Annotated in this window: 50 protein-coding genes and 1 rRNA gene; 19 read left to right on the top strand and 32 right to left on the bottom strand. The window is 59.3% G+C overall.

Annotation, left to right across the window (positions count from 1 at the left end; all coding sequences use genetic code 11):
• Positions 1 to 83: ribosomal RNA gene (gene rrf / locus ASG35_RS32625) — 5S ribosomal RNA — on the top strand; the annotation flags it as partial.
• 196 nt (positions 84 to 279) lie between these two features.
• Entirely contained in the window at positions 280 to 1,893 is a 1,614-nt protein-coding gene (locus tag ASG35_RS13320; RefSeq protein ID WP_056357695.1) for an NAD(P)/FAD-dependent oxidoreductase, read from the top strand.
• A 1-nt stretch (position 1,894) separates the two neighbouring features.
• Here ASG35_RS13320 and ASG35_RS13315 read toward each other — a convergent pair whose 3' ends face one another.
• Together ASG35_RS13315 and ASG35_RS13310 are read right to left on the bottom strand one after the other, a co-directional pair.
• Positions 1,895 to 3,010 carry a D-mannonate oxidoreductase gene (locus ASG35_RS13315; protein ID WP_056357691.1) on the bottom strand — a complete coding sequence of 372 codons (1,116 nt, stop codon included), beginning with the start codon at positions 3,008 to 3,010 and terminating at the stop codon, positions 1,895 to 1,897.
• Between the two features lie 8 nt (positions 3,011 to 3,018).
• Positions 3,019 to 4,041, bottom strand: a complete 1,023-nt coding sequence (locus ASG35_RS13310) for a zinc-binding alcohol dehydrogenase family protein (RefSeq protein ID WP_056357688.1) — start codon at positions 4,039 to 4,041, stop codon at positions 3,019 to 3,021.
• Between the two features lie 171 nt (positions 4,042 to 4,212).
• Between ASG35_RS13310 and ASG35_RS13305 the strand changes: the two genes are divergently transcribed.
• The gene (locus ASG35_RS13305) at positions 4,213 to 4,920 is read left to right on the top strand and encodes a FadR/GntR family transcriptional regulator (protein ID WP_156393142.1); all 708 of its coding nucleotides are present in this window, start codon (positions 4,213 to 4,215) and stop codon (positions 4,918 to 4,920) included.
• Between the two features lie 65 nt (positions 4,921 to 4,985).
• Here ASG35_RS13305 and ASG35_RS13300 read toward each other — a convergent pair whose 3' ends face one another.
• Positions 4,986 to 5,306, bottom strand: a complete 321-nt coding sequence (locus tag ASG35_RS13300) for a hypothetical protein (RefSeq protein WP_056357682.1) — start codon at positions 5,304 to 5,306, stop codon at positions 4,986 to 4,988.
• A 369-nt stretch (positions 5,307 to 5,675) separates the two neighbouring features.
• On the opposite strand from ASG35_RS13300, the gene ASG35_RS13295 reads away from it, so the two are divergent.
• Positions 5,676 to 6,581: a class I SAM-dependent methyltransferase gene (locus tag ASG35_RS13295; protein WP_082508369.1), complete on the top strand. Its 906-nt coding sequence runs from the start codon at positions 5,676 to 5,678 to the stop codon at positions 6,579 to 6,581.
• On the opposite strand, the gene ASG35_RS13290 is transcribed toward ASG35_RS13295, so the two are convergent.
• Both ASG35_RS13290 and ASG35_RS13285 read right to left on the bottom strand, forming a co-directional pair.
• The gene (locus ASG35_RS13290) at positions 6,571 to 7,125 is read right to left on the bottom strand and encodes a DUF1415 domain-containing protein (protein WP_056357679.1); all 555 of its coding nucleotides are present in this window, start codon (positions 7,123 to 7,125) and stop codon (positions 6,571 to 6,573) included. The genes ASG35_RS13295 and ASG35_RS13290 overlap by 11 nt on opposite strands.
• Positions 7,122 to 7,802 carry a TetR/AcrR family transcriptional regulator gene (locus ASG35_RS13285; RefSeq protein ID WP_056357676.1) on the bottom strand — a complete coding sequence of 227 codons (681 nt, stop codon included), beginning with the start codon at positions 7,800 to 7,802 and terminating at the stop codon, positions 7,122 to 7,124. The genes ASG35_RS13290 and ASG35_RS13285 overlap by 4 nt, the downstream gene beginning before the upstream one ends.
• A gap of 97 nt (positions 7,803 to 7,899) precedes the next feature.
• Here ASG35_RS13285 and ASG35_RS13280 point away from each other — a divergent pair, with 97 nt between their 5' ends.
• Both ASG35_RS13280 and ASG35_RS13275 read left to right on the top strand, forming a co-directional pair.
• Positions 7,900 to 9,183 (top strand): MFS transporter, encoded by a 1,284-nt coding sequence (locus tag ASG35_RS13280; protein WP_056357673.1) that lies wholly within the window; start codon positions 7,900 to 7,902, stop codon positions 9,181 to 9,183.
• 129 nt (positions 9,184 to 9,312) lie between these two features.
• A complete protein-coding gene (locus ASG35_RS13275; protein ID WP_056357670.1) occupies positions 9,313 to 9,909 on the top strand; it encodes a nitroreductase family protein in 597 nt (198 codons plus the stop codon).
• Positions 9,910 to 9,950: 41 nt separating this feature from the next.
• Here ASG35_RS13275 and ASG35_RS13270 read toward each other — a convergent pair whose 3' ends face one another.
• A complete protein-coding gene (locus tag ASG35_RS13270; protein ID WP_056357667.1) occupies positions 9,951 to 11,429 on the bottom strand; it encodes an MFS transporter in 1,479 nt (492 codons plus the stop codon).
• Between the two features lie 196 nt (positions 11,430 to 11,625).
• Here ASG35_RS13270 and ASG35_RS13265 point away from each other — a divergent pair, with 196 nt between their 5' ends.
• Positions 11,626 to 12,876 carry an Hsp70 family protein gene (locus ASG35_RS13265; RefSeq protein ID WP_056357666.1) on the top strand — a complete coding sequence of 417 codons (1,251 nt, stop codon included), beginning with the start codon at positions 11,626 to 11,628 and terminating at the stop codon, positions 12,874 to 12,876.
• Positions 12,877 to 13,010: 134 nt separating this feature from the next.
• Here ASG35_RS13265 and ASG35_RS13260 read toward each other — a convergent pair whose 3' ends face one another.
• Complete coding sequence (locus ASG35_RS13260; RefSeq protein ID WP_056357663.1) at positions 13,011 to 13,214, bottom strand: cold-shock protein; 204 nt, start codon at positions 13,212 to 13,214, stop codon at positions 13,011 to 13,013.
• 453 nt (positions 13,215 to 13,667) lie between these two features.
• Here ASG35_RS13260 and ASG35_RS13255 point away from each other — a divergent pair, with 453 nt between their 5' ends.
• Entirely contained in the window at positions 13,668 to 15,260 is a 1,593-nt protein-coding gene (locus tag ASG35_RS13255) for an APC family permease (RefSeq protein WP_056357660.1), read from the top strand.
• Between the two features lie 93 nt (positions 15,261 to 15,353).
• Here ASG35_RS13255 and ASG35_RS13250 read toward each other — a convergent pair whose 3' ends face one another.
• The 7 genes from ASG35_RS13250 to ASG35_RS13220 form a co-directional block, all read right to left on the bottom strand.
• The gene (locus ASG35_RS13250) at positions 15,354 to 16,139 is read right to left on the bottom strand and encodes a DODA-type extradiol aromatic ring-opening family dioxygenase (protein WP_056357657.1); all 786 of its coding nucleotides are present in this window, start codon (positions 16,137 to 16,139) and stop codon (positions 15,354 to 15,356) included.
• Positions 16,140 to 16,236: 97 nt separating this feature from the next.
• Positions 16,237 to 16,851, bottom strand: a complete 615-nt coding sequence (locus ASG35_RS13245; RefSeq protein ID WP_056357706.1) for a UbiX family flavin prenyltransferase — start codon at positions 16,849 to 16,851, stop codon at positions 16,237 to 16,239.
• A 13-nt stretch (positions 16,852 to 16,864) separates the two neighbouring features.
• Positions 16,865 to 17,176 carry a Grx4 family monothiol glutaredoxin gene (gene grxD / locus ASG35_RS13240; protein ID WP_056357654.1) on the bottom strand — a complete coding sequence of 104 codons (312 nt, stop codon included), beginning with the start codon at positions 17,174 to 17,176 and terminating at the stop codon, positions 16,865 to 16,867.
• Positions 17,177 to 17,298: 122 nt separating this feature from the next.
• The gene (gene prmC / locus ASG35_RS13235; RefSeq protein WP_056357650.1) at positions 17,299 to 18,126 is read right to left on the bottom strand and encodes a peptide chain release factor N(5)-glutamine methyltransferase; all 828 of its coding nucleotides are present in this window, start codon (positions 18,124 to 18,126) and stop codon (positions 17,299 to 17,301) included.
• A complete protein-coding gene (gene prfA, locus ASG35_RS13230; protein ID WP_056357647.1) occupies positions 18,123 to 19,205 on the bottom strand; it encodes a peptide chain release factor 1 in 1,083 nt (360 codons plus the stop codon). Before prfA ends, prmC begins: the two co-directional genes overlap by 4 nt.
• A gap of 96 nt (positions 19,206 to 19,301) precedes the next feature.
• The gene (gene hemA / locus ASG35_RS13225) at positions 19,302 to 20,606 is read right to left on the bottom strand and encodes a glutamyl-tRNA reductase (RefSeq protein ID WP_056357644.1); all 1,305 of its coding nucleotides are present in this window, start codon (positions 20,604 to 20,606) and stop codon (positions 19,302 to 19,304) included.
• Between the two features lie 53 nt (positions 20,607 to 20,659).
• A complete protein-coding gene (locus ASG35_RS13220) occupies positions 20,660 to 21,421 on the bottom strand; it encodes a response regulator transcription factor (protein WP_056357642.1) in 762 nt (253 codons plus the stop codon).
• A 205-nt stretch (positions 21,422 to 21,626) separates the two neighbouring features.
• On the opposite strand from ASG35_RS13220, the gene ASG35_RS13215 reads away from it, so the two are divergent.
• The 3 genes from ASG35_RS13215 (at position 21,627) to ASG35_RS13205 (ending at position 24,414) form a co-directional block, all read left to right on the top strand.
• Entirely contained in the window at positions 21,627 to 21,890 is a 264-nt protein-coding gene (locus ASG35_RS13215) for a hypothetical protein (protein ID WP_056357639.1), read from the top strand.
• A 62-nt stretch (positions 21,891 to 21,952) separates the two neighbouring features.
• Positions 21,953 to 23,773: an aminopeptidase P family protein gene (locus tag ASG35_RS13210; protein ID WP_056357635.1), complete on the top strand. Its 1,821-nt coding sequence runs from the start codon at positions 21,953 to 21,955 to the stop codon at positions 23,771 to 23,773.
• Between the two features lie 17 nt (positions 23,774 to 23,790).
• On the top strand, positions 23,791 to 24,414 hold the full coding sequence (locus ASG35_RS13205; protein ID WP_056357632.1) for an HAD family hydrolase: 624 nt from the start codon (positions 23,791 to 23,793) through the stop codon (positions 24,412 to 24,414).
• Here ASG35_RS13205 and ASG35_RS13200 read toward each other — a convergent pair whose 3' ends face one another.
• The 3 genes from ASG35_RS13200 to ASG35_RS30745 form a co-directional block, all read right to left on the bottom strand.
• Positions 24,415 to 25,533 (bottom strand): DUF748 domain-containing protein, encoded by a 1,119-nt coding sequence (locus ASG35_RS13200; RefSeq protein ID WP_056357629.1) that lies wholly within the window; start codon positions 25,531 to 25,533, stop codon positions 24,415 to 24,417.
• A gap of 76 nt (positions 25,534 to 25,609) precedes the next feature.
• Positions 25,610 to 27,277, bottom strand: a complete 1,668-nt coding sequence (ettA, locus tag ASG35_RS13195; protein ID WP_056357626.1) for an energy-dependent translational throttle protein EttA — start codon at positions 27,275 to 27,277, stop codon at positions 25,610 to 25,612.
• Between the two features lie 193 nt (positions 27,278 to 27,470).
• A complete protein-coding gene (locus tag ASG35_RS30745; RefSeq protein WP_082508368.1) occupies positions 27,471 to 27,764 on the bottom strand; it encodes a DUF3761 domain-containing protein in 294 nt (97 codons plus the stop codon).
• Positions 27,765 to 28,294: 530 nt separating this feature from the next.
• Between ASG35_RS30745 and ASG35_RS13190 the strand changes: the two genes are divergently transcribed.
• Positions 28,295 to 28,546: a type II toxin-antitoxin system death-on-curing family toxin gene (locus ASG35_RS13190; RefSeq protein WP_235527543.1), complete on the top strand. Its 252-nt coding sequence runs from the start codon at positions 28,295 to 28,297 to the stop codon at positions 28,544 to 28,546.
• A 108-nt stretch (positions 28,547 to 28,654) separates the two neighbouring features.
• On the opposite strand, the gene ychF is transcribed toward ASG35_RS13190, so the two are convergent.
• Positions 28,655 to 29,749: a redox-regulated ATPase YchF gene (ychF, locus tag ASG35_RS13185; protein WP_056357702.1), complete on the bottom strand. Its 1,095-nt coding sequence runs from the start codon at positions 29,747 to 29,749 to the stop codon at positions 28,655 to 28,657.
• A gap of 203 nt (positions 29,750 to 29,952) precedes the next feature.
• Between ychF and ASG35_RS13180 the strand changes: the two genes are divergently transcribed.
• The 4 genes from ASG35_RS13180 (at position 29,953) to ASG35_RS13165 (ending at position 34,546) form a co-directional block, all read left to right on the top strand.
• Positions 29,953 to 31,125 (top strand): UbiH/UbiF family hydroxylase, encoded by a 1,173-nt coding sequence (locus ASG35_RS13180; RefSeq protein WP_056357624.1) that lies wholly within the window; start codon positions 29,953 to 29,955, stop codon positions 31,123 to 31,125.
• A 36-nt stretch (positions 31,126 to 31,161) separates the two neighbouring features.
• A complete protein-coding gene (locus tag ASG35_RS13175) occupies positions 31,162 to 31,893 on the top strand; it encodes a DsbC family protein (protein ID WP_056357619.1) in 732 nt (243 codons plus the stop codon).
• 108 nt (positions 31,894 to 32,001) lie between these two features.
• Positions 32,002 to 33,801: a M61 family metallopeptidase gene (locus ASG35_RS13170; RefSeq protein ID WP_056357617.1), complete on the top strand. Its 1,800-nt coding sequence runs from the start codon at positions 32,002 to 32,004 to the stop codon at positions 33,799 to 33,801.
• 148 nt (positions 33,802 to 33,949) lie between these two features.
• Entirely contained in the window at positions 33,950 to 34,546 is a 597-nt protein-coding gene (locus tag ASG35_RS13165; RefSeq protein WP_056357614.1) for an FMN-dependent NADH-azoreductase, read from the top strand.
• Between the two features lie 73 nt (positions 34,547 to 34,619).
• On the opposite strand, the gene ASG35_RS13160 is transcribed toward ASG35_RS13165, so the two are convergent.
• The 8 genes from ASG35_RS13160 to rpe form a co-directional block, all read right to left on the bottom strand.
• A complete protein-coding gene (locus ASG35_RS13160; protein ID WP_056357611.1) occupies positions 34,620 to 35,396 on the bottom strand; it encodes a uracil-DNA glycosylase in 777 nt (258 codons plus the stop codon).
• Positions 35,393 to 36,049, bottom strand: a complete 657-nt coding sequence (locus tag ASG35_RS13155; RefSeq protein ID WP_056357609.1) for a CYTH domain-containing protein — start codon at positions 36,047 to 36,049, stop codon at positions 35,393 to 35,395. The genes ASG35_RS13160 and ASG35_RS13155 overlap by 4 nt, the downstream gene beginning before the upstream one ends.
• A 21-nt stretch (positions 36,050 to 36,070) precedes the next feature.
• Positions 36,071 to 36,856: an indole-3-glycerol phosphate synthase TrpC gene (gene trpC / locus ASG35_RS13150; RefSeq protein ID WP_056357606.1), complete on the bottom strand. Its 786-nt coding sequence runs from the start codon at positions 36,854 to 36,856 to the stop codon at positions 36,071 to 36,073.
• Positions 36,857 to 36,867: 11 nt separating this feature from the next.
• Positions 36,868 to 37,899, bottom strand: coding sequence for an anthranilate phosphoribosyltransferase (gene trpD / locus ASG35_RS13145; protein ID WP_056357604.1), 1,032 nt, complete (start codon positions 37,897 to 37,899; stop codon positions 36,868 to 36,870).
• A 14-nt stretch (positions 37,900 to 37,913) separates the two neighbouring features.
• Entirely contained in the window at positions 37,914 to 38,498 is a 585-nt protein-coding gene (locus ASG35_RS13140) for an aminodeoxychorismate/anthranilate synthase component II (RefSeq protein ID WP_056357602.1), read from the bottom strand.
• A 14-nt stretch (positions 38,499 to 38,512) separates the two neighbouring features.
• On the bottom strand, positions 38,513 to 40,009 hold the full coding sequence (gene trpE / locus ASG35_RS13135) for an anthranilate synthase component I (RefSeq protein ID WP_056357598.1): 1,497 nt from the start codon (positions 40,007 to 40,009) through the stop codon (positions 38,513 to 38,515).
• Between the two features lie 400 nt (positions 40,010 to 40,409).
• Complete coding sequence (locus ASG35_RS13130) at positions 40,410 to 41,159, bottom strand: phosphoglycolate phosphatase (protein WP_056357596.1); 750 nt, start codon at positions 41,157 to 41,159, stop codon at positions 40,410 to 40,412.
• The gene (gene rpe / locus ASG35_RS13125) at positions 41,156 to 41,851 is read right to left on the bottom strand and encodes a ribulose-phosphate 3-epimerase (RefSeq protein ID WP_056357699.1); all 696 of its coding nucleotides are present in this window, start codon (positions 41,849 to 41,851) and stop codon (positions 41,156 to 41,158) included. The genes ASG35_RS13130 and rpe overlap by 4 nt, the downstream gene beginning before the upstream one ends.
• A gap of 293 nt (positions 41,852 to 42,144) precedes the next feature.
• Between rpe and apaG the strand changes: the two genes are divergently transcribed.
• Positions 42,145 to 42,519 carry a Co2+/Mg2+ efflux protein ApaG gene (gene apaG / locus ASG35_RS13115; RefSeq protein ID WP_056357590.1) on the top strand — a complete coding sequence of 125 codons (375 nt, stop codon included), beginning with the start codon at positions 42,145 to 42,147 and terminating at the stop codon, positions 42,517 to 42,519.
• A gap of 20 nt (positions 42,520 to 42,539) precedes the next feature.
• On the opposite strand, the gene ASG35_RS32445 is transcribed toward apaG, so the two are convergent.
• On the bottom strand, positions 42,540 to 42,662 hold the full coding sequence (locus ASG35_RS32445) for a hypothetical protein (protein WP_268761122.1): 123 nt from the start codon (positions 42,660 to 42,662) through the stop codon (positions 42,540 to 42,542).
• Between ASG35_RS32445 and mltA the strand changes: the two genes are divergently transcribed.
• A complete protein-coding gene (gene mltA, locus ASG35_RS13110) occupies positions 42,661 to 43,827 on the top strand; it encodes a murein transglycosylase A (RefSeq protein ID WP_056357587.1) in 1,167 nt (388 codons plus the stop codon). The genes ASG35_RS32445 and mltA overlap by 2 nt on opposite strands.
• 59 nt (positions 43,828 to 43,886) lie before the next feature.
• On the opposite strand, the gene paaK is transcribed toward mltA, so the two are convergent.
• From paaK to paaN, 4 genes are all read right to left on the bottom strand, one after another.
• Positions 43,887 to 45,191: a phenylacetate--CoA ligase PaaK gene (gene paaK, locus ASG35_RS13105; protein ID WP_056357584.1), complete on the bottom strand. Its 1,305-nt coding sequence runs from the start codon at positions 45,189 to 45,191 to the stop codon at positions 43,887 to 43,889.
• Between the two features lie 86 nt (positions 45,192 to 45,277).
• Positions 45,278 to 45,709 (bottom strand): hydroxyphenylacetyl-CoA thioesterase PaaI, encoded by a 432-nt coding sequence (gene paaI / locus ASG35_RS13100; RefSeq protein WP_056357582.1) that lies wholly within the window; start codon positions 45,707 to 45,709, stop codon positions 45,278 to 45,280.
• Between the two features lie 32 nt (positions 45,710 to 45,741).
• Positions 45,742 to 46,539 (bottom strand): 2-(1,2-epoxy-1,2-dihydrophenyl)acetyl-CoA isomerase PaaG, encoded by a 798-nt coding sequence (paaG, locus tag ASG35_RS13095; protein ID WP_056357577.1) that lies wholly within the window; start codon positions 46,537 to 46,539, stop codon positions 45,742 to 45,744.
• Positions 46,540 to 46,666: 127 nt separating this feature from the next.
• Complete coding sequence (paaN, locus tag ASG35_RS13090; RefSeq protein ID WP_056357574.1) at positions 46,667 to 48,367, bottom strand: phenylacetic acid degradation protein PaaN; 1,701 nt, start codon at positions 48,365 to 48,367, stop codon at positions 46,667 to 46,669.
• Positions 48,368 to 48,500: 133 nt separating this feature from the next.
• Between paaN and ASG35_RS13085 the strand changes: the two genes are divergently transcribed.
• Positions 48,501 to 49,277, top strand: a complete 777-nt coding sequence (locus ASG35_RS13085; protein ID WP_056357570.1) for an enoyl-CoA hydratase — start codon at positions 48,501 to 48,503, stop codon at positions 49,275 to 49,277.
• Here the strand turns inward: ASG35_RS13085 and ASG35_RS32100 are convergent.
• Positions 49,264 to 49,457, bottom strand: a 194-nt coding sequence (locus ASG35_RS32100) for a hypothetical protein (RefSeq protein ID WP_235527542.1), incomplete at its 5' end; no start/stop codon positions are given. The two genes, ASG35_RS13085 and ASG35_RS32100, sit on opposite strands and share 14 nt — an antisense overlap.

Raw genomic sequence — 49,457 nt, 5'->3', positions numbered from 1 at the left:
CTTCCCATCCCGAACAGGACCGTGAAACGACTCCACGCCAATGATAGTGCGGATACCCGTGTGAAAGTAGGTAATCGTCAGGCTCCCCCATTCCTCTGCATTCCATCGCAGTCGCTCAAAACCCCACCCGAAAAGTGGGGTTTTTTGCGTTTACGGGCTTATCCACTGCCTTGCCCCGACGCATAGAAGTCCATTCGCGTCGACTCCCCCAACATCAACACGCTAAAATAGCGCTTTGGCCCGTAGTTCTAGGCGTCTGCAGAAAACAATCAGGTCCCCATGTTACGTTTAAGCGAAATCAAGCTTCCGCTTGAGCATTCGGAAAGCGAGCTCGAGTCAGCTATTCGCTCACGCCTCGCGCTTATTCACGTTCCGTCCGATGGACTCATCCGCTATACGGTGTTTCGTCGAGCGCACGATGCCCGGAAGCGCTCCGATATCAAGCTGACGTATATCGTCGATGTGGAAGTTAAGGACGAAGCGGCGGCGCTCCCTCATCTCGACGATCAGCCGCATTGTTCCATCACGCCCGATATGGCCTACAAGTTCGTGGCGAAAGCGCCCGAACAAACGACATCTCCGAGACCGGTTGTGATTGGCATGGGTCCATGCGGTTTGTTCGCCGGGCTCATTCTTGCGCAGATGGGATTTCGGCCAATCATTCTCGAACGGGGAAAGGCGGTTCGCGAACGGACCAAGGACACGTGGGGTCTGTGGCGCAAGAACGTGCTGAATCCGGAATCGAACGTCCAATTCGGCGAGGGCGGCGCCGGTACTTTTTCCGACGGCAAGCTATATAGCCAGATCAAAGATCCCAAGCATTACGGGCGCAAGGTTCTTGATGAATTTGTGCTCGCCGGCGCGCCGGAAGACATTCTCTACTTGAGTCGACCACATATCGGTACGTTCAGGCTGGTCGGGATGGTCGAGAAAATGCGCGCGACGATTCATCAGCTCGGCGGGGAAGTACGGTTCGACACCCGAGTCGAAGATATCGAGATCGACAACGGAAAGATTCGCGGTCTAACGCTTTCGAATGGCGAAACGCTGCGTTGCGATCACGTGGTGTTGTCGGTGGGACATAGCGCGCGGGATACGTTCGAGATGTTGCATCGGCGGGGCGTCTATATGGAAGCGAAGCCGTTTTCGCTCGGGTTTCGGATTGAACATCCGCAAGGGTTGATCGATCGGAGCCGGTTCGGGAAGTTCGCCGGACACAAGCTGTTGGGCGCGGCGGACTATAAGGTCGTTCATCACTGCAGCAACGGTCGCGCGGTCTATAGCTTTTGCATGTGTCCCGGAGGGACGGTCGTGGCCGCGGCATCGGAGCCGGGCCGAGTCGTCACGAACGGTATGAGCCAGTATTCGCGAAATGAGCGAAACGCGAACGCGGGGATCGTCGTCGGGATTACGCCGGAAGATTTCCCCGGCGGTCCGCTTGCGGGTATCGCGTTTCAGCGGCAATGGGAAGAACGCGCATTCGAACTCGGCGGCGGCGATTATTCAGCGCCGGCGCAGTTGGTTGGCGATTTCATTGCGCGGCGGGCATCGACGGAACTGGGTTCAGTCGAGCCTTCGTATAAACCGGGCGTGCGCATGACCGATTTGAGTAGCGCGCTACCCGAATATGTAATCGAAGCGATTCGCGAAGCGTTGCCGCAAATCGATAAGAAAATTCCCGGCTTTGCGATGCACGACGCTGTGCTGACTGGCGTGGAGACGCGGACTTCATCGCCAATACGCGTGCGCCGGAAGGACAATTATCAAAGCATGAATGTCGATGGGCTGTACCCCGCGGGCGAAGGTGCGGGCTACGCCGGTGGCATTTATTCGGCGGCGATCGATGGGATCGAAGTGGCCGAAGCGCTCGCGCTGGACATGATGGCGAAGTAAATCAGTGCAGCGCGGCTACCAGCCGTTTCTGGGCGATCTCCAAACCCAGTTCGCGCGCGAGATCGATTACCGGTTTGAATCGACGTTGCTTTTTTTCCTCGTGATTACGCGCGATATCCGCTAGCCGATGATCGAGAAACGGATTCTCGAACCGATTGCGGACGTCGACAAGATAGGCGCGCGCGGCTTCGTGCTTGCCTAAAGCGTCGAACACGGGCAGCACCTCGTCGTGCCATACCGACTCCAGTATCTCGCGCCACGCTTCGTTGCGCATCGCATCCAGGACATTCGCGCCGGCAGATTGATCGGTGAGCCAGAGTTCGGCGAGCATCGTATGACCGAGATTCAGCAGAAAAAGCTTCAGGCGCTCGTAGTGGGCGAGGTCATCGGTGACGACAATGTCTTCGTGCTCGCACGGCAAAACCATGTTCGCCTGGCGCTCGATCGCCCAAAGCGCGTAAAGCTCGGCGATCGCGCCAACCGGATGAATCGGCTCCGAAACGATTCGGTCGACAAGCGAATTCACCCAGACGCAATCGTGCTCGAGATAACGAATGAACGCGTCGTCGGCGTGCCATTGATTCGCGATGCTAAGGACCGCGTCTCGCAAGGTATCGCCATTGTGCGAAACCAGTTCGCACGGCAACAGCGTGATCGGCTCAGCGGCCGCGCTAAACCTGTCATGCAGCAACGCAGCGAGTTTCGCTGGAAACCCGCGTGGCACGGATGTTCCGTTGAATCCTCTGGCGATGTCTTCACTGAAGGAAACGTAACCCGTATCACCCGTATTCGACACGATGACCTTCACGTCCCGCCGGATGCGCTCGCGAAGCGTGGGCCAGTCATCGGCTGCATTCAATGCTTCGGTGATCGCGTTGCATTGGACGATTTCATCGATGGTCGCATCGCCTTTCTTTCCACGAATTCGCACCGGATAGACGCTCGATGAACGCAACGCGTCGATCCGCACCCGGCTTTCCGCGCTCGACGTTGTCTGCACGACCGTGATTCGGCCAAGCGCCTTTGAAGGATCGTGCCGCAACGCCTGCGCAACAAACAGATCCACATGCGCCTGAAGGAACCGGCTCGTGCCGAATTGCAGAATGGGATTGCTCATTCGTGCGCTCAACACTCGACCAGCGCCTTGATCACGCCAGCCGATGGATCCAGCAGCTTGGAGAATTCATTCGGCAAGTTGCCAAGTTGCAGCGTGTGCGTGTTGAGCGCTGTGGTGGGAATCAGGCCGGCGCGCATCGCGGTGAGGACGGTTTCGAAGTCATCGGGCGTCGCGTTGCGGCTTGCAAGCAAGGTGGTTTCACGCTTGTGGAATTCGGGATCGGCGAATGAAATGCGATCGCGGACAATCGATATCAACACGTACTTGCCGCCGTGCGCGACGAATTCCAGGCCGCGTTCCATGGCTTTGACGTTGCCGGTGGCATCGAAGACGATATCGAAAAACTCATGATCCGTGATTTCGGCAAGTTGCTTGGCGTCGGTCGCGGCGTCGGTGGTATCGAGACGCACGATGTGATCGGCGTTCAATTGCGTCTCGCAGAACTTGAGGCGATCTTCCCGGCTATCGAGCACCGTGACTTCCGCGCCGCGCAACTTGGCGAAAATCATCGCTGCCATGCCGATGGGACCCGCGCCGACCACGAGCGCGCGCTGCTTTGGCTGTACATCGGCGCGTGCGACGGCGTGCGCGCCGATCGCGAGGAATTCGATCATCGCGGCTTGATCGAGCGTGACGCCATCGGCTTTGAACACGAAGGCTTGCGGCACGGCGAGTTGCTCGACCAGACCGCCGTCGGTATGCACGCCCAAAACGCGAATGTTCATGCAGCAATTCGGTTTTTTCGCACGGCACGCAATGCATTTCCCGCACGCGAGGTAAGGCATCACGTAGACCTGATCGCCTTTTGCAACCCGCGCGCCTGCCGGCGCTGATTCGACGATTCCCGATAATTCATGTCCCATCACGCGCGGATAGGCGAGAAACGGCTGATTTCCTGTAAAGATGTGCAGATCCGTACCGCACACGCCGACGCGTTTGATGCGAATCAGGACGTCGTCGGGACCGGGTTCCGGCGCGGGTCGATCGATCAGGACAAGCGAGCCGGGTTGTTCGCAGATGACAGTTTTCATGTGATTGATAGTTTGGCCTTACCAGATTGCATGTTAGGTGCGTAAAAGAGAACTGGTCAAGCCAATTTGCCGCGAATGAGGGTTTGGCCTGACCATGCCGTTGGCAAATGTTTAGAATCCACGCGTTTGGCCGATGAAACCCGGCGCGTGATAATGCAGAAAGGAAACCTTGTGGCTGGCAAACCCATCGAAACGCGCCGTCTCTATCTTCAGATCGCCGACAAATTGCGCGCGCTCATCGACGAAAAGGGCTTTGCGCCGAATGGCCGGCTGCCGTCGGAGCGCGAATTGGCGTTGATGCTTGGCGTGTCGCGTCCTTCCGTGCGAGAAGCGCTCGTTGCGCTGGAACTGGAAGGGCGTGTCGAGATCCGGATGGGATCGGGCGTCTATATTTGCGCGGCGCCGGCGCCTGGTTCCCGTTCAGGCATTCCAGCCGATACCGAACTCGGCGAAAGTCCGCTGGAAATCATGACGGCGCGCATGGTCATAGAAGGGGCGATTGCCGCGAGCGTCGCGGCCTTCGGCAAGCCAAAGGCGCTCAGGGCGTTGCGCGACATCTACGAGGACATGGCAACGCAAGTCGCGCACGGGCAGATTCCGCTTGCAGCGGATCGCGCGTTCCACATGGCCGTGGCGCAAATGTCGGGGAATGATGTACTCGTGCGTACCGTTGCAGGTCTTTTCGACGAACGGCATAGCCCGTTGTCATCAACGTTGCGTGGGCATTTCGAGGGGGAAGAAACGTGGGCAGACGCGCTGAGCGAGCACAAGGAGATACTCGACGCGCTTGAAGCGCGCGATGCGATTCAAGCCCAGGCTGCCATGCAGCGTCATCTGAAAGCGTCTTACGAGCGGCTGATGACACGCCGCAAGCATTGAGAAATTTGCTTCAGACCAGTCGAGCGTCAATCGAGCTGGCCGCAACATCGTAACCACATGCAGGTTCAACCCGGATAAGCCTCATCAACTTTCAAACCCGCGAGCTTGAAGATCACGCGCAATGTCTGCGGTGCGATCTCGCGACGCGAAGCGAGCGTCGTCAGCACGAAATCCATGACCTTGGCGTACTTGAGCATCGTCAGGCATGTTTCCATGTCGGTGGTTCCGTCGCGCATGGCTTCTGCAAGCCGCAGCATTTCGCCGGAAATTTCTCGAGCCATCTCCAGTTCCAGTTGCTGCTTTTCGCTCCATTCCGGCAAAGCGGTGAGCTTGGCGAGCATGTCCTGAAACTGCCGTTCGGCTTTACTGTCTCGGATTGGGTCCATTGCCGTCCTCATTTCGTTCGCGTGTTCCTCAGGGAACGCGCCTAAAGTGCGTGGGTGTTACGTAACAGGCAGCGCATGATTACGACCGGTCAATCGCGCTCGCCTTGGCTACAGGCTTGTTGTTCAATCTGTTTTGCGGCTTTGTGCCGCTGTTGCGTTCGTTCGTCCCGTTGGTTTTCCCGTTCTAAATGCACGAAATGTTCCATCTGAAATTGGCGCTCTCGATTCGCTTACCAATTCCTGACGCTGCGTTGTGCGGGAGCGTCTTTGCGCTTTTGGGTAAACTTGCGCATTTGCACCGATACATCCAGCGGTTAGCGCACACTTCAAGCTAAATCCTTCCGCAAAAATTCCTACGGTATCCAGACGATGGCCAAGAAGTCCCGGGCGTTGAACGCGCCTATTGCATCATCGGATTCGTCCGATAAAAAACCGGAGGCCAGCTCGACGGGCGACAAGCACGACATTCGTCCCGGGCAATCCATCGAGCTTTTGAAGGAACTGCACATCCTTACTCGCGACGGCAAGATGAATCAAGACAGCCGCCGCAAGCTGAAACAGGTCTATCACCTGTTTCAATTCATCGAGCCGTTGCTTGCGGAAATTCATGCAAAGCAGAGTTCGGTGACGCTGGTCGATCATGGCGCAGGCAAGTCCTACCTTGGCTTCATTCTCTACGATCTCTACTTCAAAGCTCTGCGCGATCGGTCACATATCTATGGAATTGAGACGCGCCCGGAACTGGTTGAAAAATCGGAGGAATTGGCCGCGCGACTGGGCTTCGAGGGGATGTCGTTTCTGAATTTGTCGGTGGCTGAATCGACCACATCGGATCGCTTGCCGGAAACGGTGGACGTCGTCACGGCCTTGCATGCGTGCAATACCGCAACCGACGACGCCATTCATTTCGCCCTGCAGAAAAGGGCGAAGACCATTGTGGTCGTGCCGTGTTGCCAGGCAGAAGTGGCCGCCGTTCTGCGCAAGAACAAGGGCCATTCGTTATCGAAGAATGTACTGACGGAAATGTGGCGGCATCCGCTGCATACACGCGAATTCGGCAGCCAGATCACGAACGTGTTGCGATGCCTGCAACTGGAATCGCACGGTTATCAGGTCAGCGTGACGGAGCTCGTTGGCTGGGAACACTCGATGAAAAACGAGTTGATCATCGCGCAATTCAAGGACTTGCCGCGCGGAAAACCCGCGCAACGTTTGTCCGATGTACTCGAAACGCTCGGCCTTGCAGAGATGCGCGAGCGCTTCTTTACGACTTGATATCGATCTCGCGTTTCATCTGTTCTTGCCATCCCGAACGGCCTAGACGACGCAGCGTTGCCATGTTTCGTTCGTAGATATCGGCGGCGTCCGGGAAGGCATCCACCGCGCGTTCTATGCTGGCTTCGCGCAGCAAATGGAAGATCGGATAGGGCGCGCGGTTCGTGAAGTTTTCGATGTCGTCGGGACCGGCGTCATCGAATTGATAATCCGGATGGAAACTCGCGATCTGCAATTCGCCTTGGAGCCGGAGTTGCTTGAGCAGCGTATCGGCGAAATGAAGCGCGTCGTTGTACTCGGCGAAATCGGACAGCGCGTGAGGAACGATCAACAAGGTTGTATCGGTCTGTTCCGGATCGGAATCGGCAAGATATTTGAGCTCGGTTTCCAGATCGGCCAGCACGTTTTCGAACGTACGCGCCTCGCTTACCGTGTAGCGAATCTGCTCCTTCACGTACACCGCTTTGGCAAACGGGCACAAATTCAGCCCGATAACCGCGCGCGTCAGCCAGTGCCGCGTTGCATCGATAATTTCTTCGTTCATGCTTCGACCTTGCTTCCAGCGCACGCGCCGCGCACGAGCATCTCGGCCGTCATGGGCGCGCTGCGCATCGCGCCGCAGCCGGGGCCGAAAGTCTGACTCGACGCGTAGATTCCCTCGACTAATAACGCGAGCGAATCGGCAAGCAACTGAGGGTCGGCTGCGCCCGCTTCCTCCGACAATTCCAGCAATCGTCCAATTAGATAAGCCTTGTTGCGCGCCACCGATACCCGCGCCGGATGTTCCCGGTCCGCGAATTCGCACGCGACGTTCACGAACGGGCAGCCGCGATAATCTGGCCGAGATGCGCGTCCGACAAGATCCACGATGCTCTGCACGAGCCCTTTCGCGGGATCGCCAGGGTGCTTCGCGATGCTTTCCTCCACGCGTCCCCTGAACCGCTCGTCCATGCGCGTGAGGTACGCGACCACGAGATCGTCCTTCGATGAAAACTGCCGGTACACGCTCATCTTGTTCACGCCGGCGCGTTCCACCACGGCGTCCACGCTGATCGCGCGAATGCCGTCGCGATAAAAAAGCCGTTCCGCGGCGTCGAGCAACTGCTCCTGCGCGGTCGCTCCGTCCATATGCCGGCGAACGGGTTTTTTATCGGCGATAGTGTTTCCAGTCGATGCTCGTACCACAGCGATATCCTCTGAATCCGAAGGGATTCTTGACATGTTACCGAGCAGTCACTAAGCTCGCAACCTCAATGTGACTGATCGGTAACGTAGACGCCGGCGCCACGCAAAAATTGATGAAAAACCGGAGCGAAGCATGAATTGGGCAGCAAGGCGGCTTTCCGGCCGCATGCATTACGCGTGGATATCGGTGGGCGTGGTCTTTCTTGTGCTGCTTGCCGCGGCCGGCACGCGTGCGACGCCGAGCGTCATGATGTTGCCGCTCGAGCAGCAATTCGGCTGGAGCCGCGCCACGATTTCGCTGGCAATATCGATCAATCTCGCGCTTTATGGGCTGACCGGACCGTTCGCCGCGGCCGCCATGCAGCGCTTCGGCGTTCGGCCGACCGTGCTGGTCGCGCTTGCCACTTTGGCGACGGGCGTGGCGTTGTCGTCGCTGATGACAGCGCCCTGGCAAATGGTCCTCGTCTGGGGCGTGCTGGTCGGTGGCGCGACCGGCGTTGCAGCGATGACGCTGGCGGCTACGGTCGTGAACCGCTGGTTCACCACGCATCGCGGTCTGGCGATGGGCGTTCTCACCGCCAGCTCGGCGACGGGCCAACTCGTATTCCTGCCGGTGCTTGCGGCGATTGCCGAACATTTCGGCTGGCGGCCCGTCGTGCTGGTCGTGGCCGCTGCGGCCGCGATCATGTTGCCGCTGGTTGCATGGCTGCTGCCGGAACGTCCGTCGGACCTGGTGCTGCGTCCATTTGGCGAACCCGCCGATGCCCCTCCGCCCGTTCCCATCGCGCAGAAAAACCCGATCACGCTCGCATTCGGCACGCTCGGGATGGCAAGCAAGACGCGCGATTTCTGGTTGTTGGCCGGGAGCTTTTTCATTTGCGGCGCGAGCACGAACGGGTACATAGGAACGCACCTGATCGCGATGTGCGCCGATCACGGCATGAGCGAAGTGCAGGGCGCGGGCCTCCTTGCTGCCATGGGCATCTTCGATCTGTTCGGCACGACGCTTTCCGGCTGGCTGTCGGACCGTTTCAACGCCCGCGTGCTGCTGTTCTGGTATTACGGTTTGCGCGGCTTGTCGCTGATGTTCTTGCCGCAGGCGTTTGGCATCGATTTTTATGGCTTGCCGATTTTCGCGGTGTTCTACGGGCTCGACTGGGTTGCAACCGTTCCGCCCACCGTCAAGCTCGCCACCGATGTGTACGGGAAGGAATCGGCGCCGATCGTGTTCGGCTGGGTGGTCGCGGCGCATCAGCTCGGCGCGGCGTTCGCGGCGCTCGGCGGCGGCATGTTGCGCGCGAGCCTTGGAACGTACACGGTCGCCACGATGATTTCGGGCAGCCTGTGTATTGTCGCTGCAGTGATGGTCTTGCGGATCAACAAGGCGTCGCGGCGGGTGCAGGCGGTCGCGACGTAAGCCAGCGATCCAAAATAACGGCAGTCTTCGTGCTGCAGCACGGGTTCGCGGCCTTGGTTATCCTATTGCGGTTGCGGCGCACGTTTAAAGTGTGCCGCTCGTACTGACCAACCCGAATCAGGATCGCCCATGACAGAAAAAGTTGCGCCGACCGAAGTTGTCATCGACCCGTTGCTCGCCGGTCGATGGAGCCCGCGGGCCATATCGAACAAAGCGGTGAGCCGCGAGCAGTTGCATAGCGTTCTAGAAGCCGCGCGCTGGGCGCCATCGTCCTACAACATGCAGCCGTGGCGTTTCGTGCTGTTCGATCGTAACCACGACCAGGCCGCGTTCGATAAAGCATTCGCCACGCTCGTGCCGTTCAACCAGGGCTGGAACGCCAACGTGCCGGTGCTAATCTGCGTGCTGGCGCAGACGCTGACGGCGAAGGGCGACGTGAACCGCACGGCGCCGTACGACGCTGGCGCGGCTGCATTTTCGCTGGTGTTGCAGGCGCACTCGCTGGGATTGGCGGCGCATCAAATGAGCGGTTTCGATACCACCGCGTTCCGCAATACCTTCTCGCCGCCGGACGACGTCGAAGTCATCGCCATGATTTCGCTCGGCCATCCGGGCGATCCGGCCACGCTCGACGACGCCTTGCGCGAACGTGAACTCGGACCGCGCGCACGCGTGGCGATCGGTGAAATTGCATTCGATGGCGCCTGGGGCAACGCGTTCAAGTAAGCAGCAGCGTGTTTCCCTCGGCAATCCGCGCCGAGGGAACCTCACTCTTCCGCCGATGACAACGGCCGCGCCACGTCCTCCAGCGACTTGCGCTCGGCCGATACGCCCCAGATCCCCGCAACGACCGCTGCGAGCACCATCAGCGCAGAACCGATCAGATAGCCCGTGAACACGGCGCCGCGCTGATGGGTATCGATAAGCCGCCCGAACAGCGCAGGCCCGGCAATGCCGCCCAGCGCCGTCCCAAACGCGTAAAAAATGGCGATGGCGAGCGCCCGTATCTCCAGCGGAAAAGTTTCGCTGACGGTGAGATAAGCCGAACTCGCCGCCGACGACGCGAAGAAGAAGATCACCATCCACGAGATGGTTTGCGTCGTGCTCGTCAACATGCCTTGCTCGAACATGTAGCCGCTGATGGTCAGCAGGACGCCCGATATGCCGTAGGTGAAGGCGATCATCTTGCGGCGGCCGAGGACATCGAAGAGCCGGCCGAGCACGAGCGGCCCGAGGAAATTGCCCGCGGCGAACGGCAACACGTACCAGCCGATGTGATCCCCCGGCACATGATAGAAATCCGTCAGCACCAGCGCATAAGTGAAAAATATCGCGTTGTAGAAAAACGCCTGCGCGGTCATCAGCGTCAGGCCCACCAGCGAACGGCGCCGATGAGAATAAAACAGCGAATGGAACACTTCGCTCAGCTTCGTATGGTCGCGGGCGTGAAGGCGCAACGGCTTGACGGGATTGGAAGGCAGCGTCACGCCGTGCTTGCGAAACTGCGCTTCAATGCCTTCCACGATCTCCTTCGCCTCATCCACGCGGTTATGCGTGATCAGCCAACGCGGACTTTCCGGCACCCACATGCGCATGAACAGAATTGCGAGCCCTAGAATTGCGCCGATAAGAAAGCACGCCCGCCAGCCGTAATCCGGCGGCAGCAGGCCGGGATCGAGCAGCACGATGGACCCGGCCGCGCCCAATGCCGCGCCGACCCAGAACGTGCCGTTGATCGCGAGATCGGTCCAGCCGCGCACGCGGGCGGGCGTGAATTCCTGAATCGTGGAGTTGATGGCGGTGTATTCGCCGCCAATGCCCGCGCCGGTAAGGAAGCGGAAGAGGACGAAGCTGGCGAGATCCCATGAGAACGCGGTCGCCGCGGTCGCCGCCACGTACAGAAACAAGGTGATGAAAAAGAGTTTTCGGCGCCCGAGCCTGTCCGTCAGCCATCCAAAACCGAGTGCTCCGACCACCGCGCCGGCAATGTAGGCGCTGCCGGCAATACCGACATCGGCGTTTGAAAACTTCAGAACGTGGCTTGCCTTGAGCGCGCTCGCCACCGCGCCCGCGAGCGTCACTTCCAGCCCGTCGAGCAACCAGGTGATGCCGAGCGCCGCCACGATCAGCGTATGAAAGCGTCCCCACGGTAACCTGTCGAGCCGGCCGGGGAGATCCGTCTCGATGATCTTCGCGGCTGTTTTGTCGTCCTGGTCGAGCTCGGAGGTTACGGTCGTGTCGTTCATGCATTTTGCCGAGAGCTTGTGGAAATCCGGCGAGATGCACGCCGGTAGGGTACTAATTACCGGGTTTTCGAGCAAAAACCGTACCGTCGCCCATGTTTTTGATCGCAGGTTGAAGTGCAGCGCGTTACGTGCTAAAAACGCGCTCCACTTTTTGTTTGCGATGCTCAGCGGGGTTCACGCTGCCGTCGCTCACCTCATGACTTATTGCGCGATCGATTTCGGCACGTCGAACTCCGCGGTCGCATTGCCCGACGGGGCATCGATCCGGCTTGCTCCGGTCGAAGGCAACGCCACGACGCTGCCGACCGCTGTCTTTTTCAACACGGACGAGGACGAGCAGGCCTACGGGCGCGCGGCGCTCGAGGCGTATATCGACGGCTTCGACGGCCGTTTGATGCGCTCCATGAAAAGTATTCTCGGCTCGCCGCTGGCCGAAACCAGCACGGACCTCGGCGACGGTTCGGCGATCCGCTACGTCGACGTCATTACGCTGTTCCTTCAGCATTTAAAACAGAAAGCGCAAGCCGTTTCGAGCACGCCGATCACGCGCGCGGTGCTGGGACGCCCGGTATTTTTCGTCGATGACGATTCGCGCGCCGATCAACTCGCGCAGAACCAGTTGCAGGCCGCGGCGCAAGCAATCGGCCTGACGGACATCCACTTTCAATACGAGCCGATTGCGGCTGCTTTCGATTACGAAGCCACGCTCACGAAGGAAGCGCTGGTTCTCGTCGCGGATATCGGTGGCGGTACATCGGACTTTTCGCTCGTGCGTGTCGGACCGGAGCGTGCCGAAAAATTGTCGCGTAAAGACGACGTGCTCGCGCACTACGGCGTCCACGTTGCAGGCACGGACTTCGACCGGCGCGTCGAACTCGCGACCATCCTTCGCGAACTCGGTTATCAATCCATCGCGCCGGAAGGCCGCGAGGTGCCGAACCGCGTCTATTTCGATCTCGCCACGTGGCACCTGATCAACACCGTTTATGCGCCCAAGCGCGTGGGCGAACTGCAGCTGATGCGCCACCTCTACAGCGACCAGCGCCACCACGATCGGCTGATGCGTGTTGTCGACCGCCGGCTTGGTCACGCGCTGGCGTCGCACGCGGAAGCCGCGAAGATCGATGTGGCCGCCGGCGGGGAGACGTCCATCGGCATGGAAGAGGTGGAAGAGGCGCTGCGCATCGGCTTCACGGCGCAGCAACTCGTCGATGCCGGCCTGGAAGAGACGCGCCGGATTGCCCAGGCCGCCGAGGAAACCGTGCGTCGCGCGGGCGTTGCCCCAGCCGATATCAGCGCGGTCTATTTCACGGGCGGTTCCACGGGCCTCAGCTTTCTGTCTCAATCGATATCAAGCGCCTTTCCTGCGGCTGAAGCGGTATTTGGCGATCGGCTTGCGAGCGTTGCGACGGGCCTCGGAATTTACGCTCGGCGGTTATTTGGTTAATCGGTATTAATTGCTAAAACGAGATTTGATCGGATTTAAAGTTGATTCTCGTTGTGCTGAGATAAACCCGTGACGTTAAAAGAAAAACCCCGCGAAAGCGGGGTTTTTCTTTCAACGAATCAAGCGGACTAAACTCAGGCCGGCTTGATGTTTGCAGCTTGTTTGCCCTTCGGGCCAGTCTTCACTTCAAAGCTAACCTTTTGGTTTTCCTGAAGCGACTTGAAGCCTTCCGTGCGAATTTCGGAGAAATGTGCGAACAGATCTTCGCCGCCGCCGTCCGGCGTGATGAAGCCAAAGCCCTTTGCGTCATTGAACCACTTGACGGTACCGGTTTCCATGTTACGTGTTCCTAAAGATGTCGAATAAGGCCGAAGCCCGGATGTGCATGAAAATCAAGGAAGGGGCAATGGGACCAACCGGAGTACCGTAATGGGCGAACTACGAAAGACCAATTCACTCGCCGCTTGAAATCCTGCAAGAAGGTTTATACGGCGAATCAAACACAAGGTCAAATAATAACCAAGCGGGATTTGGGGTTTTTGTGAGTGCTCTTTCCGAAGTGTGAACACGCAATTTTCGGACATCGAATGGAGATCTTACAAATCTTTCAAATTCTGATGTTTGCCGGTGCGTGCACATTTCATGTGGCATTAGAAAAGCTCATACAACATAACGCGTCCGCAGCCGTTAAACTACGCGCCACGCTGGTGCGGAACCCTGGATTGAACTGATCAACACGTTCATATGAACCGCATCGGCCGATTGGAAGTTTGCTGACTCAAGGAGACGGAGTGAAAAGTTCTATTCAACGGAACATCGGCCCGGTAGCGTTGCTGCTGACGGGTCTGGGTTCCATCATCGGTTCCGGCTGGTTGTTCGGCGCCTGGAAGGCGGCCAAGATTGCGGGACCGGCAGCAATTGTGGCGTGGGTTATCGGTGCGCTCGTGATACTCGCCATTGCGCTCACCTATGCGGAACTCGGCGCAATGTTCCCTGAGTCGGGCGGCATGGTTCGATACGCGCGCTATTCACATGGCGCGCTGGTCGGATTCGTAAGCGCATGGGCGAACTGGATTGCGATTGTTTCGGTTATTCCCATTGAAGCCGAGGCATCGATTCAATACATGAGTACGTGGCCTTATGCCTGGGCGCATGCGCTTTATGTCGATGAATCACTCACGCCTATAGGATTGGGTTTATCGGCGTTACTCGTCATTGTTTACTTCCTGCTGAATTATTGGGGCGTCAAGTTGTTCGCGCGCGCGAATTCATTGATTACCGTTTTTAAATTCATTATTCCTGGCGCTACGATCCTGGGATTGATGCTGACAGGTTTTCACGCGGAAAACTTTGGCACGACATCGAGTTTTGCGCCTTATGGTTGGTCGGCAGTATTAACGGCTGTTGCAACCAGCGGAATCGTATTTAGTTTTAACGGATTTCAGAGTCCGGTTAATCTGGCCGGGGAAGCACGTAATCCATCGAAGAGCATTCCATTTGCGGTAATCGGTTCGATTCTCCTTGCTTTGGTTATTTATGTGCTGTTGCAAGTCGCATATATCGGTGCGGTAAGTCCCGGCGACGTCTTGAAGGGCTGGAGTCATTTCAACTTCGCATCGCCGTTTGCGGAACTCGCTTTAGCGCTGAACTTGAACTGGCTGGCATTCCTGCTTTACGTCGATGCATTCGTCAGTCCCAGCGGCACGGGCACCACTTACATGGCGACCACCTCCCGTATGATCTATGCAATGGAGCGCAACAACACCTTGCCGAAGTTCCTCGGCAGCGTGCATCCGCTTTATGGCGTGCCGCGTCCGGCGATGTTCTTCAACCTGATCGTCGCGTTCATCTTCATGTTCTTCTTCCGCGGCTGGAGTTCGCTCGCGGCGGTGATTTCGGTGGCAACGGTCATCTCCTACCTCACCGGTCCAGTGAGCCTGATGGCGTTGCGTCGGGCGGCGACGGATTTGCATCGGCCATTGACGATTCCGGGCATGGTCATCATTGCGCCGTTCGCGTTCGTGTGTGCGTCGGAAGTTCTGTATTGGGCCAAATGGCCGCTGACCGGCGAAATCATTGTGTTGATGGTCGTCGCGTTGCCGGTTTATTTCTACTACCAAGCTAAAACCGGCTTCGGTACGTGGGGAAATGACCTGAAGGCATCGTGGTGGCTAGTCGCTTATTTGCCTTCCATGGCCGTTTTGTCGCTGATCGGCAGCAAGGAATTTGGCGGCCGTGGATTATTGCCATACGGCTGGGATATGGCGATCGTTGCCGTGTTGGCGCTCGCCTTTTATTACTGGGGCGTGCATACCGGCTACAGAACGCAATATCTGGAAGAACGCGAAAGCCACGATGAGATTCTCGAAGGCATCGGTCATTGAAAATGATGGGTCGATTTGCCTGAAATAAAAAAACCCGCCGGAAGTCTCGGCGGGTTTATAGCTTATGCGGCAAGTTGACGGATTTTGTGTAAATCAGGTGCTGCTGAAAACATAATTCGTCATAGCCAGCGTCTTTTGAAATGTGCCGAGCGACTGAATATCCAGCTCAAAATCATCGCCCGCGGCCCCTAACGCGCCGAAAATAGGCAGCAGATGTTCATCGGTTGGATGCATCAACACTGCGTGCGGCGCCTGTTTTCTGTAATCCAGCAACGCGGCAATATCCCGGTTTGCCATCTTCTCCTCGAACCAATTCGTGAATTCAGTCACGCGTGGATCTCCGTCTTCCGGTCGCGCGCCGAAATCGGCCGTGCGCAGGTTGTGCGTGATCTGGCCCGAGCCCACGATCATCACGCCATCGTTGCGGAGCGACTGCAGCGCCTGGCCCACGCGATAATGATGGGCAGGATCGAGATGCGGCTGTATCGATAATTGTGCGACAGGAATTGCGGCCTCTGGATACATCAGCAACAGCGGCACCCATGCGCCGTGATCCAGTCCGTGGTCCGTGATTGCCGATGTTATGCCGGCTTCCGTCAAAAGCGTCGCCGCGCGTTTCCCGAGTTCCGGCGCGCCGGGCGCACGATATTGGATCTCGTACAACGCGCGCGGAAAGCCATAAAAATCATGGATGGTTTCCGGTTGCTCGGCAACGCTCGCAACCGGCTGCGCCGTGCCCCAGTGAGCGGAAAGCATGAGGATCGAGCGCGGGCGTTCAAAGCGTGTAGCAAATGACGCGAATTCGGCCGATGGCATCGAAGGATCGATAGGCAGCGTCGGCGCGCCGTGCGAAATAAAAATTGTGGGAAGTCGGGACATGGCAGCAAACCTCTGAATAAGTGGTTGCCACAACTATACGGACGCTCAGCGTGTTGATAAACGGTTGCCGAGGAGATGAATTGTGTCGCGTTTGTTGTTAATGCTCGGCGCCCTTCAATCCCGGCCACGCTGTCGCAATCGATGGCCCGATCGCAAACATATCGATAACCCGTTCCACCGTTTGATCGACCATTTCATTGATAGAACCCGGCCGTTGATAAAACGCCGGCAGCGGCGGGAAGATCACGCCGCCCATTTCCGTGACCGAAGTCATATTGCGTAGATGCGCGAGATTGAACGGCGTTTCGCGAACCATCAGGACGAGACGGCGGCGTTCTTTCAGCACGACGTCGGCGGCGCGAGTAATCAGATTGTCCGATAAACCCAGCGCAATGCTCGCCAGCGTTTTCATGGAGCATGGCGCAACCACCATGCCATCGGTCGCGAACGATCCGGAGGCAATGCTCGCGCCGACATCGCGCACGTTATGCACGACATCCGCAAGCGCGTGGACGGTGGTTTTATCGAAATCCAGCTCGTGCTGGATGTTGAGCCAGCCCGCACTGGATATCAGCAGATGCGTTTCCACGCCACCAAGGCGGCGCAGCGTTTCGAGGAGCCGGACGCCGTAGATGGAACCCGTCGCACCGGTGATCGCGACAATCAACCGTCGCGGCGCGGGAGCGGCAGGGAAAGAACGGTCGGCGGCCAAGCTCGCGTCGGACTCAGGCAGCGGCAAACAATTGCTGCAATTCGCCCGATTCGTACATTTCCATCATGATGTCCGATCCGCCGATGAACTCGCCCTTCACGTAAAGCTGCGGAATGGTCGGCCAGTTGGAGAATTCCTTGATGCCCTGGCGCACGCCTTCGTCTTCGAGGACATTGACCGTTTTCAGCTCGGTCACGCCGCAAGCCTTCAGAACCTGGATGGCGCGGCCGGAAAAACCGCACATCGGGAATTGCGCCGTGCCTTTCATGAACAGCACGACCGGTGCTTCATCGACGATTTGCTTGATGCGTTCTTGCGTATCCATGGTCTATCCTGCGATGCGTTGTAATGCGGGTTGATTGGGGTCGAGCGGCGCGGGATTTCACACGCCAACGTGCCTGAAATGATAGCGGATTTCTATCGACGCAGCTTGAGCGCTCCCGGAAGTCATGCCGTGAACACTCCGCCGCTGGCGCGTTCTATTCCGGCGAGATCGCGTTCCGAACGTACGTTGGAAAAGCCGCGCGCGGTCAGCAGCGCGCGAACTTCCGCCGCCTGGTCGTAGCCGTGTTCAAGCCAGAGAGAACCGTTCGCGGCGAGAAAAAACGGCGCCGTCTGGATGATCGTGCGGATTGCATTGAGCCCGTCGGCTTCGTCGGTGAGGGCGAAGCGCGGTTCGAAACGCAGATCGCCTTCGGACAGATGGGGATCGTGTTGCGCGATATAGGGCGGATTGCTCACGATCACCTCGAACCGCAGCGCCGGATCGAGCGCGTCAGTCCAGTTGCTTTGAAGCAGGTTCAGCGTCTGGCCGCCGCCGAGCAATTTCGATGCATTTCGAGCCGCCACCGCTAGCGCTTCCGCCGATTGATCGACGGCCCAGACCTTGGCATCGACGCGAGACGAAGCGATCGCCACGGCAATTGCGCCACTGCCCGTGCCGAGATCGAGTACGCGCGGCTTTTCGATTCCCTCGATTTTCGTCAGCGCAATCTCGACCAGCAATTCGGTTTCCGGGCGGGGAATCAGCACATCGGGCGTAACATCGAACGACAACCCAAAAAACTCGCGCGTTCCGACAAGTTGCGCGATCGGCTCGCCGTTCAAGCGCCGTTGCGCAAGCGCTTCGAACTGGCCTACGCTTTCCGCATGCAACGCTTCTTCGTCGCGCGTGATCAACTCCGTGCGACGCCAGCCGAGTACGTGCTCGAGCAGGATCCGTGCTTCGAGCGCTGGCAAGGCCGATGCACGCAATAACCCGGCAGCGGTCGTCATTCCGCGTCGCCCAACGCGGCCAGCAACTCGGCTTGATGCTCGCTGACGAGCGCGGCCACGAGTTCATCGATATCGCCATCCATGATCGCGTCGAGCTTGTAAAGCGTCAGATTGATCCGATGATCCGTCATCCGCCCTTGCGGGAAGTTGTACGTCCGGATTCGCTCGGAGCGGTCGCCCGAACCAATCAGACTCTTGCGCGTGGCGGCTTCCTTCGCGTGCTGCTCGTGATACTGCTTGTCCATGATCCGCGCGGCGAGCACTTTCAACGCGCGATCCTTGTTCTTGTGCTGCGAGCGGTCGTCCTGGCATTCCACGACAATTCCCGTCGGCAAATGCGTCACGCGCACGGCCGAATCGGTCTTGTTGATGTGCTGGCCGCCCGCGCCCGAAGCGCGGAAGGTGTCGATGCGCAAATCCGCGGGATTGATCACCACTTCGCCAATTTCATCGGCTTCCGGCATCACTGCAACCGTGCACGCCGACGTGTGAATGCGTCCTTGCGTTTCGGTCGCCGGAACCCGCTGCACGCGATGCCCGCCGGACTCGAATTTCAGCTTCGAATACACGTTGAGGCCCGCGATCCGCACGATCACTTCCTTATAACCGCCCAGATCCGACGCGCTTTCCGACATCATCTCGACCGTCCAGCGATTGCGCTCGGCGTATCGCAGATACATGCGCAGCAGGTCGCCGGCAAACAGCGCCGATTCGTCGCCGCCCGTGCCCGCGCGGATTTCGATGAAGATATTGCGGTCGTCGTTCGGATCTTTTGGCAGCAACATGGCTTGCAGATCGCGTTCTATCGAAGCCATCCGCTCGCGCGCCTCGCCGATTTCCTCTTCGGCGAAGTCGCGCATGGAGGGATCGGCGAGCAATTCCTGCGCGGTGAGTTCGTCGTTGGAAGCCTGGCGCCACAACGCGTATTGCTCCACGACGGGGCCAATCTCCGCGTTTTCCTTCGTGATCTTCCGATACTGATCCATATCGGCCGTCACGTCTTCGCGGCTCATCAGGTCATTGAGTTCGGCCAGCCGGGTAGTGAGCTGGTCGAGCTTGCTTTGCATGCTCGTTTTCATGGGATGCTGGAGCGAGGCTCCGGAGAAGACTGCGATCAGGAAAGCGGCCGCGAGAGGAGCGAGCAGCGGCGCTGCTGAAGAAGCGGAATAGGGGCGCTAGTTTTCCGAAGGATCGTTCGATCCCGCCGGATGGCCGTGTTTGTACAGTCCGCCCATCAATTCGATGAGCTGGTCGCGATTCTCATGGCTGGCACGACTGAGCGCGTGCGTGGGACCATGGATCAGCTTGTTCGTAAGCGATTGCGACAGCGCTTCGAGCACCGCCGCCGGATCTTCGCCGCGCGCAAGCATCTTGCGCGCACGCTCGACTTCGGCGCGACGCAATGCGTCGGCTTGCGTGTGCATGTGACGGATCACCGGCACGATGCTGCGTGCGTCGAGCCATTGCATGAAATTCTGCACGCGTGTGTCGATGATCGATTCTGCTTGCGCCACCGCCGCCTGACGCGACGCACTGCCTTCGCGCACGATCGCGCCGAGGTCGTCGACGGTGTAGAGAAACACGTCCTGCAATTCACCCGCTTCAGGTTCGATGTCGCGCGGCACGGCAAGATCGACCATGAAAATTGGCCGATGGCGGCGCGCTTTCACGGCGCGCTCGACCGCGCCCAGCCCGATGATTGGCAGCGTGGAAGCCGTGCACGACACGATGATGTCGAACTCGTGCATGCGCGCGGGGAGTTCGGAGAGGGGAATCGAGCGGCCGTTGAAACGATCCGCGAGTTTCTCGCCACGTTCGGCGGTACGGTTCGCGACCACAAGTTCACGCGGCTTTTGTGCGGCGAAATGCGTGGCGCATAACTCGATCATTTCGCCCGCGCCAATGAACAAGACGCGCTGGCCCGAAATATTTTCGAAGATACGCTGCGCGAGACGCACGGCGGCGGCGGCCATGGAAACCGATTGCGCGCCGATTTCGGTTGTCGTGCGCACTTCCTTGGCAACAGCAAATGTGCGCTGGAACAACTGATTCAGATATGTACCCAGCGCGCCGGCTTCCGAAGCCGTGCGCACGGCATCCTTCATCTGTCCGACGATCTGCGTCTCGCCGAGCACCATGGAATCAAGCCCCGAGGCGACCCGGAACGCGTGCCGCACGGCTTCGGATTGCGGCAACGCGTAGACGTGCGGCGCAAGCTCGGAGACCGGCAGATTGTGGTACTTCGAAAGCCAGTGAACGGCGGCGTCGCGCGCGGCTTTGTCGTTCGTTGCGCAATACAGCTCCGTGCGGTTGCACGTTGACAGAATCGCCGCTTCCGGCGCCGCCTTGCCCGTGGAGCCCAGCCACAGGTCTTTCAAGGCGCCGAGAGCCGGCTTGATCTGTTCGAGCGGAAACGCCACGCGTTCGCGCAGGGCGACAGGCGCAGTGTGGTGGTTGATTCCGATCGCGAGGAGCTGCATGTTGTGGGCCTGAGCTGATGGCCTTTTAAGAATGCCTTGGAATGAGCCCGATATTATAGCCTTTCACGAATTTCTTCAGTCCCTACCGGCGACTTCCCGGCGTAACCCATGCCTGATAAGCCTCCGGGCATATGGGCGTCTTCAATCCGGTCCAGCTGGTAGCCATAGCCGTAAAGCGGCGTCAGCCGATAGCCGTTTTCGGGGCGGAGGTTCAATTTCGAACGCAGGCGCGATGCGTGGGTATCGAGTGTGCGCGACGCCATGTCGCTGCCTCGCGGCCATACGACTTCCATGATGTGCGCCCGTGAGACGGCGCGCGACAGGTTCGTGAACAACAGCCGCGCGAAGCGAAATTCCTTCGGCGTGAGCAACACGCGCTTGTCGGCGAAACTCACGCTCAGCTCAGACGAATTAAAGCGATAGTCGCCGAAATGCTCCGCTGCGGGCGTGCGCACCATGCTGCGCCGCGCCAGCACTTCAACGCGGGCGGCGAGTTCGTCGAAGCGCACTGGTTTCGATACACAATCGTCCGCTCCGGCCTTCAGGCAAGCGACCACGTCGGCCTCGTTCTGGCTGGCCGCCATCAGCACGATGGGAAGCTGGGGCGCCATATGCCGTACGCGTTCGATGATTTCCGCGCCGATCATGTCGCGCGTTTCATTGGCCGCGATCAACAGATCGAACGTGTCGTGACGCATACGGTCGAGCAGCGCCGGCGGAGTCGGGAAGAAATGGCAGAAATGGCCGTCCAGGACGAGAGTCCGACGGATGAGTGCGGCGTGCTGGACGTCCGCGTCGATGATGGCGATTCGCATGATTTCTTACGCTGCCGCGCGCGCTCAAGTGGGGAAACTGGCTGGCGTGGCGTGCGCTTGCCATCGCCATTCCAGGCCCCTAAACTCAACCGCTGCGCTGCGAGCGCCTTTCCAGACCTTCTAATAACACGGGATTGAAAATGCTAGTTCACCCTTTCGATTCGACACATAGGTTTAGTCTGAATTCGCCCGGAACGGATTTGTGATGGGGTGGGTTGGCATCGTTTTTCTCGGGTTTGTGGTTGGCTTGGCGGCCTGGTGGCTGCATCCGTTGCGCCGGTCGGGCGCGAAACGCACGGGCGGTTTCTGGCTGGCTTTGGTCGCAGCCATCGTCGGAGCGGTTATCGCGAAAATGCTGGGCAATCTCACCGGCGCTTTCCACGATGGCGATTCGCTCGAGTGGCTGGCCTGCGTGCTCGTCGCGCTGGCAGCCGTGACAATCGCGGTTGGACTGGCGGCGCGGCGCTAAGGCGCTCCGCTGAACGCGCGCCACCGAGCGCGCGTGACTAAACAAATTCTGCAGGTGACCTCATGAACGATCGACTGAATTCCCCCGATGCACAGACCTTCGCCCGCCGAATCGAGCTGCTGCGGGGCGTCATGGCGCGGGAAGCGCTGGCTGCCGTGCTGGTGCCAACGTCGGATCCGCACATCTCGGAATACCTGCCCGAGCGCTGGCAGGCGCGGCAGTGGCTGTCGGGATTCACCGGCTCGGCTGGAACGCTGGTCGTGACGCGCGATTTCGCTGGCGTCTGGGCCGATAGCCGCTACTGGACGCAAGCCGAAGCGCAGCTCGCCGGAACCGGCATCAAGCTCATGAAGATGATGGCCGGCCAGCAGTCGGCGCCGCACGTCGACTGGCTCGCCGAGAATGTCGCGGCGGGCGATACGGTTTCCGTCGATGGCACCGTGCTCGGCGTGGCCGCCGCGCGCACGCTCAAGGACGCACTGACCGCGCGCGGGATTGTGTTGCGCACGGATCTCGATCTGCTCGATGCCGTCTGGCCGGAGCGGCCGGGCCTGCCGTCGGATAGCGTTTATGAACACGTCGCGCCTCAGTCGAGCGTCACGCGAGCCGACAAATTAGCTGATGTTCGCCGCGTGATGCGCGAGAAAGGCGCGCAATGGCATTTCATCTCCACGCTCGACGACCTCGCGTGGCTCTTCAATCTGCGCGGCTCGGATGTCACCTACAACCCCGTGTTCGTCGCGCACGCGTTGATCGGGCTGGACGACGCGGCAGTGTTCGTTGGCGATGGAAAAATCCCTGACGGACTCAGAGCGTCGCTGCTGAAAGACAACGTGTACGTCGAGCCGTACGCCAAGACCGGCTACGCGCTCGCGGCGTTGCCAAAGGGTTCCGCGTTGCTCGTCGATCCGCGCCGCGTCACGTTCGGCTCGCTGGAAAAAGTGCCGGCGAAGGTGAAGATCGTGGAATCGGTGAATCCGTCGACGTTCGCCAAATCACGCAAGACAGCAGCGGACGCCGCCAACATTCGCGCGACCATGGAGCACGACGGCGCGGCGCTTGCCGAGTTCTTCGCGTGGTTCGAGGACGCGCTTGGGCGCGAAACGATCACGGAATTGACCATCGACGAAAAACTGACGGCCGCGCGCGCTCGCCGGCCGGGTTTCGTGACGCTGAGTTTTGCGACCATCGCCGGGTTCAACGCGAACGGCGCAATGCCGCACTACCGCGCCACCGACGGTTCGCATTCGGTGATCGAAGGCAACGGTCTGCTGCTGATCGATTCGGGCGGCCAGTATCTGAGCGGCACGACGGACATTACGCGCGTGGTGCCGATCGGTACGATCACCGCCGAGCACAAACGCGATTTCACGGTCGTGCTGAAGGGGACGATCGCGTTGTCACGCGCGCGTTTTCCGCGCGGCATCCGTTCGCCGATGCTCGATGCCATCGCCCGCGCGCCGATCTGGGAAGCGGGCGCGGACTACGGACATGGAACGGGGCACGGCGTTGGCTACTTCCTGAACGTGCACGAAGGCCCGCAGGTGATCTCGCACTACGCGCCGGCTGAGCCGTTCACGGCCATGGAAGAAGGCATGATCACGTCCATCGAGCCGGGGCTTTACCGGCCAGGGAAGTGGGGCATTCGCATCGAAAACCTCGTGATGAACGAAGCCGCGGGGAAGACCGAATTCGGCGATTTCCTCAAGTTCGAAACGCTGACTTTGTGCCCGATCGACACACGCTGCATCGACCTGAGTTTGCTGCGCGACGACGAACGCACGTGGCTCAACGAATATCATGCGACGGTCCTTGAACGCGTCTCGCCGCACGTCTCGGGCGCGGCGAAAACGTGGCTCGAAAAGCGCACGCAGGCAATCTGAAACCGGAGCAATAACGCATGGCGATCAAGGCAGTGGTGTTCGATTTCGGCGGCGTGCTGATCGACTGGAATCCCGAGTATGTGTACAGCCGACTGATTCCGGACGCGGTCGAGCGGCGCTGGTTCATGGACAACGTCGTGCATATGGACTGGGTGCTGCAGCAGGACGCAGGGCAGACTATCGCCGATGGCAACGCCGAATTGATCGCGAAGTTTCCCGAGCACGAAGCGCTGATCCGCGCGTTTTACGAACGCTGGCAGGAGATGGTGGCGGGCGTACTGGAAGATGGCGTGGCGCTGGTCGACAAGCTCGAAGCGGCCGGTATTCCGCTGTTCGGGCTGACAAACTGGTCAGCGGAAACTTTCCCGTGGGCCTGGGAGCGTTTTCCGGTGCTGCAGCGTTTTCGTGAAGTGGTTGTGTCGGGACGCGTGCTGGTCGCCAAACCCGATCCGGCGATTTTTGCGTTGATGTGGACAGAAATCGACCGGCATTTTCCGGGTATTCAGCCGCAGGAAGTTGTTTTCATCGACGATAACGCCAGGAACATCGCGGCCGCGAATGCGCTCGGCTGGAACGCCGTGCATCACACGAACAGAGAGCAGACCGAAGCGCGTTTGAGAGCGCTCGGCTTGCCGGTCTGATCATTTCGAGAACAGATTCTTCAGCGTGTCACCAATGCTCTTGACCACGCCGCCAGCGTTCTTGGCGGCGCCTTCCGCGTTCACGCCGAGTGCTTTCGCGAACCCGACGGCAAGTTTCTTCAACAGGCTTTCATTGAGCGAAAACTTCGGATCGCGAAGGTTTCCATCGAGTTCGAAATCGAGCTTGATCTGGTCGTGATTCTTCAATGCGACAACCGCGATCTTGGTCGGAATGGAGAGAAACGTGTCGAGCGGGTTGCCGTTATCCGACAACTGCAAGTGATTCAGCAGCACGGATCCCGGCGCGTGGATCGTGTAGTTTTGTACCGTGGCGTCGAGCGTGAGATCAAGCGTGCCGCCAGTCACGGTCGTACGCGCGCCGGCCTTCTTGAGCAAATAGGGATCGAGCGTGGCGATATCGACGTTGCGCAGCGTGGTGTGCGTTTGCGAATCCTTGTTCGCGATTTTCATCCAGCCATTGAACGCGACCGTGCCCGTGTGCGACGGCCCTTTGATCGAGCCCGTCATGTCGAGTTTGGTCGGGTCAGTCAGCGCGGGAAGATGTAAATTGTCGACGGTCGCGCGCGCGTTCGAAATCAGTATCCGATACGGCGGTTGCTGCACGGATGCATCGAAGAATTCCATGGCGCCGCGTTCGAACGAAACATGATCGATCAGCCGCGCTTCCCGCGCGTGCTCGGCGGCCGTGGTCGAGCTGGCTTGCGCCTCGCGCGTGGATTGCTTGAGATTGGGGAGCAGGTCGACACGGCCATCGGGGAAACGCGCCACCGAGAGATAAAAGCCATCCACCGTAATGTTTTGCAGATGCAGCGTGCTGGTCAACACGGAGCGCATATCGACATGAATCGTCACGCGTTCGGCGCGCAAGGCATCGTCCGTTGGCCAGCCTTGCGGACCCCGCAAGCGCACGCGGCTCAACGTGATCCGGGAATAACCAACGTCCACGTCTTCAACCGAACCGAGCGGCCCGAGCGCTTCGACCACCCGCGCTTTCATCTCGTGCATGACGTACAGCCAGCCGCCGCCCGCTGCGAGCAACAGAACCACGACCACCGCGCCCGCCCACAGCATCAAGCGCTGCGCCTTCGAACCCGCCATCCCGATGTCTCCAAATCAAGCCGCGCACGGGCGGCGAGCCGATGCGTTGTTGGTAGTTATAGTCAATACGCCGCTTTTAGCGGACAATCGGCTTGTAGCGCAAGCGCTTCGGTTTCGCGGCTTCATCGCCGAGACGACTGCGCTTGTCCGCTTCGTACTCTTGATAATTGCCATCGAAAAACGTCACTTGTGAATCGCCTTCGAACGCGATGATGTGCGTCGCGATCCGATCCAGGAACCAGCGATCGTGCGAAATCACCAAAACCGATCCCGCGAATTCCAGCAACGCGTCTTCCAGCGCGCGCAGCGTTTCGACGTCAAGGTCGTTCGACGGTTCATCCAGCAGCAGCACGTTGCCGCCTTCAATCAGCGTCTTCGCCAGATGCAGCCGGCCGCGCTCACCGCCCGACAGCGCGCCGACGGTCTTCTGCTGGTCGCCGCCCTTGAAGTTGAACCGGCCGATATACGCCCGCGACGGCGTTTCGTACTTGCCGACGGTCAGCACATCGGCGCCGCCCGAGATTTCTTCGAACACCGTCTTGTTGCCATTGAGCGCGTCGCGGCTTTGATCCACATAAGCCAGTTTCACGGTCGGCCCGGTCACGATCTCACCCGAATCCGGCTGCTCCTTACCCGTCAGCATGCGGAACAATGTCGACTTCCCTGCGCCATTTGGCCCGATTATTCCGACAATCGCGCCCGCCGGGATCTTCATGTTCAGGTTATCGATCAACAAACGGTCGCCGTACGCCTTGCTGACATTCTTGAATTCGATGACCTCATTGCCCAGACGATCGCCGACCGGGATGAAGATTTCCTGCGTTTCATTGCGCTTCTGGTATTCCTGGCTGTTGAGTTCCTCGAACCGCGCAATACGCGCCTTCGATTTCGCCTGGCGTCCCTTCGGATTCTGGCGCACCCATTCCAGTTCCTTTTTCAACGCTTTCTGACGCGCCGATTCCGACGACTCTTCCTGCTTCAGCCGATCCTGTTTCTGGTCGAGCCAGCTGCTGTAATTGCCCTTCCACGGAATGCCGTGGCCGCGGTCGAGTTCGAGAATCCATTCGGCGGCGTTATCGAGGAAATAGCGATCGTGGGTCACGGCCACGACCGTGCCCGGATAACGCGTCAGGAATTGCTCGAGCCAGTCGACTGATTCAGCGTCCAAGTGGTTGGTCGGTTCGTCGAGCAGAAGCATGTCGGGCTTTTGCAGCAGCAATTTGCAGAGCGCGACGCGCCGTTTTTCACCGCCCGACAAGTGCTCGATCTTCGCGTCCCATGCAGGAAGGCGCAAAGCGTCGGCTGCAACTTCGAGTTGTTGCTCGGGCGTGCCGCCGTCGCTCGTTGCAAGGATGGCTTCGTACTTGGCTTGTTCGGCCGCAAGGGCGTCGAAATCGGCATCGGGCTCTGCGTAGGCCGCGTAGATTGCGTCGAGCTTTTTCTGGGCGGTGAAAACATCGCCGAGACCGTCTTCAACCGCTTCGCGCACGGTTTGCTGCGGATCGAGTTGCGGTTCCTGCGGCAAGTAGCCGATGTTCAGGTTCGGCATCGGCGTGGCTTCGCCTTCGATTTCCTTGTCGACGCCCGCCATGATGCGGATCAGCGTCGATTTGCCCGAGCCGTTCAGGCCGAGCAGGCCGATCTTGGCGCCCGGGAAGAAAGACAACGAAATGTCCTTCAGGATCTGGCGTTTCGGCGGCACGATTTTGCCGACGCGATTCATGGTGAAGACGTATTGGGCCATTTGCGGATTCGGTTGTCTTGGGGTTTCGGGATTTTGCTTTTCGCGTTGGGAGTCGGCTGGCGGCGGCTGTGCTTCAGGCCGCTGCGGCAACACGCCACGAATTCAGTTCGCAACGATGCGTGTTCCCGGACAGCGGGAACGTGCCGACATTGTACTTCGATGGATATGGGCGGTCGGCGTGGAGGCGCGAGATTCAGCGCCAGGCTGCTACGCCGCCGTGGCGGGAGCATGTTCCGCTGCGATGACGGCTGAAACTCCAGGTGCCGTCGCGGCATTGGGCGGTGGCGCCATCGGGGATAGCGCCCGAGCGGGAACGCGCGGGTGAATGAACGGTTTGACCGTCGTGGTTTTGGTAAGTCTGGTGGTTATCGAGGTCGGACTCGTTCGGCGTGGAATAGGCGTACGCGTGGGCCGTCGAGCAATTCAGGGCGAGGAGGGCGGCGAGGAGGAATGGGGTGAAGCGAAGAAGCAGCGGGCTGTTACTCATTCTGAAGTTGTCTCGATTTTTGGGTCCGCCTGTTCTAGTCGGGACTGTCGGTTCTGTCCATCCGGCTGTTCCTAGATACGATGTCGGGCCTCGTCGGAAGATTTAAGCGTCAAGTCATGAGGCTCGATCAGGAAGCGTCTGAGACGCGAAGGCGGCGCGTATGATCGCGTCAACTTCACGTAATACGCATGTTTCAGGAGTCAAAAAGTGACAACGGACAACAACGGAACCAAACCTGCCGAAAAGTCCCGGCCGATGATCGCACCTAAAAATCCAGTTCGCGTGGCAAACGAGTCAGATCGGGAGATCGTTGTAGCCGCTGCGCGCGCGGTTATTTCCGAACATCGCGAAGTAATCAAGGCGCTGGCAAAGCGCTGATCGATGCTGGACGCTGCATTCGTCCTTCAGATTCACGACGAAATCCTGATTGAAGAGCCTGGCTTGCCAGTTTTGCCGGTCCAGGATTCGCCGGTCTAGAGAGCGCGCTCCTTCGAATCGAAAATTGGTCTACCTATGGCGATCTCAACGATGTGTTTGGCATCGCTGCCATGTATGCAGTCGCCATCGCACGTGGCCATATTTTCAACGACGGCAACAAACGCACAGCCTTGGTTGCGGCCTTGACGTATCTGAAACTCCAGGACATCACTGTGATGCGTGACGCAAGCCTGGAGGACGAAATGGTTGCCGTTGCCGAGGGCGTGACAGATGTCGTGACTTTCGCGAACCGTCTGGCAGTTCTTGCGTTCGGCTCGCAAGATATCGATGTATTCACGAAATAAAGGTAGATAACGCCCTCGCCTGACAAAAAGCAAAAGCCCGCGAAAACGCGGGCTTTTTTAGTTTAGGCGGCTGGCGAAACGACGCTCCTGCCGCCACCATTGTCTACGTCACACGTTGAACAAGAAATTCATCACATCGCCGTCGTGGACCACATATTCCTTCCCTTCGGCCCGCATCTTTCCGGCTTCCTTCGCACCTTGTTCGCCTTTGAACGCGATGAAGTCATCGAACGCAATGGTCTGCGCACGAATGAAGCCGCGCTCGAAGTCCGTGTGAATCGCGCCGGCGGCCTGGGGCGCTGTATCGCCGATATGAATCGTCCACGCCCGCACTTCCTTCACGCCCGCCGTGAAATACGTCTGTAATCCCAACAGCTTGTAACCGGCGCGAATCACGCGATCCAGACCGGGCTCGTCCATGCCGATATCGGCGAGAAATTCCTGTTTGTCGGCATCATCGAGATCCGCGATTTCCGCTTCGATAGCCGCGCACACCGCGACCACCGGCGCCTTCTCGGCTTCCGCATATTTGCGAACCGCGTCCAGATGCGGATTGTTTTCGAAGCCGTCGTCCTTGACGTTCGCCACGTACATGGTCGGCTTGGCCGTGATCAGGCACAGCGGCTTGATCAACAGAAGTTCGTCTTCACTCAGATCGAGGCCGCGCACAGGCTTCGCCTGATCAAGCTGCGCCTGGATTTTTTCGAGCAAGGGTACGAGCTTCGCCGCTTCCTTGTCGTTGCCGGAGCGCGCTGATTTTGCATATCGATGATGCGCTTTCTCGACTGTGGATAAATCCGCTAGCGCCAGTTCCGTATTGATGACTTCGATATCCGCCAGCGGATCAATCTTGTTCGCGACATGAATCACGTTCTCGTCTTCGAAACAGCGCACGACGTGCGTGATGGCATCGGTTTCGCGGATGTTGGCGAGGAACTTGTTGCCCAGACCTTCGCCCTTGCTCGCGCCGGCAACGAGGCCGGCGATGTCGACGAATTCGACGATGGCCGGAACGACGCGCTCGGGCTTGACGATGTCGGACAGCGCGGCAAGACGCGGATCGGGCACTTCAACTACGCCGACGTTCGGCTCGATGGTGCAGAACGGGTAGTTTTCGGCGGCGATGCCGGCCTTGGTCAGTGCATTGAACAGTGTGGACTTGCCGACGTTGGGCAAGCCGACGATGCCGCATTGGAGGCTCATGGGATCCTTCGAACTGGTGAAACGGCGTGCGCCGCGCGGGTCAACGCTGCATTTTGCTGTGCAGCGGGCGGCCACGTCTTGCGGGCCGGACAAACCCATATTGTACCGCTGTGGCCCGGTACGCTGGGCGCCCGGGGATCCGTCGCTGGAAACACCGTGTCGCGCGTCAAATCCCCAAATACCCCCGCGGCTATAATGCCCGCATGACTTTCCACTCTCGAAATTTCCACGCGGTCGTGGTTGGCGGCGGCCTGGTCGGCAAAACCGCGGCGCTTGCGCTGACGCAATCCGGCTTGCGCACGGCTTTACTCGCAACGTCCGCTGCACCGCCGCCGCCCGCCGGCAGCTTCGATTCGCGCATTTACGCGCTGTCGTCGAGTTCGCAGGCGCTGCTCGAACGCTTGCGCGTCTGGCAGGCGCTGGAACGCGAAAAGCTCGGACCGGTGCTGGACATGCGTGTTTTCGGCGATGCCTTCGCCGAACTGCATTTCTCCGCGTTCCAGGCCGCCGTGCCGCAACTGGCGTGGATCGCGGAATCGTCGCTGATCGAACGGTCGCTCGACGCCGCCCTGCGTTTCCAGCCAAACCTGACGTGGATCGATTCGCGTGCCCAAGGTCTCGTGATTCACGACGACGCCGCGCATCTCACGCTCGCCAACGGCGACACGCTCGAAGCCGATCTCGTGGTCGGCGCCGATGGCGCGCATTCGTGGGTTCGGGCGCAGACCGGCGCGAAGATGCATCGAAGGGAATATCGGCAGACGGGCGTGGTCGCGAATTTCAAGTACGAGAAACCGCATGCCGAAACCGCGTATCAATGGTTCCGCGATGGCGAAATCATCGCGTTGTTGCCGCTGCCGGGCGATTACGTGTCGCTCGTGTGGTCCGCAAAAGCCGATCACGCCGATTCGCTTTTGAAACTCGATCCCGAGCAACTCGCGGCGGAAGTCGAGAAAGCCACGCAAAACATGCTCGGCGCGATGGAATGCGTAACGCCCGCGCAAGGTTTTCCGCTGGCGCTGCAAACGGTCGATCGTCTGGTCGGGCCGCGTGTCGCGCTGGTCGGCGACGCCGCGCACCTGATTCACCCGCTCGCGGGCCAAGGCATGAACCTCGGTTTGCGCGATGTCGCCGCGCTCGCCGAAACGCTCGCCGGCAAGGAAGCGTTTCGCTCGGCAGGCGACCCGGTTCTCCTTCGCCGATACGAACGCGCCCGCCGCGAGGACATCCAGAAACTGACCATTGCGTGCGATGGCTTGCAAAGACTCTTCGCCGTGCCCGGCACGCTCGCCCGCGCGGTGCGCAACACCGGCATGGCGCTCGTGGGCGCGCAGCCGCACGTCAAACGCTGGCTCGTTTCCGCAGCGCTTGGTTGAAGACTTACTCACCTATTCAGCATCACAGGAATCCGAATGAAAATCACTCTTCGCCGCGCTCTGGTCGCCGCCGCCACGCTGGCCGCGGTGTTTGGCATCGGCATTGCGGCCCACGCCGATCAAACCACCGACAAGATCAAGTCCACGCTGCAATCGCGTATTGGCGACGCAGATATCAAGAGCGTGCAGAAATCGCCGGTTCCGGGCTTGTACGAGGTGAACCTCGGCGCGCAGATCGTCTATACGGACGCGACCGGCAACTATTTGCTGATGGGTGATCTCGTCGATACCCGCACGCGCACGAATCTCACCGAAGCGCGCCTCGCCGAAACGAACAAGATCGACTTCGCGAAGCTGCCGTTCGAAAACGCGGTGAAGGTCGTGAAGGGCACGGGCGCGCGCAAGATCGCGGTGTTCTCGGACCCGAACTGCCCGTATTGCAAGCAGCTCGAAACCACGCTGAAATCCGTCGATAACGTCACCGTCTACACGTTCCTGTACCCGGTTTTATCGCCGGATTCAACATCGAAATCCAAGTCGATCTGGTGCTCGAAGGACCGCTCGAACGCGTGGGAAGGCTGGATGCTCGACCATAACGCGCCGACCGCGTCGGCAAGTTGCGACACGACGGCCATCGATAAAAACCTCAAGCTCGGCCAGTCCATGAACGTCACCGGCACGCCGACGGTTTTCCTCGCCGACGGACGCCGCTTGCCCGGCGCCGTGCCGGCCGACCGGCTGGAAAAGGAACTCTCGGCGGTTCGCTAACTCAGCGGCCGATCCACGAAAAAGGAGGCGCGCGATGCGCCTCTTTTCGCTTTCAAACGGGCATCCAACGCCGGACTCGCTGGCGACAAGAAAAAAGGACCTCGACGCATGAACGCCATCCGCTACACCATCGTTCCGAAAAATCCCGCCGCGCATTTGTTCGAAGTCACGCTGACCGTTGCGCAACCCGATCCCGCCGGCCAGCGTTTCGTGTTGCCTGTCTGGATTCCTGGCAGCTACATGATTCGCGAGTTCGCGCGCAATATCGTGACGCTGCAGGCGTTCAACGCGGCGGGACGGAAGCTCGCCGTCGATAAAACCGATAAACACGCGTGGCAAACCGCGCCGCACGATGGCCCGATCACGCTGCGCTACGAGGTCTACGGCTGGGATTTATCGGTGCGGGCGGCGCATCTGGATGACACCGTCGGTTTCTTCAACGGCACGAGCGTGTTCCTGGCGGTGGAAGGGCAGGCGGACGCGCCGTGCATCGTGGATATTCAAAAGCCATCGGGCGCGTCGTACGCGAGCTGGCGCGTGGCAACGGCCTTGCCCGAAGCGCGCGGTACGAAACGTTATGGCTTCGGCACGTACGAAGCGTCGAATTACGATGCGCTGATCGATCATCCGGTGACCCTCGGCGAGTTCGCGCTGGGTTCTTTCGATGCCCACGGCACGAAACACGACATCGTGATTTCGGGCCGCGTGACCGCGCTCGATATGCGTCGTCTCGAAATCGATCTCAAGCGCATCTGCGAGTCGCAAATCGCGCTGTTCGAACCGCGCACGAAGAAGGCGCCCGTTGACCGTTATGTGTTCATGACCGTTGCAGTCGGCGATGGATACGGCGGGCTGGAACATCGCGCATCGACGGCGCTGATCTGCAATCGCCCGGACCTTCCTGTTACCGGCCGGCCGGAGATGACGGAGGGATACAGGACATATCTGGGTTTGTGCAGCCACGAATATTTTCATACGTGGAACGTGAAGCGCATCAAACCGGCCGCGTTTGCGCCGTACGATTTATCGCAGGAAAACTACACGTCGCTGCTTTGGCTGTTCGAAGGGTTCACGTCTTACTACGACGACCTGATGCTCGTGCGCAGCGGTTCGATCAGCGCGAGCGATTATTTCGGGTTGCTCGGCAAGACAATCGGCGGCGTGGCGCGCGGCTCCGGACGGCTGAAGCAAACGGTCGCGGAAAGCTCGTTCGATGCGTGGGTCAAATATTATCGGCAGGACGAAAACGCGGCGAACGCGATCGTCAGTTATTACCAGAAAGGTTCGCTCGTCGCGCTTGCTTTCGATTTGTCGATTCGCGCGCAAACCGCTGGCAAGAAGTCACTCGACGACGTCATGCGCCTTCTGTGGCAACGCTACGGCCGCGACTTTTACAACGGCCGGGCGCGCGGCATTGAAGAAGACGATGTCGAAGCGCTGTTCGCCGAAGCGACTGGCGCGGATCTGAAGAAACTTTTCCGCGATGGCGTGCACGGCACCCGCGATCTGCCGCTGGAAACGTTGCTGGAACCGTTCGGCATCAAGCTCGCCGCCGATATCGCCACGAATGGCACGGCCGGCAAACCGTCGCTTGGCGCGCGCATTCGCGGCGGCGCGGATTGCGTGCTTGCGGCCGTTCACGAGAACAGCGCGGCGCAGAAGGCGGGGTTATCGGCGGGAGACGTGCTGTTCGCAATCGATGGCTTGCGCGTCACGGGATCGAATCTCGATTCGCTGCTTTCACGCTATTTGCCCGGCGCGAAAGTTGAAGTCCACGCGTTCCGGCGCGACGAACTGCGCGTGACGCAGGTCAAGCTCGATGCGCCGGACGTGTCGCGTTACGTGCTTTCCACCGCCGATTCCAGCGGCCAGACGAAGCAATGGCGTGAACGCTGGCTGAAAGGTTGACGTTACCATAGCGGAAGAAAGGCGGATTGTTCTACCAGTGCAACGATCCGTCGTGAGTGCACAGCTTTTTCCCGATCGTTAAAAAACGAAGAATGCGTCCTGTCAGAGCGTTTTCGCGCTCACACTCAACAAAGGGACAGGAGTCATCATGACGACCATTCTTCAAATCAATTCCGCAGCCCGCTCGCAAGGCGCCCAATCCACGCTGCTCGCTGACGAAGTGTCGGCCAAGCTGCTTCAATCGAACGCTGGCGCGAAACTGGTGGTTCGCAATCTGCTCGCCGACAACCTGCCGCACCTCGACGACGCCACGCTAGGCGCGTTCTTCACGCCCGCCGATTCCCGCACCGCAGAACAAAACGCCATTCACGCAAAAAGCGAAGCGCTGATCGCCGAACTGCAAGCGGCTGACATTGTCGTGATCGCGGCGCCGATGTACAACTTCGGCATTTCGTCGCAGTTGAAGACGTATTTCGACTGGATCGCGCGCGCCGGCATCACGTTCAAGTACGGCGCGAACGGCGCTGAAGGTCTCGTGACGGGCAAGAAGGTGATTGTTGTGACGGCGCGTGGCGGCAAGTACAGCGGCACGCCGAACGATACGCAAACGCCGTATCTGAAGACGTTCCTCGGTTTCCTCGGCATGACCGATGTCAGCTTCGTGTTCGCCGAAGGCCTGGCAATGGGTCCGGACGCCGCTGGCGCCGCTTTGGCGACGGCACGCGATTCGATCGCTGCGCTGTAAATTGCTTGAGGTTTGATTCAGTTTTAGAAAGCCCGCCATGTCTTGCATGACACGAGCGGGCTTTTTGTCGCTCTCAATTTGGCAAATCGGCCAAACGCCAGTCGATAGCTCGCCGTCCATGCTCTTCCAGATAAGCATTCGCCGAAGCGAAATGTCCGCATCCAAGGAATCCGCGATGCGCCGATAACGGCGACGGATGCGGCGCTTCCAGTACGCAATGCGCCTTTCCAGCCGCAACGGCCGAAGCGATCAACCCGCGTTTCGCCTGCGCGTGCGCGCCCCAAAGCATGAACACGAGATGTTCGTGCCGCATCGCCAGTTCGTGAATCAGCGTGTCGGTGCAATGCTCCCAGCCACGTTTGGCGTGGCTCCCGGCTTTATCGCGTTCAACGGTCAGCGACGTGTTCAGCAACAACACGCCTTGCTCGGCCCATGCATCGAGGCAACCGTGATTCGGCGCGGCAAATCCGAGGCTCGCGTTGATTTCCTTGAAGATGTTGCGCAACGACGGCGGCGGCCGAACCGGCGACGGCACCGAAAACGCCAGGCCGTGCGCTTGCGGCGCGCCACGATCTTCGCCGTGATAAGGATCTTGTCCGAGGATCACGACTTTGACATCGGCGGGACTGGTCAGGCGCAGCGCACGAAATACGTCGGCGGGATAAACGGTTTTGCCGGCAGCGCGCTCGTTGTCCACGAACGCACACAACGCGGCGTAATGCGGGCTGTCAGTGAACGCCTTCAAATGCTTGCGCCAGTCAGCTGGCAAAGCGCCGAACTGGCTTTCCAACGACGTGAACGGATGGTCTTTCGAAGCGCCTTCAGCCTCGAACAACGACGCCTGACTCATTTCACGCCACCGTTCGAACCTTCTGCTTTCGGTTCGCACAGATCGTAGCCACGCCGTGCCTTGCTCGCGTCTTCGGGCTGGAGATAGAGAAACGCGCCGCGCATTTGTGCAGCGAGATTTGTCATTCCGGCTTCGTCGCCGGATTTCAGTTCCAGTTCGAGTTCGCTGATGGGCGTGGTGCGGCGTTCGCCGTCGATGTCCGTGGTTACTTCGCCAAGATCGAGCGCTGCCTCGATTACCGCGCCGTCGATATCGACGTTCCAGATCACGCGGTCGAAGTCGGTGCGGAACAGGGCGTTCAGCTCCGGCGCGGCGTCGCGCAATGCGTTGCGGGCATTTTCGTCGTCGCAGATTTCAAGGAGCTTGTCTATTTCCAGCGCTTCGCCCGCGACCGGCATCTCCCATTCGTGCCGGTTGTGCAAACCGCCGCTCGATTCACCCGCCGTCTTGTACGTCTGCAGCCACTGACCCGGCGCGCCGCGCAAACGCAGCGCGCTTTTCGCGTTGGCGAGCGCGCGATTGGCGGTATCGAAATAAACGTTCGTCAGATGGATTTTCTGGCCTTCCTGGCCCGTGCGCTTCGTCAGATCCTGTGCGATCTCTTCGTGGTTCGATGTAGGCAGCGCCAGCTTGATCTCGCGTTCAATACTCAAAATAAACTCCGTGCAACAGCGTCAGAAGAACATTCGCGCAAGTTCGGCGCCGGGATCGTCGGCGCGCATGAACGCCTCGCCGACCAGGAACGTTTGCACGTCCATGGCCCGAAGCCGCTCGACGTCCGTGCGCGACAGGATGCCGGATTCGGTCACCACGATGCGCTCGTCCGGCACCATTTCCAGCATGCCGATGGTTGTTTCTATCGACGTCTGAAATGTGCGGAGGTTCCGGTTGTTGATGCCGATAAGCGGCGTTTTCAGCGTCAGCGCCTGCATGAGTTCGTCCTGATCGTGAACTTCGACCAGCACCGCGAGCCCTAGCGAATGCGCGTACGCTTCGAGATCACGCATGTGTTCCGGCTGAAGCGCGGCGGCGATCAGCAGGATGCAGTCGGCGCCCATCGCGCGCGCTTCGAGGATTTGATACGTATCGACAATGAAGTCCTTGCGCAGGACCGGCAAACTGCACGCGGCGCGCGCTTCTTCAAGATACGCAACGCTGCCCTTGAAGAACTGTACGTCCGTCAGCACCGACAAACACGCAGCGCCGCCCGCTTCGTACGATTTCGCGATTTCGGCGGGGACGAAGTTTTCGCGCAGCACGCCCTTCGACGGACTCGCTTTTTTCACCTCGGCGATCACCGCGGCTTTTCCCTCGGCGTGTTTCGCGCGCAATGCGCCCACGAAGTCGCGCGAGTCTTTCGTGCTCGCCTGCAAACGCAATTCTTCGACAGAAACGCTTTCCTGCGCGACCCGGATTTCGTCGCGTTTGACCTGGATGATGCGATCGAGAATGTCACTCATGTCTGGTTCCGTTATTTGGCGAATTGCTGCGTGAAGCGCACGAGTTCATCGACTTTTTCGCGCGCCTGACCGCTCGCGATCACTTCTTTAGCGAGGCGCATGCCGTCTTCAATCGATTCCGCCACGTTCGCGGCGTAAAGCGCCGTGCCCGCGTTCAGCGTGACGATTTCGCGCGCGACGCACGGCTTGTTGTTGAGCGCGCCAAGAAGCATGGTTTTCGATTCCTGCGCGTCGGCCACTTTGAGCGTCCTGTTCGACACCATTTGCAAGCCGAAATCTTCCGGATGAATTTCGTATTCGCGAACTTCGCCGTTGCGCAATTCGCCGACCACCGTCGCCGCGCCCAGCGAAACCTCGTCCATGCCGTCCTTGCCGTACACAACCAACACGTGCTTCGCGCCAAGGCGCTGCATGACACGAACCTGAATGCCGACGAGATCTTCGTGAAACACGCCCATCAACTGATTCGGCGCGCCGGCCGGATTTGTCAGCGGCCCGAGGATGTTGAAGATGGTCCGCACGCCGAGTTCGCGACGCACCGCCGCGATGTTCTTCATGGCCGGATGATGGTTCGGCGCGAACATGAAACCCATGCCCGTTTCGGCGATGGATAACGCCACCTGTTCCGGCTGCAAATCAATGTTCACGCCGAGCGCCTCGAGCACATCCGCGCTGCCCGATTTACTCGATACCCCGCGATTCCCGTGTTTCGCGACCTTCGCGCCGGCGGCCGCCGTGACAAACATGGTAGCCGTCGAAATGTTGAAGGTATGCGAACCATCGCCGCCCGTACCGACGATATCCACGAGGTTATCGCTGTCCGGCACGCTGACGTGGTTGGCGAATTCGCGCATGACGGTCGCCGCCGCCGCGATCTCGCCAATGGTTTCCTTCTTCACGCGCAAACCCGTAATGATCGCGGCGGACATCACCGGCGACATCTCGCCGCGCATGATCATGCGCATCAGGTGAAGCATTTCATCGTGAAAAATTTCGCGATGCTCGATGGTCCGTTGCAACGCTTCCTGCGCCGTAATAGTCATAGTCTGATCCCGGTTCACGCGTGTTCGCCTTGTTTCGCGTTCTTGACGAAGTTTTCGAGCAGCGCGTGGCCGTGCTCGGACAAGATGGATTCCGGATGGAACTGGACGCCTTCGACCGCGAGTTCCTTATGACGCACGCCCATGATTTCGCCGTCGGGCGTCCACGCCGAAACTTTCAGGCAATCCGGCAGCGACTCGCGCTCAATGGCAAGCGAGTGATAACGCGTCACGCTGAAATGTTTCGGCAGGTCGGAAAACACGCCGCGACAATCGGTTTCGATTGTGCTGACCTTGCCGTGCATGATGGTTTGCGCGCGAACAACACGTCCGCCGAACGCCTCGCCGATGGCCTGATGGCCAAGGCACACGCCGAGAATGGGAATCTGTCCGGAAAATTCGCGCAGCACACTGAGCGTGATGCCCGCGTGTTGCGGATTGCTCGGCCCCGGCGAAAGGCAAATCCGCTCGGGATTCAGTTTTGCGATTTCGTCGAGCGTAATTTCGTCGTTGCGGAACGTCCGCACGTCTTCGCCCAGTTCGCCGAAATACTGAACCAGGTTATAGGTGAACGAATCGTAGTTGTCGATCATCAGCAGCATGGTCTTTCTCCGGATCAGAAGTCGCTATCGAGGCCGTCTTGCACTTGCTCGGCGGCGCGCAAAACTGCTCGCGCCTTGTTCTCCGTTTCCTGCCATTCGGACTCGGGCACCGAATCCGCGACCACGCCGGCGGCGGCCTGCACATACAAATTACCCTTGTGAATCAGGCCGGTGCGAATCGCGATGGCCAGATCCATCTCGCCTGTGAACGACAAATAACCGCAAGCGCCACCGTACAGGCCGCGTTTGACCGGCTCCAGTTCGTCGATGATTTCCATCGCTCGCACTTTCGGCGCGCCCGAAAGCGTGCCGGCGGGGAAGGTCGCGCGCAGCACGTCGAAGTTCGTCGTTCCGGGTTTCAGCTTGCCTTCCACCGAACTCACGATGTGTTGAACGTGCGAATATTTTTCGATAGCCAATTTGTCCGTCACGACCACCGATCCCGTTTGCGCGATCCGGCCCACGTCGTTGCGCGCCAGATCGATCAGCATCACGTGCTCGGCAACTTCCTTTGGATCGTTCAGCAATTCGGTGGCGAGTTCGGCGTCGCGCTCGGGCGTATTGCCGCGCGGCCGCGTGCCCGCAAGGGGACGAATGGTGACGATGCGTTCATCGCCGCGTTTTTCCTGGCGGACCAGAATTTCCGGCGATGCCCCGACCACATGGAATTCGCCGCCGAAATTGTAGTAATACATATACGGCGACGGATTCAGCGACCGCAACGCGCGATACAGCGAAAGCGGGTTGTCGCGGAATGGCTTGACGAGGCGCTGGCCGACCTGAACCTGCATCAACTCGCCCGCCGCGATGTATTCCTTCGCTTTGCGCACGGCGTTCAGGTAATCCTCTTTCGCAAACTCCCGATACGTTTCCGTGCGCACGCTCGCCGATGTCACCGGCGGCTGCACGGTCGTACGCAAGCGCGCGCGGAGTTCGCGCAGGCGCTGCCTGGCTTTCGTGTAGGCCTCGGGCACGGTTGGATCTGCGTAGACGATCAGGTACAGCTTGCCGGCGAGGTTATCGATAACCGCCATTTCCTCGGTCAGCAACAACTGGATATCGGGCAGGCCGAGATCGTCGCGCGGCGCGGTGTGCGCCAGCTTTTTCTCGATATAACGCACGGCGTCGTAGCCGAAATACCCAGCCAGACCGCCGCAAAAACGTGGCAATCCCGGGCGTTGCGCGACCTTGAACCGCTTCTGGAATGTTTCTATAAACGTCAGCGAATCGACGTCGCTCGTCTCGACGACCTGTCCATCTTTCAACACTTCCGACACGCCGTTCTGCACGCGGATCATCGTGCGCGCCGGCAAGCCGATAAACGAGTACCGGCCAAAGCGTTCGCCGCCCACCACGGATTCCAGCAGGAACGAATTGGCGCCATTGCGCTCGGTTTGAGCGAGTTTGAGGTAAAGCGAAAGTGGCGTTTCGAGGTCCGCGAGCGCCTCGGCGATCATCGGAATGCGGTTGAAACCTTCATTCGCCAGCGATTGGAATTCGAGTTCGGTCATGTTCTGATCCTTTGCGTGTCGCTTGGTGGTTTTGCGACATCGAGTCTTACTGGGCGCTGCGGTAAATACCGCGCGGCGCTAAACCCGCCGGAATTTGCGCGTCGGCCGAGGCTTCAGACGCTGTAAGTCCGATTATCGGGGCTTAAGGCCATCACGGAAACCGTGAGGACGTAAGCCGGGGAATCGGGCGCAGCGAATGACGCACATCAAGCCGGGCATCAAAAGGTAAAACAAGTCAGCGGGATCGGCGCGCGGAATGCGCAGCGAAACAAAAAACGGTGCTGAAGACGAGCTTCAGCGGACCTCAGGCGAGGTTAGCGCGACCAGCGACGCCAGGGCCAGGCTCCCCGGTCGATGCTGCTCAGACTCCGTTTTTTGTTCAGAAACATGAGGGATTGAACTAGTCAGTCGATGTTGTCGCGCTGGGTGCGTCCGGCGCGGCCATGGTTGCTGCTATTGCCTGTGCGGCGGCCAGCAGGGAAGAAACTATACCATCGGATTTCACGAGGTGCACGGGTTTGCCGTGGTTATAGCCGTAGGGAACCGTCAGCGTCGCCATTCCAGCCGCGCGGCCCGCGAGCGCATCATTCTCGGAATCGCCGATAGCAACCGCCTCGCGCGGCAAAACGTCCAGACGTTCGCAAGCAATCAGCATGGGCGTTGGATCAGGCTTTTTCTTCGGTACGGAATCGCCGCCGAGCACGACCTTGAAGTATCCGGCGAGGCCGAATTTCGTCAGCAATTCCAGCGCGAAGCGGTGCGGCTTGTTCGTCACGCATGCAAGCGGCAAACCGAGGTTGCGCAGCGCCTTCAGACCTTCGGCGACTTCGGGGTAAAGCTTGGCGTTCTGCCCGTTGATGCGCGCGTATTCGGTCTGATAGATCGCAAGGGCGTCATCGAATTTCGTGGATGCTTCCAGCGCCGAAAATCGCACGGCCAATATGCTGCGAATCAGATTCTCCGATCCCTTGCCGATGTAGCCGGTGACTTCGTCACGATCAGTCGGTTTCGAGTCGATGCGCGCGAGCATGCCATTCAGCGCCACGGTGAAATCGTCTGCGGTATCGACCATGGTGCCGTCCAGGTCGATGATTGCGGCGCGCAACGTCTTGTTGGTAAATGCCGGAAGCTCGGCAGTGAGTTCGCTCATCGTGCATCCCCGGTGTTCACTTTGGCCAGTTCCTCGCGCATCTTGCCGATGATCTCGCTGTAATTGTGGTGGCCAAAAATCGCCGATCCCGCTACGAACGTGTCCGCGCCCGCTTCCGCAATTGCCCGGATGTTCTCGATCTTCACGCCACCGTCCACTTCCAGGTGAATCTCGCGGCCCGTCCGCTCGGTGTATTCATCGATACGACGACGCGCTTCACGCAGCTTGTTCAGCGCTTCCGGAATGAACGACTGGCCGCCGAACCCCGGATTCACGGACATGATCAGCACGAGATCGACCTTGTCCATCACGTGATCGAGATGATTCAGCGATGTTGCCGGGTTGAAAACCAGACCCGCTTTACAGCCGTGATCGCGGATCAGCGAAAGCGTCCGGTCGATATGGTCCGAACCCTCCGGATGGAAACTGATCACATTCGCACCGGCCTCGGCGAAGTCCGGGACAATGCGATCCACCGGGCGCACCATCAAATGCACGTCGATAGGTACAGTCGTGTGTGGCCGCAGTGCCTTGCAGACCATCGGGCCGATTGTCAGGTTCGGAACGTAATGGTTGTCCATGACGTCGAAATGGATCCAGTCCGCGCCGGCGGCGACGACATTGCGAACCTCTTCGCCGAGAATGGCGAAGTCGGCGGACAAAATACTGGGGGACAAGCGGAATTGCGTCATGACGTCGGCCGGTTGCAAGCGGGAAACGCATTTTACCGCGATGCGCCGTTTTTGACCGTCGGCCAAATGGCTAACGCGCACGCCTCGCCGCAAGCGCTTTTTCGCGTTGCGGCACTATCCCGTAAAGGTTTCAACGCGATGAAAACGCCGTGTCGAGCCGTTGCGCTCGGTTGCGGGCACACGCTGCATGAAGCAGAATGCGTCACCTGATGTTCACGCAAATTCGCGTAATCGCGCCGCTGTACGCCTCACGGGGCGTCGCTTCGCGCACTATATTTTGAATTGGAAAAGCGATGAGCCAGTATGAATTCAGCGTATCGGTAGCGACGCAATACCTTCCCGAGCAATCGGAACCGGATTCTCACCAGTTCGCGTTCGCGTACACGCTGACCATTCGAAATACCGGTCAGGTCGCCGCGCAGTTGATCTCGCGGCACTGGATCATCACAGATAGTGAAAACGTGGTTCAGGAAGTGAAAGGGCTGGGCGTGGTCGGCAACCAGCCATTATTGCCGCCGGGCGAAAAGTTCGAATACACGAGCTGGGCCGTGATCGCGACGCCGGTCGGCACCATGCGCGGATCGTATTTCTGTGTGGCTGAGGATGGCGAACGTTTCGAGGCGCCGATTGCCGAGTTCGCGCTGCATATGCCGCGCACGCTGCATTGAGCCGTGTGCGCAGCGTCTTGCTAGCGCCTGTTTTTCTTTTTACCCGACGCCGTCCACGCGACGATAAAAATCAGCAAAAGCAGCGCCACGATTGACTCGAGCGCAAACACAAGCATTGGATATTCGTCGAACAGATTTGACATGGCGGTTCTCATCAAGAACGAACATTGTAAGCGCTTCACCCCTTCGCTCGCCGGATTGGCCGCCTGGTCGGCTTCGCTGGCTACTGCAGTTTTGCTCGCATCGTGCGGAGGCGGGGGCGCCATCAAGTCCGGTTATCAGGCTCCGCCAACCGGCGCACCGATCATTCCGGGACAACGCGCGGCCAACCGGCTGACCGCAGTGAGCTGGCAGCAGGTTCCCGGCTGGCAAGACGATTCATTACTCGGGGCGACCGCAGCGATGCGTCAAAACTGCAGCCGCCTCGCGCAGCAGCCGAACTGGCGCCGCGCATGTGCGGCGGCGCAACGGCTCGATGACCTCGACATGAATGCGGCCCGCGAATTCTTCGAGGCCTATTTCACGCCGTTCCAGTTGGCCAATACCGACGGCACGCTGGACGGCCTGGTGACCGGCTATTACGAGCCGTTGCTTCGCGGTTCGCGCACGCGACACGGCCCATACCAATACGCGTTGTATCGATGGCCGTATCGGTTCAAAACCGGCACGACGCTGCCCTCGCGTGCTCAGCTTGAAAGTTCGGGCGCATTGAATGGCAACGAGCTGGTGTGGGTGGACGATCCTATCGAGGCGTTCTTCCTTCAAGTCCAGGGCTCGGGACAGGTCGTCATGGAAGATGGCACGACGATGCGCGTTGGTTTTGGCGGCACCAATAACCAGCCGTATAAATCGATTGGGCGCGAGCTGCTGGACCGGCGCGAATTGACGCCCGCCCAAGCCACGATGCAAGGCATCAAGGCGTGGGCGAAAGCAAACCCCGCGCGTGTCGACGCGTTGCTCGACGTGAATCCGCGTTTTGTGTTTTTCCGCGAAATGCCGGCAACGTCAACGCTCGCTGCAGGCGTGGGCACGGGGCCGGTCGGCGCACTGGGTGTTCCGCTGACGCCGGAGCGATCCATCGCCGTCGATCCTTCCGCGATCCCGCTCGGAACACCGGTGTTCCTGCAAACCACACGCCCTCTGAGCAACTCGCCAATGAACCGACTCGTGTTCGCACAAGATACGGGCAGCGCGATCAAAGGCGGTGTGCGCGCGGACTATTTCTGGGGGCTCGGCGACGACGCGGGCGATCTCGCCGGCCGGATGAAGCAGGGCGGCCGTATGTGGTTATTGCTGCCGAACTCGTAGAAGGCTTGCAGCCGTTTCTCCGGAAGCGGCTGCTGATTGCTTTGGATCGAGCCTGGGAATCAGGGCACTGCTTTTCGCCGATCAATCACCCGCCGCGCCTTTCCCACTGAACGCTCGATTCCGTTCACGCTCAGTAATTGGATCACCGCGCTCACGCCAATCAACGCTTTGATATCGTAGGCAAGCGCAGCCTTAGCTTGCTGAAGCACGGCGACGTCCGGCGCAGTCTCCGGACAGGGCTCGACGTTGAGCGTGAGCACATCGAGCGGCCCTTCCTTCGTCAAAACGATCTGATAGTGCGGCGCCAACGCGTGCTGCTTGAGCAGTAACTCTTCAATCTGCGTGGGAAAAACATTCACGCCTCGCACGATCATCATGTCGTCCGAGCGGCCGGTTATTTTTTCCATGCGTCGCATGGTTCGAGCGCTGCCGGGAAGGAGCCGCGTGAGATCGCGCGTCCGATAGCGGATGATCGGCAGCGCTTCTTTTGTCAGCGACGTAAATACGAGCTCGCCCAACTCGCCATCAGGCAGGACTTCGCCCGTTTCCGGATCGATAATCTCCGGATAAAAATGATCTTCCCAAATCGTCGGACCATCTTTAGTCTCCACGCATTCCGATGCCACGCCGGGCCCCATCACTTCCGACAGGCCATAAATATCCACCGCATCGATTCCCATGCGCTTTTCGATGGCAGCACGCATATCGTTGGTCCACGGTTCAGCGCCGAAGATGCCGATTCGCAGCGAGCAGTCAGCCGGATGGATACCTTGACGTTCGAGTTCGTCGGCGATGGACAGCATGTAGCTCGGCGTCACCATGATGATGTCGGGCCGAAAATCCTGGATGAGTTGAACTTGCTTTTCCGTCTGGCCTCCGCCGAACGGAATCACGGTCAAGCCGGCCCGTTCCGCGCCGTAGTGAGCGCCCAGGCCGCCAGTGAAAAGGCCATAACCATAACTGACATGCACCTTGTCTCCACGCCTCGCACCCGCTGCGCGAATGGATCGTGCAACGAGATTCGCCCAGGTGTCGATGTCCTTTGCCGTATAACCCACAACCGTGGGTTTTCCGGTTGTCCCCGACGACGCGTGAATCCGCGAAATCTGATCGTGCGGCACGGCGAACATCCCATACGGATAATTATCGCGAAGATCCTTTTTCGTCGTGAAAGGGAAACGCGCGATATCAGCGAGGCTTCTGATGTCGTCCGGATGCACACCCGCTTCATCGAACTTTCGCCTATACACGGGCGAATTTTCATACGCATGAGCGATCGACCACTTGAGGCGTTCAAGTTGCAGCGCAGTGAGTTCGTCGCGACTGGCCGTCTCTATTCGGTCTAGTGGAAGCGCGGCGGTCATGGAATGTCTCCTTCCAGATATCTGTTCGCGGCCCGAATCAAATTTGTTCGGACACTACGGTTTGTCGAGTAGTTTTGTAGAGCGGCTCAGGATTCGATGGCAACGAGACTTCCCTTGATCTGGGACGACTTGCCGCGGAACATGGCGACCGTTTCCTGGTCACGGTTCGTCACCCGGATGTCGTAGATTCCCGTTCTTCCCGTCAGTGATTGTTCAATTGCCTCGGCAGTCAGGCGATCGCCGCCTTTGACCGCGCGCAAGAATTCGATTGAGCAGCCGGCCGCGACCGTGTTGATGTTGTACGAGTTGCAGGCGAACGCGAACGTTGAATCGGCCAACGTGAAAATGAGGCCGCCGTGACAAATTCCGTGTCCGTTCAGGAAGTCATCGCGAACGTTCATCTGCATGCGTGCGTATCCTGGTCGCACCTCGACCAGTTCCAGGCCGAGCGCACGGCTGCACGCGTCTGCTTCGTACATGGTTTGCGCGGTTGCTTCGGCGAGTTCCTGATCTGTCATTGCTGCCTTCTCCAAAAGCGATATGTTGTGTGTCAGAGACCTTCGAATCGCGGCGCGCGCTTTTCCTTGAACGCAGCAACACCTTCGGCATAGTCATGCGAGTCGCCGAGTTCACGCTGGACGTCGCGCTCGAGGTCCAGCTGCTGATCGAGCGTATTGTTCGCGGCAGCCCGTATTGCGTGTTTGATCGCCGCGACTGCCTTGGCAGGCTGCTGCGCCAGCTGTGCCGCTAGCGTCGCCGCAACGCTTTCCAGTTCGGCGTCGTCGACCACTTTCCACACGAGACCCCATGCGTGTGCTTGGTCCGCAGCCAGCTTGTCGCCGGTAAGCGCGAGACCCATTGCCCGGGCTTCGCCCACTCGCCTTGGCAAGAGCCACGTACCGCCCGAGTCCGGTATCAAGCCGATTTTCACGAATGCCTGAATGAAGCTCGCTGAACGCGCGGCGACGATCAAGTCGCAAGCCATGGCGAGATTGGCGCCCGCGCCGGCAGCGATGCCATTCACCGCGGCAATCACGGGCAGATGTGACGCCTGTAGCCGGCGCACGAGGGGATTGAAGTACTCGTCAATCAGCGCGCCCAGGTTCGTCATGGCGCCTGGCGTGAAGTCGAGGTCGGCGAGATCCTGGCCCGCGCAAAAGCCACGGCCCGATCCCGTAATCACGAGCGCACGGGCGTGGCTCTTCTCGATTTCGTCCAGCGCTTCACCTAACTCCTCGTGCATCGTGCGCGTGAAACTGTTCAGCTTTTCCGGGCGATTCAGTGTCAACGTCGCTACGCGCGTGGTCTCACTGATAGCGAAAACAATCGATCTGTTCTGGTCGGACATGAAGTCTCCTTCGGCAAGTGAGCGCAAATACCCATGCCTTCGATACTAATCGCGCTCGGCCGCAGTTGCCATTCGGCTTGATGGCCTAGGACTCGCTGCGACTCTTTGATCCGGCCGCCTATGCCGTTTAGCTGACTGTTGGCGGCGCGGTATTTGGCGCAACATGGACTCTGCTTTGAACGACCCGAAAGCGATTTGCGACAAACGCGGCGTCGGACAGCGCGGCGTTCGCTGCAGGATTGGCGCCCGTACCGTGGAAGTCCGAATACGCCGCGGTCTGGTTCACAAAGATGCTGCTAGTGAGGTTGATAGACAGTGCAACGCCGCCGCGAATAGCCGCGTCATAGGCTGCGTCAACTACGGCGTCGTCCGTGCTGTACACGGAAAAGGTCAATGCGCCATGTTCCGCTGCAATCGATCCGGCCAGTTCGAGCGCTTGCGCCGTTGAATCCGTGGCAATGACAAACGAGATTGGACCGAACCACTCGCGTGTGAACTTAGCGGCGTCAGCGTGCACGTCGAGTTTCAGCATTAGCGGAGAACGGACTTGAGCATCGGAGAAAACGGGATGAGCAAGCGATTGACTGTCGGTAAGCACTTCGCCAAGTTGCCGCGCTTCGGCGATGCGACCCATTACGCCGTCATTCTGTATGGCGCCCGTCAATTCCACGGCGCGAGCAGGATCGGAGATCAACTTTTCCACCGCGGCCGCGAGCGCCTTCGCGACGTCGTCAAAGCTCATCTGGCCTTCGCTTGTTCGAATGCCATCGCGAGGAACGTAGATGTTCTGCGGCGCCGTGCACATCTGGCCGGAGTAGAGCGCGAGAGAGAAGGCTATGTTGCTGGCAACGGCTTTGATGTTGTCGACAGAGTCAATCACGATCTGATTTACGCCCGCTTTTTCGGTGTAGACCTGGGCCTGATGTGCGTTGCGTTCGAGCCAGCTGCCGTTTTGCGTGCTGCCGGTGAAGTCGATGATCTTGATCTCCGGCCTCAGCGCGAGATCCTGTACGACAGGACCGTCGTTCCCTTCGGTAGCCAGCAGGGTAACCACGTTCGGGTCAAATCCAGCCTCACGCAAGACATCGCGTGCAATGCGTACTGTGACGGCCAGCGGCAAAATCGCTCCCGGATGCGGTTTGACGACAACGGTATTGCCCGTGGCCAAGTCCGCGAACATGCCGGGATAGCCATTCCACGTCGGAAATGTGCAACAGCCGAGCACGAGCCCGGTGCCGCGCGGCACGACCGTGAATTGCTTGTGCATCGCGAGCGGAGGATTCTTGCCTTGGGGCTTTTCCCAGTATGCGTTGGCAGGAATCCGGTGAAGCTGGTCCCACGCATAGGCGACTGCTTCAAGCGCCCGGTCTTGCGCGTGCGGTCCGCCTGCCTGAAACGCCATCATGAAAGCCTGCCCGGTTGTATGCATGACGCTGTAGCCAATCTCAAAACTGGCCTTGTTCAACTGCGACAGGATCTCGAGGCTAACGCCGACCCAGGCCGCAGGCCCCGCCGCGCGCCACCGACGCTGTGCCGTCGCGGAGGCGTCAAGCAACGCGTCGACGTCCGCTTTTGGGTAGCGAATCCCCAAAGCAAACCCAAAAGGCGATCGCTCATTGCCGACCAACTCACCATTAGAAGGTTGATCCAGCACGAACGTCTTATTCAGGTGAGACTTGAAAGCCGCCTCGCCGTCCGAATTCGCTGTTTCCCCGTACACTTTGGGACTAGGCATTTCGGGAAACGGGCTCCAATAACCACGCGTTGCAATAGCGGCAAGCGCTTGAGTAAGCGTCGCTTCGTGCTTGGAGAAGAGCGGATGGGTCATGGCGGCAAAGTGATGAGTGGCATTGAGTAGCGTTCGGATAATTAATTAACCGACCGGTTGGTATGCGAATGTTAGCATTATCGAGACGCGTGCGCGAAGCGATTTCGCGCGAGTTCATATCTAGGAGGAATGGATGTCTTACGAGAATCTGTTGACCGAAGTGCGTGGGCGCGTCGGCTTGATCACGTTGAATCGGCCGAAAGCACTCAACGCGCTTAACGACGCGCTAATGGATGAACTTGGGACCGTGCTCAAGGAATTCGATGCCGACGAAAACATCGGCGCCATTGTGCTGACGGGCAGCGAAAAGGCGTTCGCGGCAGGCGCGGACATCGGCATGATGGCCAATTACACGTATATGGACACGTTTAAGGGTGACTACATCACGCGCAATTGGGAAACGGTCCGCACCATTCGCAAGCCGATCATCGCTGCTGTCGCCGGTTTTGCCTTGGGCGGCGGGTGTGAACTGGCGATGATGTGCGACATCATCATTGCTGCCGATACCGCCAAGTTTGGCCAACCCGAAATCAAACTCGGCGTGATCCCGGGCGCAGGTGGCACGCAGCGGCTGCCGCGCGCCGTTTCGAAGGCGAAGGCAATGGACATGTGCCTCACCGCGCGAATGATGGACGCCGACGAAGCCGAACGGGCCGGATTGGTGTCGCGCGTCGTGCCAGCGGCGAGTTTGTTGGACGACGCCATGCAGGCGGCATCGACTATCGCGAGTTTCTCCTTGCCGGCTGTGATGATGGCGAAGGAGTCCGTTAATCGTGCGTATGAATCGACTCTGGCTGAAGGTGTCCATTTCGAGCGTCGCATGTTCCATTCGCTGTTCGCAACCGAAGATCAGAAGGAAGGAATGGCTGCTTTCGTTGAGAAGCGGAAGCCCGCTTTTAAGCATCGATGAAATTCTTTTGCTGAACCCCTTGCGCGGTGTTGAAACGGGCACTAGAATTCCGTTCCTTCGCTTCACAACGAAGCGAAGGGAAGTGAGAAAGTGCAGTAGTAGTGGCGCGCAAGAGGATGCCGCGCAAGAGGATGCCAACTGGCGCGGGCATTGGTGTTGGCGACGGCCTGAAGTCTATCG

Origin of the sequence: Burkholderia sp. Leaf177 (assembly GCF_001424345.1) — a bacterium.
Taxonomy (GTDB): Bacteria; Pseudomonadota; Gammaproteobacteria; order Burkholderiales; family Burkholderiaceae; genus Caballeronia.
Note: the sequence above shows the minus strand (reverse complement) of the source record. Positions and strands in the feature narration are given on the sequence as shown.

Excerpts from the sequence above, each read along its gene's own strand:
- ASG35_RS13320 (WP_056357695.1), top strand. The coding sequence starts at position 280 with ATGTTACGTTTAAGCGAAATCAAGCTTCCGCTTGAGCATTCGGAAAGC.
- ASG35_RS13315 (WP_056357691.1), bottom strand. The coding sequence starts at position 3,010 with ATGAGCAATCCCATTCTGCAATTCGGCACGAGCCGGTTCCTTCAGGCG.
- ASG35_RS13310 (WP_056357688.1), bottom strand. The coding sequence starts at position 4,041 with ATGAAAACTGTCATCTGCGAACAACCCGGCTCGCTTGTCCTGATCGAT.
- ASG35_RS13300 (WP_056357682.1), bottom strand. The coding sequence starts at position 5,306 with ATGGACCCAATCCGAGACAGTAAAGCCGAACGGCAGTTTCAGGACATG.
- ASG35_RS13295 (WP_082508369.1), top strand. The coding sequence starts at position 5,676 with ATGGCCAAGAAGTCCCGGGCGTTGAACGCGCCTATTGCATCATCGGAT.
- ASG35_RS13290 (WP_056357679.1), bottom strand. The coding sequence starts at position 7,125 with ATGAACGAAGAAATTATCGATGCAACGCGGCACTGGCTGACGCGCGCG.
- ASG35_RS13285 (WP_056357676.1), bottom strand. The coding sequence starts at position 7,802 with ATGTCAAGAATCCCTTCGGATTCAGAGGATATCGCTGTGGTACGAGCA.
- ASG35_RS13280 (WP_056357673.1), top strand. The coding sequence starts at position 7,900 with ATGAATTGGGCAGCAAGGCGGCTTTCCGGCCGCATGCATTACGCGTGG.
- ASG35_RS13275 (WP_056357670.1), top strand. The coding sequence starts at position 9,313 with ATGACAGAAAAAGTTGCGCCGACCGAAGTTGTCATCGACCCGTTGCTC.
- ASG35_RS13270 (WP_056357667.1), bottom strand. The coding sequence starts at position 11,429 with ATGAACGACACGACCGTAACCTCCGAGCTCGACCAGGACGACAAAACA.
- ASG35_RS13265 (WP_056357666.1), top strand. The coding sequence starts at position 11,626 with ATGACTTATTGCGCGATCGATTTCGGCACGTCGAACTCCGCGGTCGCA.
- ASG35_RS13260 (WP_056357663.1), bottom strand. The coding sequence starts at position 13,214 with ATGGAAACCGGTACCGTCAAGTGGTTCAATGACGCAAAGGGCTTTGGC.
- ASG35_RS13250 (WP_056357657.1), bottom strand. The coding sequence starts at position 16,139 with ATGTCCCGACTTCCCACAATTTTTATTTCGCACGGCGCGCCGACGCTG.
- grxD (WP_056357654.1), bottom strand. The coding sequence starts at position 17,176 with ATGGATACGCAAGAACGCATCAAGCAAATCGTCGATGAAGCACCGGTC.
- prmC (WP_056357650.1), bottom strand. The coding sequence starts at position 18,126 with ATGACGACCGCTGCCGGGTTATTGCGTGCATCGGCCTTGCCAGCGCTC.
- prfA (WP_056357647.1), bottom strand. The coding sequence starts at position 19,205 with ATGAAAACGAGCATGCAAAGCAAGCTCGACCAGCTCACTACCCGGCTG.
- hemA (WP_056357644.1), bottom strand. The coding sequence starts at position 20,606 with ATGCAGCTCCTCGCGATCGGAATCAACCACCACACTGCGCCTGTCGCC.
- ASG35_RS13220 (WP_056357642.1), bottom strand. The coding sequence starts at position 21,421 with ATGCGAATCGCCATCATCGACGCGGACGTCCAGCACGCCGCACTCATC.
- ASG35_RS13215 (WP_056357639.1), top strand. The coding sequence starts at position 21,627 with ATGGGGTGGGTTGGCATCGTTTTTCTCGGGTTTGTGGTTGGCTTGGCG.
- ASG35_RS13210 (WP_056357635.1), top strand. The coding sequence starts at position 21,953 with ATGAACGATCGACTGAATTCCCCCGATGCACAGACCTTCGCCCGCCGA.
- ASG35_RS13205 (WP_056357632.1), top strand. The coding sequence starts at position 23,791 with ATGGCGATCAAGGCAGTGGTGTTCGATTTCGGCGGCGTGCTGATCGAC.
- ASG35_RS13200 (WP_056357629.1), bottom strand. The coding sequence starts at position 25,533 with ATGGCGGGTTCGAAGGCGCAGCGCTTGATGCTGTGGGCGGGCGCGGTG.
- ettA (WP_056357626.1), bottom strand. The coding sequence starts at position 27,277 with ATGGCCCAATACGTCTTCACCATGAATCGCGTCGGCAAAATCGTGCCG.
- ASG35_RS30745 (WP_082508368.1), bottom strand. The coding sequence starts at position 27,764 with ATGAGTAACAGCCCGCTGCTTCTTCGCTTCACCCCATTCCTCCTCGCC.
- ychF (WP_056357702.1), bottom strand. The coding sequence starts at position 29,749 with ATGAGCCTCCAATGCGGCATCGTCGGCTTGCCCAACGTCGGCAAGTCC.
- ASG35_RS13180 (WP_056357624.1), top strand. The coding sequence starts at position 29,953 with ATGACTTTCCACTCTCGAAATTTCCACGCGGTCGTGGTTGGCGGCGGC.
- ASG35_RS13175 (WP_056357619.1), top strand. The coding sequence starts at position 31,162 with ATGAAAATCACTCTTCGCCGCGCTCTGGTCGCCGCCGCCACGCTGGCC.
- ASG35_RS13170 (WP_056357617.1), top strand. The coding sequence starts at position 32,002 with ATGAACGCCATCCGCTACACCATCGTTCCGAAAAATCCCGCCGCGCAT.
- ASG35_RS13165 (WP_056357614.1), top strand. The coding sequence starts at position 33,950 with ATGACGACCATTCTTCAAATCAATTCCGCAGCCCGCTCGCAAGGCGCC.
- ASG35_RS13160 (WP_056357611.1), bottom strand. The coding sequence starts at position 35,396 with ATGAGTCAGGCGTCGTTGTTCGAGGCTGAAGGCGCTTCGAAAGACCAT.
- trpC (WP_056357606.1), bottom strand. The coding sequence starts at position 36,856 with ATGAGTGACATTCTCGATCGCATCATCCAGGTCAAACGCGACGAAATC.
- trpD (WP_056357604.1), bottom strand. The coding sequence starts at position 37,899 with ATGACTATTACGGCGCAGGAAGCGTTGCAACGGACCATCGAGCATCGC.
- ASG35_RS13140 (WP_056357602.1), bottom strand. The coding sequence starts at position 38,498 with ATGCTGCTGATGATCGACAACTACGATTCGTTCACCTATAACCTGGTT.
- trpE (WP_056357598.1), bottom strand. The coding sequence starts at position 40,009 with ATGACCGAACTCGAATTCCAATCGCTGGCGAATGAAGGTTTCAACCGC.
- ASG35_RS13130 (WP_056357596.1), bottom strand. The coding sequence starts at position 41,159 with ATGAGCGAACTCACTGCCGAGCTTCCGGCATTTACCAACAAGACGTTG.
- rpe (WP_056357699.1), bottom strand. The coding sequence starts at position 41,851 with ATGACGCAATTCCGCTTGTCCCCCAGTATTTTGTCCGCCGACTTCGCC.
- apaG (WP_056357590.1), top strand. The coding sequence starts at position 42,145 with ATGAGCCAGTATGAATTCAGCGTATCGGTAGCGACGCAATACCTTCCC.
- mltA (WP_056357587.1), top strand. The coding sequence starts at position 42,661 with ATGGCGGTTCTCATCAAGAACGAACATTGTAAGCGCTTCACCCCTTCG.
- ASG35_RS32445 (WP_268761122.1), bottom strand. The coding sequence starts at position 42,662 with ATGTCAAATCTGTTCGACGAATATCCAATGCTTGTGTTTGCGCTCGAG.
- paaK (WP_056357584.1), bottom strand. The coding sequence starts at position 45,191 with ATGACCGCCGCGCTTCCACTAGACCGAATAGAGACGGCCAGTCGCGAC.
- paaI (WP_056357582.1), bottom strand. The coding sequence starts at position 45,709 with ATGACAGATCAGGAACTCGCCGAAGCAACCGCGCAAACCATGTACGAA.
- paaG (WP_056357577.1), bottom strand. The coding sequence starts at position 46,539 with ATGTCCGACCAGAACAGATCGATTGTTTTCGCTATCAGTGAGACCACG.
- paaN (WP_056357574.1), bottom strand. The coding sequence starts at position 48,367 with ATGACCCATCCGCTCTTCTCCAAGCACGAAGCGACGCTTACTCAAGCG.
- ASG35_RS13085 (WP_056357570.1), top strand. The coding sequence starts at position 48,501 with ATGTCTTACGAGAATCTGTTGACCGAAGTGCGTGGGCGCGTCGGCTTG.